The sequence below is a fragment of the Paenibacillus sp. P46E genome (assembly GCF_001909095.1).
In the GTDB taxonomy this organism is placed as follows: Bacteria; Bacillota; Bacilli; order Paenibacillales; family Paenibacillaceae; genus Paenibacillus_AQ; species Paenibacillus_AQ helianthi.
Genome location: NZ_LVYZ01000077.1, coordinates 57,672 through 115,342, shown reverse-complemented (window position 1 = coordinate 115,342; position 57,671 = coordinate 57,672). Strand labels below are relative to the sequence as shown.

Sequence of the window (57,671 nt, the reverse complement as noted above, 5' to 3'; positions counted from 1 at the left end):
GACCGCAAAATAAGCGCCTCACCAATAGGGTCAACCCATGGTCCCACCGGACTGTCACTCGTCAGAACACCGATACCACTGGCATTGTTGGCGAAGTACAGGAAGAATTTATCCATGCCTCCAATCACCTTATGGACCGCTGCAGGCGCCCAGGACTGGGTAGCCCACTTAGCCGCTCCGTCCGGCCCTGCTACTGCAATTTCGCCGTGATCAGTCCAATTGACTAGATCACTGGAGGAGATTACCGCAATCTTACGGATACTGCTATAAGTATTTTCTTTGATCGTACCGTTCCCGTCATACTCCAGTGCATCGTGGGTCATGTACAAATAAACCCGGTCTCCAAATACCAGGGCATACGGATCGGCCCCATATCGGTTCGCAACCACAGGATTCCCGTTAGGCGGAACCTTTCCTATGGCTTGATTGAGTTGAAATGCCATTAGATATCCTCCATTTTTTGAATTTCCCGAACTTCATCAAGTATTATCATAACGAAGCAGCCAGATCGGCAAGCCGTCCGAACGAAGCTTTGGGCTGCTGGTGTTCGTCAAACAGAAATGGCCAGTTTTTACGCCCGCGAACCGGGAAACCATCCAGCCAGGTATAGTCATCAGCTACACCCCAGAACGTAACAGAATCAATGGCCTTTCTGTATTCCATCAGAACGGCAAAAATCTCCGCATAACGTTCTTCCTGAAGCTTCAGCATCTCAACTGTTGGCGCTTTCAAATCAGCCCGTTGATCTTCGAACCGGAACATGGAGAGATCAAGCTCGGTAATGTGGATTCTAAGGCCAAGAGAAGCATATAGCTCAAGCGCACTGCGGATTTCGTCAATGGTTGGGCCATAGATGTTCCAGTGTGCCTGCATGCCTATCCCGTGAATAGGTGTATTCTGGTCAAGCAAACTGCGGACCAGCCTGAAGATCTTGTCGCGTTTGACAGGATCGGTCTCATTATAGTCGTTGTAGAACAACAAGGCGCCCGGGTCTGCCTGATGGGCCATTTCAAAAGCCTCACGGAGATAGTCCTCTCCGAGGATTTCGAGCCATTTCGTTTCCCTCAAGTATTGGTCCGACTTATCCTCAACGGCTTCATTAACTACATCCCAGGCATAAGCCTGCCCGCGGTATCGGCCCACAACAGCGTTGATATGGGTCTGCAGACGGCCGAGCAGCTGCTCTCTGGTGCACGGCTCCCCCTCTGAATTGCGGAACATCCAATCTCCTGTCTGGTTATGCCAGAGAAGTGTATGGCCCCGGACTGCGATTTGATTGGCCTTAGCGAACTCAAAAATCCGGTCGGCTGCATCAAAGGTAAAAATCCCTTCTTGCGGCTGGACTTCCTCAGGCTTCATCACGTTTTCGGCTGTAATGCTGTTGAAATGCTTAGCAATGAAAGGAGCTTGAGCAGATAAAACGTCCATGCTGACCGCAGCGCCCATTTTGAACGCGTCCCGGAACACTTCATGCAATGCGGGTAACCCGCCATTTGCCTGTGTCATCTTGTATAGCCTCCTAATTCGAATGTAGAACAGACAGTTAAGTCTATAATATAGCTTTTGTATGCGTTTACCATTACCAAATTAAAGAAGCATACTCATCATTTTTCAGCACCAGCCTGGTTGCGGTAAGCGACTGGTTTTAGTGCGGTCCGCTTTTCAAACTCTCTTAAAAAATGATGGTAGTGAACATAACCCACATTCTCTGCAATCTTCCTGACGGTCTCGCCCGTTTCAATTAACCGCTTCTTGGCTTGTTCGATGCGCAAATTATGAATATATTCAAGGATGCTGATACTATTCTTTTTAATAAACGCCTGGCCCAGGTATACCGGATTGATATAAAAGTGCTCTGCGATCTCTTTTACAGTCAAAGGTTTGGAATAATTGTCCTTCAAAAAGTATTCCACCTGTATCAGCGGATGCTCGGATCCGCGTTCCTTATGCTGTCTGATATATTCCATACATGAATTCAACAATTGCCTAAGGATGTCTTCCAGCACTGCGAGCGACTTGGGCTCGGTTCTAAAAAACTCAAATGAATCACTCCATTGCTCAGCCTTCCCGCCGAACTCCCTCACCAGCTCCATACTTTTCAGCATGATATCGATGCTGGTCATCTGTACAACCTCAGGTGCAGTTCTATTCCGTTCAAACATACTGAACATTTCCTTCAATTGGTCCCAAGCCTTCTGCTCCTGCAATCTTTCAACTGCGCCCATCAGTTCTTCTGTCAGATCTGCGGAAGGCAGACGATAGCTAAGCTGGCTCCGGGCATCCATGGTCGCATCAATGGGGCCGCTGGCTTCCGAATAGAAAAGATGGCGGGCGGCAGCCCCGGCGGCCAGCATATAGGATACGGGCAGCTCCCGTAGTGACTGCACATTCGGCCCGATGCTCACATATCCCTTTACACTGTTCCTAGACAATTCGGTATATACCTGCCTAGCCTGCTCCGCTGCCCGCGCGGAACTCTCCACAACAAACCCCGCCTGATCGCCGGGCAAATCAATGAACAAGGCACCCATCGCCCCGGCGAACTTCCGGCAGATTTCCCTAATATTGCTTTTGGGGCCATTCACATGTATATAAGTCCACCCTGAAACCGCCTCGTCCAGACGATCCATCAGTTCGGTGATCTCCTCTTCCGGCTCCGCCCACTGCCCTTCAAGCATACGGGCGATCGCAACGGGAAGAAGTCGGCTCGCCAGCATGTTCTGCTGCATCTTGTGCTTGGCACGCATTTCCAGCTCGTCTGCAATGTCGGCAATCGCCTTCTCCCATTCCGCATCAATGACAGGCTTCAGTAAATAGTGTCTTACCCCATAACGGAGTGCTGTCCGTGCGTATTCAAACTCGCCGTAACCGCTGAGGACGATAAAAATGGGCTGCTCTATGTCCAAATCACGTACCTGCTTGATTAGCTCTAATCCATCGATGCCGGGCATGCGGATATCTGTAATCACAAGATCTGGCGAACACTCCTCCACCGTGCTTAACGCTTCTTCCCCGTTCTCACATGCGCCGCAGATTTCAAAGCCCAACTCCTCCCAATCGGTCAACGTTCTTAATCCCTCTAATGCAATCGTTTCATCATCCGCTAAAACCACTTTAAACATGGGATTCCTCCACTTTTGGGTCTAATGCCAAGTCTACGGGGATTTGAATTGTGATAGACGTCTGTTCATACTCGGTACTCTCAATGGTAAAGCCGGCGCGGCTGTCATAATACATCATCAGGCGTCTATAGACATTTCGGAGCCCGACATTTTGTCCGGAGTCCTGGTCTGATTGCAGGTGGGACTTGATCCATTTCAGCTTCTCCTTATCGATTCCCTTTCCGTTGTCAATCACAACAATGATTAAAGATGCGTCGTTCATGGAAGCAGACACGTGAATCTTCCTTGCACCTTTGACCGATTGCAGACCATGCTTGCAGGAATTCTCCACCAGTGCCTGGACGCTCATTTTGGGAATCCGGAAATTCAGTACGGAAGGGTCGATATCAATGTCGTACGTGAACCGGCTCTGAAAGCGGAATTTTTCAATCTGCAAATACATTTCAATAAAAGATATTTCTTCCCCGACGGTAATCAGATCGTCCTTCCAGCTTAGCAGCCTGCGCATAATAAGAGCCAGATTCCGGATCACATCGGTGACCTCTTCATACTTGTATTTCTTGCAAATGACCAGTATGGCGTTCAGCGTATTAAAAAGAAAATGCGGGTCTACCTGACTTTCCAGATAGTTCAACTCAGCTCTTACCTGCTCAAGCTCGAGGTCCTTTTTCTGAATTTCCAGCTTATACACATCATTAATCAGATTGCGGATTTTGTCCGTCATCAGATTGAAGCTGCGGATGAGACCGCCGATTTCGTCCTTTCCCTCATACATATCAATGCTCTCGAACTGTTCATATTTGACAAGCTTCATATGTCTGTAGAGCAATCTCACCCTCAGATTATAGGATCGTATAATCACAATGATCAGCAGAGTAGGTATAATTATGGTCAGCACAGCAAAAATCAGCGATAGCCGTAGCGCACGGCTCATCTCATGATTGACCACTCTGCCTTCCGGAGTTCCGATCAGCCTCCAGCCTTTCGTATATCCCGCATTGCCCAAAGTACGGACAATCTGCTTGGACGATTGACTGTCATCCGTGTCCATGTTTAATAAAACGTTTTTATCCATTGAATAATAGGAATGATCCGATTCCAGCACCACACGGTTCTTCTCATCCAGGAGCTTGAACTGCAAATAGTCGTGTTCCTTCTTGAACAGCTCTTGCACATTGTTCAACCTCAGATCGATTCGCAAATACTTACGGTAGGGCTGTCCGGTAAAGTTATCCAACTTGCGGATCAGGCTGACAAACACTTCCTGCTGGGGCGGATTGAGCGGGTTAGTCCCCTGATAAGAGGTTAATAGCACCTTGTCCGAGCCACTGGTTATTTTACGGTACCATTCACTCTTCTTATCGTTGTCTGACAGAATAAAGTAACTGCCGCCGTTCTGAATCGTCGGATTCGTAGTATAGACGCCCATCCAATAAATATAGGAATGCAGGTTGTTATATTGCCACATCTTATCCCTCAGAACACTGTTGTAGGCATCATAATAAGCCTCGTTATCGGGATAGGTATCATCCATGATTTCATTGTAGGCACGGTCTGCTGCAACCGTATTGCTGATCGCCACACATTCATTCACAATTTGCATAAAATCATAGACCACACGGTCTACGGAAATCTCAAGATTCTCTCTTTCACGGGCATCCACATTACGGCTGATCTGAACATAAAAGAGGGCGTTAATGCTGAGTATCGGGACAAGAACGCATAGCAAATAGATGAACAGAAATTTGTATTTGAGCGGGATATCATTAACGATGGCTGATGGTTTCCTTTTGCCCTTCATGCTGCTCTCCTCCCCCTTGAATCAGCCCTTCTTGTACACCGAAGGTGAGACGCCATTCAGCGATTTAAACTTGGCAGCGAACAAATCCGCATCCGAATATCCCACACGCTCCGAGATATCCGAAATGCACATATCCGTCCGGCGCAGCAGTTTTTTGGCTTTTTCAATGCGGTATTCATGAAGAAATTCGTTAAAAGAGATGCCATAACGTTTCTTGATCCGTTGTCCCAGATAGGCAGAATTCACATGTAAATGCTTCGCAATGTCCTGCAGCTTCAGCTTCTTCTGATAGTGCTCCCGGACATAGTCGATCGCCGCTGTAACGAGCAGGTCCTCCTGATGATTGTCCGCTGAGGCGAACCATTCGGCTACTTCGTACAGATCCTCCTTCGTCTGCCGCTCAAGCAGCGGCAAGCAGCAAGCGGTTACCCGGGGTGGGAACCATTTATCCGCCCACAATGCCGAGTCTCCTCCTCTTACATCGATTTCGCGGAGCAGTTCAGCTTTGATGTTGCTCAGGAAGGCATCGATCCATGCACTCGAAGTACTATCTGCCGAGAAAATTTTAAAGACATCGCTCAGTTGGGAGCTTAATGGGTCAAGCTGCCCTTCGGTAACCGATTGGAGCAGCGACTTCTTCAGCCCCGCCGGAAGCAGCGCCGTTTGATCCTTGTCCTGCTCCTGGAAGAAACCAATTTCGCGGGTGTTCGAATCCGGTCGGTATAATTCAGCCGCGAGCGCTTCATGATACGCAGCATTCAGAAATGCGGTGCCGCGATGCTCAAGGCTTGCCGAGAAAAGAACCAGACCGCTATACTCAGTCCGCATTTCATTGATCCAGCTTGCCAGCATCACCGGGTCAAGCTCCGGGCCTTCCGGCGGAGAAACCAGCAAATAGCCATGTTTATGGCTTCCAGCCAAAAAAGGGTACGCGATTATATTGCGGAACGTTTCCTTGAGGCTCATGGAATAGACTTGTCTTCGCAACTGTGAGCTGTCGAGCGAAACCCCCTGGGCCAATACACAGCATATCCGGGAGCCGGGGTGTATATCCAGCGCCTTAAATGCCTCTTCCGCTTCTTCTGCAGTGTTCTCCCGCATGAGAAGACGGGATATGGTTTCCGCCTGTATAAAGGCGGAAACCAATTCCTGTCGTGAAGCAAGCTTACGCTCAGCACGTATTTGTTCGGCTACAGTCTGCAGTGCCTCTGTCAATTCTATTTCATCCAAGGGTTTGGTCAAATAATTGGACACACCGTATCTAAGGGCTTCCTTGGCATACTCAAAGTCAGCATAACCGCTAAAGATGATGAACTTCGGTTGGAAATCGCTTTCAGCAAATATCTTAATGAGTTCAAGGCCATCGATCACAGGCATACGTACATCGGTTATGACCAAATCAGGCCGTGTGCTATGAATAAGCTGCAGCGCATCTTCGCCATCCAGGGCCTCGCCGCAGACTTCAAAGTCCAGTTCCTCCCAGTCGACCAGTAATCGCAATCCTTCAAGCATCAGCGGCTCATCGTCGGCAAACAGCACCTTAAGCATTGGCATCACCCTCTTTATTTCTAATTTTTTTGATTACAGAAAGCTAAGTCTTGTGGAACAGGAGAAACCGCTTCGGCTGCTGCCGAAACGGTATAATCCCTTATATTAACCATTTAAACAATTATTATCCATTTATTCTTTAACACTACCCAAATTTAATCCTACCACGAAGTACTTCTGCAAAAAAGGGTAAACGAACAAAATCGGCACTGCCGTAACAATTGTGATGGCTGCACGGATGGAAGCCGGTGTCACCAAGGCCTGCATCTGATTGTGCTGATTGCCTGCCAGCGCAGAAGGATCGTTGTTCGTGCTCATGGTGGAACCGAGCAGCTTCATCATTTCATATTGCAGTGTACTCAGATTGATATCCGATGATGCGTACAGGAACGTGTCAAACCATGAGTTCCATGCGCCTACGGCGATGAATAGAGCTACGGTTGCCAGCACGGGAGTACACAGCGGGAAGATGATTTTCCAGAAGATTCTGAATTCTCCCGCCCCGTCGATTTTCGCCGACTCTGTGAGGCTGCCTGGAAGGGACCGGATATACGTCCGGAGGATAATCAGGTTGAACGCGCTGACCATGCTTGGAAGGATATAGACCATAAAGCTATGAAGCAGACCTAACTCTTTAATAAGGAAGTAATTCGGAATCAGTCCGGCATTGAAATACATGGTCAGGATGAACAGCATACTTATTTTTTTACGGAAAATGTATTGCTTCTGCGCCAGTGTATACGCTAGCATCGTAGTCAGAAAAACGCCTAATACTGTCGAGAGCAGCGTGCGGGACACGGAGATAAAAGCGGCATGATAGATCGTCCCTGTGATAAAGACGGCTCTGTAGTTCTCTAAGGTCCAGGCACGGGGCCAGAAATATACTCCCCCGGCAAGAGTGTCACTGCCGTCATTTAAAGAAACCGCCAGCGTGTGGAGGAATGGATAGAGCGTGATGGCAACCACAAAGAGCATAAATATCGTGTTGATTGTATGAAAGACAATCGGCTCAATGCGTCCTGAACTTTTCGTCACAGCTTTCATATGGGCTTCCTCCTCTATACTAATCGCTCTTCGCCGAGGCGTTTTGCGATATAATTTGCGATGAATACGAGAATGACACTGACGATGGTTTTGAAGATCCCTGCCGCCGTAGCCAGAGAATAATTCCCCATAGAGATACCATACTTCACTACAAAGATATCAATGGTTTGCGACCAGTCCACAGTAAGCCCGTTACCAAGCAAATATTGGAGTTCAAAGCCGGCATCCAGAATATGTCCGATGTTCATAATGAGCAAGATAACGAATGTGGCTTTAATCCCAGGAAGAGTGACATAGCGCATCTTCTGAAAACGCTTGGCGCCGTCTATGGACGCTGCCTCATACAGAGAAGGATCGATTGAGGTAATGGCTGCCAGATAAATGATGGTACCCCAGCCCACCTCTTTCCACACGTTCGAAGCCCCGACAATGCCCCAGAAATATTTTCCTTCACTGAGCCACATAATCGGTTCTTTAATGAAGTGAAGCTTCATTAAGATGATATTGACAATTCCGTCGTCAATCGACAGCGAAGTGGCAACGATGCCCGCTGCGATAACCCAGGACAAGAAGTGCGGCAAATACGAAATAGACTGAACGATACGCTTGAAAAACTTAACTTTGATCTCATTTAGCAGTAAAGCCAAGCCGATTGCCGTAACAGTACCAAGCACAAGGTTAATAAAGCTCATGGCGATCGTGTTGCGCAGCACCATCATAAAGGTCTCATCTGAAAATAGAAAGTTGAACTGCTGCAAGCCTACCCACTCTTGCTTGCCGAAGGATAGCGCCGGGCGGTAGTTCTGAAAGGCCATTACCCAGCCCCAAATGGGAGCATAGTTAAAGATAATTAAATAAATGGCAATCGGTACTGACATGAAAATAAGCTGCTTCTGCGTTTTTAGCGTCTTCCAGCTAAGACTCACACCAATTTCCGGATCGACTCTGCGTTGTCTGGTCTTCTGGGTTTTGACCGGTTTGTCCAGTACGGTATCAGACATGTAGTGTTCCCCTCCTGTAAGATCATTCTCTCCATACTATCCGGATTAATGAAGAGCGGGAAATACGATTTCCCGCTCTATTCTTTGTCTTGAAATCGACTACTTCACACTCCAGTTTTTAATACGCGACTGGATTCCTTCATTTATGCGGTCTTCATAAGCCTTGATGTCCAGCTTATGAATGTGGTCGACATAATCTTGCCAGACCCCATCAAATTCAGCCGGACTGGCCATAATAGCCTTCGGCAAATATTTAATTTGAAGGTCATTCAGTTTGGACTGCGCAAGCTTGGCTGCCGAACCGTCCTTAAGAACGATGGAATAAGCAGGGAAGTAGATATTATTTTCTTTTGGTTCCTTGAAGAATTCGGACCATGTTTTCTTGTTATACGCCTTCAGGATTTTCTGATCAGAAGGTTTCAGACTGTCGAAGAATTCCTGCGGCTGAGTTCCTGCATCAGCTGCATTCCCATCGCTGTAGGTACCTTGAATTTTTGGCATATAACCAAACATAGTTGTGATTTTGTTAGCCAACTGCCAGCTTGTTTGATCTGCGTTCGTCCGCTCTTCCGGCGTCCGGTAGAACGTGCCGTCTTCCTTCACTTCATAGTCTTCGCCTTTGATTCCCCATTGGAGAGTTTTCTGCCAATCTTCTGTAATCATCTGATCCAAGAATTTGATAATCCGGACAGGGTCCTTGGCATTGATTGAAATACCTAATCCGCGGTTGGTGCCGACCGCTCCGCGGTCACGATACCATTCCTCAGCGCCCGGATAGAGCAGTGGGAAGCCGATATACGTATTTTCTCTTTTGCCTTGAGAGATCAAAGAGGTTTCTCCATCCTGGAAGTTCCAGTGCTGGTCAAACATACCGATGACCTTGCCGCTTGCGATTTTAGCCAGGTACTGGTCGTAGTTTTGTACGAAAGCTTCTTTATCCATCAAACCTTGAGCGTTAATTTCATTAAGCTTCTTATAATAGGTCTTGGAAATGTCCTTATCGGCAAAAATCTGCGCTTTGTTGTTGTCTACAATAACGCCCCCGTCATTCGGATGGCCCGCCAAGTGCTCAGGAGCGTTCTGAAGCGGGAATACACGCCAGTCGAAGTTGAGCGATTCAAATCCGATCATATCCGGGTGCTTTTCTTTATATTTGGCAATGATATCGAAATACTCATCCAGAGTCTTGGGAGTCGGATATCCCATCTCCTCAAGCACAGACTTTTGAAGCCAGAAGCCTGGTCCCTGGTAAGTCGGTTCGGTAATTTTACCTTGATATACACCATAGCTTGGCAAAACGTAAATATGTCCATCGGTCTCATCCTTGATCTGATTCCAGACCGCGGCATAATGCTTTTTCAGGTTGGGAGCGTACTTCTCAATCAAATCTTCAAGCGGAATGTACGCCTTGGCATTGAGTAATTTGTCATCGCCCGACATAATGTCCGGGTAGTCTCCTCCGGCAATCATAACCCCCAGCTTCTGCTGCAGGTCGCCCACCAGAAGCTCCGTTTTGAAGCTGACGCCGGTTTTTTCTTTAATCAGTTTGAGAATCTTGTTGTCCTCCGTAGGCGTCTGCCCGGGACTGGCCAAAAATACCGAGAATGTTGCCGGAGCATTGTCGTCTCCATTTGCCGCCGGGCTTGCTGTTGTTCCCCCCTTGGCCGTGTTGCTGTTAACATTGGCCGCGCTGTTGTTCGAGCTGCAGCCTGTCAGTGCCAGCGCAAGCGCGAATGTACCAGCTGCTAATGCCCGGGCGGAACGTTTTGCCGTTTTATGCATTTTGTTATGCCTCCCCTTTTTGGCTAATTGCTTTTTGTTTACTGTCAATCACCTGGTGACAACTTAATTATACCTTTCAAGAATGCGCTTCCAATTCATAAACTATAGTTCTTCCCCCCTAAAAATACGATAAAATGAAAACGCTTGCTATTGGTATGCACCTTAGTCTTGCTAAAATACACAGCTTGTCCCTGCTGTATTACAAAAATTTATATTCTTTGGCGAAGCCCCATTCAAGCAGAATAGGGCTGGCGTAAATACGCCAACCCCTGCTAGCACAGTACTATTATACAGATAGAATCACCCTATGTGTGACTAAAGCTTGTTTACTTACCGGGTGAACGTATAGGAGCATCCGGCTTCTCCAGTGAATGAAATGCGGTCAAGGCCTGGAGCTTCCAGACAGCAAGGGCCGGTAACCGCGCAAGTCACAACGGTTTCCGTAATAAGGCCCCCCGCCCAGGTAAAATCGAGGGTATAACCGCCCCTCGCCCGCAGGCCCTTGACGCTCCCTTCGCTCCAGCTTAGCGGTAATGCCGGAAGCAGCTTGATTTTCCCGGTATGGCTTTGCAGCAGCATCTCAGCTATCCCCGCCGCTCCCCCGAAATTGCCGTCAATCTGGAACGGCGGATGGTTATCGAACAGATTCGGCAGCGTGGAATGCTCAAGCAGAGAGCGCAGGTTCGCATAGGCTTTGCCCCCGTCCTGCAGTCTAGCCCAGAAGTTGATGATCCAGGCCCGGCTCCAGCCGGTGTGGCCGCCGCCGCTGGCCAGCCTGCGCTCGAGCGTGGTCCGGGCGGCCTCGGCTAGCTCCGGCGTATGCTCCACAGTGAAGGCATCTCCAGGATATAATGCAAACAGATGGGAGATATGGCGATGCCCCGGTTCGACCTCTTCATAATCCTCCATCCACTCCTGAATCTGGCCGTATTTCCCGATTTGCGGTTTGGGCAGACGCTCCAGAGCAGCGGCGAGTTCCCCGCGGAACGCTTCGTCCCTGCCGAGAATCTCCGCACTCCGGATGCAGGCCCCAAACAACGCATCTATAATCTGAAAATCCATCGACGCCCCGGCACAGAGCACTCCTGACTCACCGTTAGGCAGCTTATAGGTATTCTCAGGGGATACAGACGGGCAGGTAATCAGCCGGCCTTCGGCGTCCTCCATCAAATAATCGAGCAGAAATTGGGCTGCCTCCTTCATCGTCTCATACGCCTGCACCAGAAAATAACGATCCTCGCTGAATCTGTAATGCTCCCACAGATGCAGGCACAGCCACGCTGCACCAAACGGCCAGAACGAAGCGGGAAGGTAGGTATCCTGCGGAGCTGTGTCTGCCCAGATATCCGTATTGTGATGCGCCGTGAACCCCTGGCAGCCGTACATGACCCTGGCCGTGACCCTCCCTGGCTCCCGCATCCGCTCAATCAGATCAAACAGCGGCTCATGACATTCAGCCAGATTGCAAATCTCTGCAGGCCAATAATTCATTTGCGCATTGATATTGATCGTGAATTTGCTGTCCCAGGCCGGAGTGAAGCTGTCATTCCAGATTCCCTGCAAATTCGCGGGCAAAGAGCCTTGACGGCTGGAGGAAATCAGCAAATAACGGCCGTACTGGAAATAGGCTGCTATCAGACCCTTATCCTCTTCACCCTTCTGAAACCGCTTCAGCCGTTCGTCAGTCGGCAGTACGTTCTGGTGCGGGTTCTCCGGCAGCGTCAGTGCAACCCTTCCATACAGTCCGCGGTAATCTGTGACATGCCGCGCCTTCAGCTCTTCATAAGGAACCTGGCTCAGCTCGTCCAGCCGTCTTTTGGCGCTGAGCTCTGGATCGGGATAGCGGAATGTGGTTCCTGCGGCAAGCAGCAGCGTTACCGAACTTGCCCCATCCACAAGCAAATACTCGCCAATGGTCCGGCAGATGCCGTCTTCTGTGACTGCCTTCAAGGCAGCAGCAAAGGAGCTGCCTCCCTCACCGCCGCAATCTCCGCGCATTGCGAGTCCGCTGTTCTGCCATTTGTCTATTTTCTCCAGATATCTCCAGTCGCGGCGGTTAAACCTCGTCTTTAGGGAAATCCCGTCCTTATGGTCGGTAGAAATTCGGATGGCAATCACCTGATCAGGGTAGCTGGCAAACATCTCGCGGGTATACCCAGCCTCTCCGATCCGGTAACTGATCCGGGATATGCCGTTCTCCAAATCAAGTTCTCGTCTGTAGTCTTCGGCAGGCTGTCCATGGCTGCCAAATGACAGCAGCAGCTCTCCCAGCGGCAAATAATGCCGCTGGGCTTCGGGAAGACCTGCCATCGACATGGCAGCCAATTCCTCAGCTTCCCGCAGCCTTCCCTCCAGAATCAGCTGGCGGATTTCGGGCAAATGAGGCAGGGCATCATCGTTGTTACGGTCTCTCGGACCGCCGTACCATACTGAATCTTCATTAAGCTGCAGTTTCTCCTCGGCTGTACCGCCAAAAATCATGGCACCGAGCCGCCCGTTTCCAATCGGCAAAGCCTCATTCCATTCCAGCGCCGGTTGCCTGTACCATAACTGCTGCTTATGCTCCATGCTTGTCATGATTGTTACGCTCCTTCAATCCGCATAATATGAACTTACCAATATCAGCATTGAGCTTAGTCCAGCTCCACAAGTGCCTTGATTACCTTAGATTCAGGCTTCAGCCAGTTCTCGAACTGACCGATCATATCCTTGAACCGGCTGCGGTGAGAGATGTAGCTGCCGACATTAATGTATCCGTCCCGGATCGCATCAAGCACGCGTTCAAAGTCCTCCCGGGTGGCATTCCTGCTGCCCTGCACAGTCATTTCGCGGGCATGAAAATCGGGATCACTGAAGGTAATCATGCCTTTCACCAATCCGACATAGGTGAGCGTTCCTCCATGGCCAACAAGACCGAAGGCCCCTTCCATGGATGTGACATTACCGGTAGAATCGATGACATATGGCAGGAAATTGCCATCAGTAAGCTTGGACAACTGCTCCTTCGGCTCCCTTAGTGCGCTTACTGTATGCTCAACCTTCGCCCAGTCCCTGCAAAAGTCTAAACGTTCGTCGTTTACATCCATACCTATCACCTTCGCACCGGCATTTCTGGCCATCGCCATCACTCCAAGCCCGATCGGTCCGGCTCCGATTACCAGCACTTGATCGCCGGTGCCAAGACCCGAGCGACGGACGGCGTGCGCGCCGATGGCCAGCGGCTCCAGCATCGCCGCCTGGTCCAGCGTCAGCCCTTCCGTTTTCAATAGGTTCTGTACAGGCAAGGCTACCCGCTCCCGCATCCCGCCGTCCAAATGAACGCCGAACACCCTCATTTTCTGACAACAGTTGGTTTTGCCGCTCAGACAGGACCGGCACTCACCGCAATGAAGATAGGGAATGACACTGACCTGATCGCCGGCCCGCAGCCCTTCCGGGTTGTCACCGATTTGCTCAATCGTTCCAGACAGCTCATGCCCAAGCACGCGCGGGTAGGTGAAATAAGGCTGATTACCCCGATATGCATGCAGATCGGTTCCGCAAATGCCGATCCGGCGAATCCTTACAATCGCTTCGCCGGCCTGAAGTTCCGGTTCCGGAAGATCCTCCCTATACACGAATTTTCCGATTTCCTCGCAGATTATGCCCTTCATTATAAACGATCCCCATTCTGTTCTATATCATCGTTCCACTCCGGCCGGCCGCTCGGCCATGTTGCCCCAGCAACCGGCTTCAGAATTTCCAGCACTTCCTCCAGCAATTGTTCGTTCATCGGCTCTTCTGTCCACAAAATATTATTGCGGATATTGGCCGGTGTCGCCGTACTTACCAATGTTGTCGGAATCTGTTCATTCGCAGTAGAGAACTGGACTGCCAGCTTCGCAATGTCTTCTCCCTTGTCCCGGCAATATTCGGCGGCACGCTTACAAGCAGCCTGGATGTCCCCGCTCGCCGGATGCCAGTCAGGCACCTGGCGGGTACCCAGCAGGCCCATGGAAATAGGCGATGCATTGATCAGTCCGGTTCCCTGCCGCTGCAGTATTGGAAGGAGGCGGAGAAGCGTGGTATCGTTCAGGGAATAATGGCAATACGACAGGATCACATCCAGCGTTGTAAGGGACAACACCTTTTCGAAGATATTCAAGGGCAGGCCGGTCACGCCATAGAAACGGATCTTCCCCGATTGCTTCAATTCCTCCAGAGCCGGGATCCCTTCTTCCATTACCTGCTCTATCGAACCGAATTCGATGTCGTGCAGCAGCAAAATATCCAGATAGTCCGTTCCCAGCCGGCGCATGCTTTCTTCCGCGCTGCGGATTACCCGTTCCTTGGAGAAATCAAATTCATCCTGTCCGTAACGTCCTGCCTTCGTGCTTATCATGTACCGGTCCCGCGGAACCGTCTGCAGCGCCTCGCCCAGCACTGTCTCCGCTTTGGTCAACCCGTAATACGGAGATACATCAATCAGATTAATCCCCATGTCGATAGCGGTATGAACCGTGTGGATTCCCTCTTCCTTCGGAACCTCCCGGAATACGCTTCCAAGCGAAGACGCCCCGAAACTTAACACGGATACGTCCAATCCCGTATTTCCCAGCTTTCTGTATTTCATCGCATTGAACCTCCAATATATAGTGAATTTAACTTGTAAAACCTCGCCGCATTCGCCCCGAAGACCGGCTCCATCTCTTGCAGTGACAACCGCTCCTGCAACGCTAGCCGCAGTACGCCCATGACTTCATCATAGGTTGCAGCCATGAGGCACACGGGCCAATCACTGCCGAACATTAGCCTTTCGGGTCCAAACAGGTCCAGTACTCCATGAACATAGGCAGTGAAATCCTTTTGCGCCCAGTCCTGGGGATCAGCCTCCGTCACCATCCCGGAAAGCTTGCAGTACATGCCGGGATGCTGCGCAATTTCTGCCATATAGCTTCTCCACGGCTCTAATCTGCCCGAAGCAATCGGCGGCTTCGCCAAATGATCGATCACGCCTCTCAGTCCGGGAACCTGCTTCAGCAACTCTATAAGCTGCGGAAGCTGATCCGCCAGAACAAGCAGGTCGACGGGAAGGTCCTCTTCCGCAAAGTATGAAAGCGCTTCTAAAAAGGGGGTGGATAAAAGAATGCCGGGATCATCCATCTCCTGTATCATCACGCGAATCCCCGTGAATTTTGGATGCTCGCAGAGCCTCCGGTATTGTGCTTTGAATGATGGGTTCTCAAGGTCCAGCCAACCGATCACACCAGCTATAGAATCCGTTTTTTCGCTTAATTCAAGAATATATTCGGTCTCCTCCACCGTAGGCGCAGCCTGTACCACAATCGTGTGGCTGATCCCGTGTTTTTGCAAATGCGGTTCAAGATCGGGGGGCAGATAATCCCGGAATAGCACCGGAATTTCGGGTGTGATCCATCCGTAATCGTCCCTGTCTATCTTCCAAAAATGCTGATGAGCATCAATACGCATCATTCCACCTCCATTTCATCTTATTTTAGCATCCGATAAAAGAATAAAAATAGCCTGAACAAACATATTTATACCTTATTTTGATATGATGACTGTAAGAATCTATAGTTCAAACAAGGAGGCCGTGCAATGAAACCGATCCGCAAAATTTTTGACAACGAGTTGCCGTTTTCTCTGCTTCTGGACTACAAAGAAACGAAAAGCCCGCAGCGCGAGCTCCCGGACCATCAGCATCACTGGTACGAGTTCGTATACGTTTACCGGGGAAAAGGGACTTTTTTTATCGATCAGACATTTTACGACATGCGCCAGGGCGATGTCATCGTCGTTCCCGGAAATACGGTGCACCGGGGATTTCCCGATAAAGAGGAGCCGGTAACGTCCTCCGCCGTTTTTTTCAGCCCCTACCTTGTGAACAACAACACATTCGGCGAAACATATGCCTATCTGAAGCTATTTGAAGCAGCCAAGAAGAACAAGCAGTACAAATATACCCTGCCTCCTGAACATGCCCAAATCGTAGTAAGCGATATCGATGCCATCCATGATGAATGGGAGCAGAAACGCCCGGACGGCGGCCATGCTATGGCGCTGCTGCTCCATCTCGCTCTTCTTCACTTAAACCGGTACTGCTTACCGCAGGCCGCAGGGCTTGGAGCCACGAATGCACTGGTCCCGGATTGGTTCCGTGAAGCGCTCGCCTACATCAATGACCATCTGAACCGTCCGCTTGGGCTTAGCGCGCTGGCGAAACGGGCGGCCGTATCTCCGGCCCATTTCAGCCGTGTCTTCAAGCAGCGGCTGGGTATGAATGCTACTGATTATATTTCAACCAAACGGATTTTTGCGGCCAAGGATGGCTTGCTCCAGTCCAACGACAAAATTGAGCAGATTGCCATGGACTGCGGCTTTGAGAGCATGCCCCATTTTTATCGTACGTTTAAAAAATATACGGGCATGACTCCCGCCGCTTACCGGAATGGCAGCAGGCCACACTGAGGCACTCATTCTTCATAATTCACCGCTTCAGGTCTTCTTCCCTGACAGCTATAGGTTCACCGTGATAAGTCACGATGCACCTTCCCGCATTCCCGGTAATCTCTACCGCAAATTGTCTGACCGCCGGCATACCGGCATAGCTTCCGCTTCGTTTCCCGATCATTAAGGTACGGTCCGCTTCGCTCCACTTCATCTCAATCGTAGCGTACGAACCGTTCTCGTAATTATAGTTATCCCCTTCATCTTCATACAGTGTGAAGGAAGCATCCAGGCCAGAATATACCTTTAAGCCAATCATTGCTTCTGGCTGTTCATCCGCATATTGAACATCCGGGCCAACCGGAACAATGGAACCGGCACGGACAAAGAGAGGGAGCGTCTCCAAATCGGCTGTCGCTTCAATCGTCAAACCGCCCTTAATCCGTTCATCGCTCCAGTAATCGTACCATTCACCGTCCGGCAGGTAGACACTTCGCAGCTTGCCGACCCCCTGAAGCTCGCGGGAGCCGGGACCATAATACATCGCAGTTGTGACGGGTGCAACCAGGAAAACCGGACCGAACATGAACTGATCATCAATATCATGGACCCGCACATCTTCCCGGTAATCGAAAGCCAGCGCACGAAACATTGTATATTTGCGATGTGCGACGGCCCCTGCCATAGAATAGATATAGGGCATCAGCTTGTAGCGGAGCTTCAGATACTTCACCAGCGTATCGTACATCAGCTCGCCCTCTTCGCCGAATCGCCACAACTCTCTTGGCGTATCTGTTCCATGAGAACGGAACATGGGCAGAAAGGCCCCTAGTTGGAACCAGCGTACATACAGCTCACGATACCCGAAATCGGCAACCCCTTCGTCATAATCCCCGTTCCAGAACCATTGGTCCTTGTGATTGTGCACGAAGAAAGCGCCGATATCCAGTGTCCAGTAAGGCGAACCCGTTACGCAAAAGTTAAGGCCGTCTGCAATCTGCTTCCTCAGCGTCTCCCAGTTGGCTGCAATATCTCCCGACCAAGTAATCGTGCCATAACGATGCTGCCCGGCAAAAGCGGAACGCGTCAGATTCACGACCCGTTTGCCTGTGTCCGCCGCACGCTGGCCTTCATAGATGCCCTTGGAATGCAGCAGCGAATAGGCATTGATAACCCCCGGATCGAGATAACGCTTGGATTCTGCCGTGTTAATGAGCATGCGCTGCTCGGGCTCCGGCTTCACCGTTCCTTTCCAGTCACCCTCGAACGGCTCGGTGCAGTCGCACCACCAGGCGTCAATTCCATGGGAGAACAGTCCGGTATCGGCTTGCTTCCAGTACAACTCCCGCGCTTCTTCCCGGAAAGCATCATATGTGGCCTGATTGCCGAGCAGGAAGCCGTGTTCGCTCATTTCCTGGTGATTCTCGCCGCCGGCCCCCATAATCGGCCATATAGATACCATTAGCTTTGCATTCATTGCATGCAAGCTGTGCATCATTTGCGGAGGGTCCGGAAACCGTTCGGGATCAAACGTCTTTTGTCCCCACAAATTGCCCGTCCACGACTGCCAATCCAGAACGATACAATCGAGGGGAAGCGAGCGGTCACGGTACTCTTGTACTGTGGCAATCAATTCCTCCTGGGAAATGTACCGTTCCTTGGACTGCACATACCCGTAAGACCACTTCGGGAGCATTGGCGCTTCCCCCGTCAAATACCGGATTCCGCCAATGATCTGATCAAACTCCGGGCCGTAAATCACATAATAATCCATCTCCTCATCCACATCCGTCCATAGATATGAACCAAATGCATCATCATGAAATGTCATGTACGAATAAGAGTCTACCAGAATCCCGTAACCACGCGTGGATACAAGCACCGGAACAACCGCTTTCATATTTTGCTGATACAAATACTGATGCTGTCCCCGAAGATTCATCATTCCCTCTTCATGTGAGCCAAGTCCATACAGGGCCTCGCCCTCCTGCCAATCGAATTCCAGCTTCGTATGAAAGGCTTGTCTGTCAAGCCTGCGGTTTATCCCTTCCGCTCTTGCACGCAGACCATCCGCCCCATGATCGGTTTCAACCTTACCCGCCGAATCATCGAAGACCGTGTGGTATACCTCCGTCCGCACCAGCGTTTTGCCGCCTCTTACCGGTTCTTTTGTCAGCAGCCTGCCATTTGCATCCCAATAACTGAATGCGCAGGTTAACTTGTCCACCTGTATTGTAAGGAGCGCTGTCGAAATTTCCAAATGGCCGGGATGGTCCGCAACCGTCCAGAGAACGCCTTCCGCCTCTGGGCGGCTCAATACTACAAGACTCTGTTTCCCGCTTAATTCCGAATCCAGGGTATACCGAATTCTGGCAATGCCCGGAGTAGCAAAGGAGATATGCATGATTCCTTCTGTAGTCTCCAACCTGACGCCATCCGAACCGGAATCCACATGCTTCAGTTTCACGTTTATCCCTACCCTTCCTTATGATTTCGCTATAGTATAATGATATTATTGTTGATAACCGAATATCTAGCATATATTTGCGAGATATTGACACAATATTTCGATTTATGGGAGGTATTATGTACGAGCACCGTTACCGGGAGGTCAAGCTGCACGGCCAGCCCGAATTTCCGATCCATATCTACCAAGTGGAGCATCCGGCCAGCGTTCATTCCATCCTTCCTGTGCATTGGCATAATGAGATAGAATTAATCTATTTGGCAAAAGGTACGGCTACCTTTCATATCGAAAACCGGGAGTTTGCCATTCAGAAGGGAGAGTGCCTGATCGTTCATCCCGGAGAACTCCATTCGGGGATTGGCTCTGCCTCTGACGGCACTTGCTATTATTCTATCGTGTTCAAATTATCTTGGCTGTCTTCCCCGCAATCGGACCGGGTTCAGGAATTATTCTTTGAACCCATCCTGCAGGGAACTGCCAAGCTGCCCGCCCTGTTATCTGCTGCAGACGAAATCCACTCTAAGTTGCTCGTTAGCGTACGGGAGGTTCTGAGCCGCTATGAGCGCCAATCCACCGCTTACGAAATGAGCTTGAAGGGCCTCCTTCTGCAGTTCATTGCAGATATTTACCAGTACGGCCTGATAGAGAGCAGCAATGAGTCAGGAAGCCTTCACGGACGAGAATACAACCGGCAGATCAAGCAAGTACTGTCTTATATGGAGACACATTCAAGCGAGAAGCTGGAGCTGGATCAGCTTGCATCCGTTGTATCGCTTAGCCGCTCCCATTTCTGTACTTTTTTCAAAACGCTGACTGGAATGCGGCCGATGGAATATTTGAACTATATCCGCATCAACAAAGCGGCCAGTCTCCTCCGCAGCGGATCGTACAATGTATTGGAAGCCGCGCTGGAGTCAGGCTATCAGCATGTCAGCTACTTTTCTAAATGTTTCAAATTTTATATGAATATGACGCCTTCGGAATACAAGACCCGTTATTCTACCGGTCTTTAGCCATGGCATATGGGCAATACAGAAAGCAGCACCAGAGGATCTCCGAGTGCTGCTTTCTTTTCCAAGGCATATTCAGATTTCGCTTCCGGTTATTCCAAGGTAAATGAGGCGAGACTGGCGCTGCCATTGCCGGTATACGTCAAATACAGTGCTTGTACACCATCGGGAATGGCCACTTCCGTTGCGTATTCCTTCCAGACATTCGTAAAACCTACCGGTATCCGCCCCAGTGCCGGTCCATCCCATGACGTCTTCACTTCGAACTCGCCCTGGCAATACCCGCGCACCATGATTTTGATCCGGTTGACTCCCTTGCACGCGAAATATTTAAATCCGGCTGTAGCCGAATCCGTCATATTGGCAATATAGCCGATTTCCTCATCGCCATCTCTGCCATCCTGGGTAATCTTCGGAAACCGGCTGTCCATCCACGCACCCATCGGGCCGAAGCCGCCGGTATACATTTCCTGCTCTTTGCAGAACAAATGGCAGGCCAGATATGCCGGATATTCTCCCCGGCCTTCAAGCGGCCCTCCGTTCGGGCCGCAGGATGTAATTTCCACCTGAGGAATAGTGCCGTCCCCGCGGAATTCAATCCGCTCAATACAGCCCTGCCGGCAGAAGGCGGTCCCATTAGTATGCCGGTGATAAAAAATGTACCATTCACCTTTAATTTGGGCAATGCTGCCGTGGTTATTGCCGCCGTAATACATCGGCATATTCGCCGGCTTGTACGTATCGATATGAAGATCACAATTGCTTACAATGACTCCCTGGTACTTGAAATCCTTGGTCGGATGCTTGCTGGTTGCATAGCACAGCTCATGCATGGAGATCGAGGAATAGATGAGGTAGTAGATATCTCCCCTTTTGCGGATGGAAGGCGCTTCAAAGAACTCGTAACCTTCGAATCCGCTCCCCTTGCTATAAGGCTGGCTCGGCGCAACAAATACAGGCTCTTCAACAATCGTGAGCATATCCGGGCCAAGCACCGTTGCCATTGCGCCATGTCTGGAACGGTCTCCATACCCGCAGAATCCGGTGTACAGGTAGGTTTTCCCCCCTTCGGTCAGCACAGCAGGGTCAAACTGCGGCTCGTCGCCTTCCCGCTCTCCAAGGCGTGTTCCGTCGGCGTATCTGACATAACCGTAGAACTCATACTTGCCGCCCGGCTTGTCGCAGACAGCCACCGAAACAACGGGAACTTTGTCCAGAACATAGTAGAGATAGTACCGCCCGTCCGGCCCCACGGTGACATCGGGAGCATACAGGCACATGCTGCCTTCAGGATTAAGCGGGTCATCCGTAGTCCGGTAGATTACACCCTCATACCGCCAGTCCGCAAGATTATCCTCCGGTGCAGACCAGCAGGCGTAGTCATTCAAGCAAAAAGCGTGTCCGTTAAATCGGTCATGCGAGCCATACACATATACTCTGCCTTCAAAAACATACGGCTCGCCGTCGGGGATATATTCCCAAGACGGGAGATATGGATTGAATCCTTGTTTTTTTGCCATCGAAATTTTCATCCTTGTCATATATTAATTTTGTCTGTTCTCTGGAAGTACAATCACTTGCATGGAGCAACCGGCATAATCCGGGTGCACATCTTTTTCTTTCGCCACATCCAATACCGGTACGCCTGAATGATTAAAATGGACTCTGTGCATAGCGGAGCATCTCGTGCCATGCTTCACCAGTTGCTCTTCTCCGTGGTATAGCATCAGTACATTGCCATCATAATCTCTGAAAAAAGAATTGTGGCCCGGCCCATATATGCCTTCGGTCGAATAATAGGACAATGCAGGCGTACTCGCCTTGGTCCAGGCATTGATGTCCAAATAATCGCTTCCCCGCGGAATGCTTAAAAGCCCTACGGCATAGGTGTAACCCGTCGCGGCCCCGCCGGAGTAAGCGATATACACCATGTCCTTCGTAATAAGCGGGTACGGACCCTCATTGTTGATAGTCCCCTGGATATTCTCCCAGCCGAACAGCGGACGCGAGAGGAGCACCGGCTCGCTGGTCAATACCGCAGGGTTATCCTCATTTACGGTTGCGATATACAGCATGGAGCCAGTGTCAAGCGGCGTTCCGATGCCCTTGCGGTAGGACCAGACCAGACATGAAGTACCGTCTGCCTTGAAGTAAGTCATATCCAGCGTAATGCCCTCTTCCGCCAAATAAGCGCCGTCCGCCCGCTTCACACGGACCGGCGTACTCCAATCCGCTGCCTTCAGGATGTCACCGCCCTTGTTCAGCTTCATCATGTGGCACTGCGGACCCCATACTGTGCCGCCTACGGCAAACAGAATGTACAATTCCCCGCCGATAATGTGAAATTCGGGAGCCCAAAAGGTCTGAATGAAGTTCTTCTCCTCGTTCAGAGCAAGAATGACAGTTTCTTTATGTCCGGGAGCGAATAATCCGGACATAGTATCCGCCTCGCGGACATAGATGCCGATATCATTTACATTGTCATTGGTCGCCAGGAAATAATACTTGTTGTGCCATGGCAGAATGACCGGGTCGGCATAGCCGCTTACCAAGGGGAACGGAAACTCATGAGTGACCACTTTGCCTTGTACGGTATACGTTCCGGCTGCTGTGTAATCAATGTCTTCATCGTCCCACGCCACCTGCTTGTCTGCAGTGGAGCCGTCCGAATAGACAGCCGTGGCTTTAACCGCTTTCAATTGATCAGCGGATGTAACGCTTACAGTGTCCGGCACGCGAATTTCAGTATTGTATACCGGCGTCCAGGAAGCCTGCACCGAGCGGCCGGTGCGGCTGTCTACCGAGATTGCATTTCCCGGATTCGTTCCGGGCAGCGGCTTGTCGGGCCGTTCTACCGAAAAGGCTTCCGCTTGCTCCGGCGGCGAAATAAGGTCCGGTTTCATCAGGTCAGATAACCTGTTCAAATAAAAGTTCCCCCCGGCGTCCTGCCAGCGAATTTCATATTCTTCACCCGATCCGCTAAGCTCACAAATGGCTTCTTTGACGAACAGCTCACTGTGCAGCTGCACCAAACCATGATGATGAAAGGTAACCAGATCCGGGGATGTCCACAGAAGAATATGCCCTCTGCTTTCTTCGTCATCATTTCCGAGTGCATCAACTCTTACCGCGACAATGCCGATAGAGCCGTCAGCCGTACGGAACACATACGGGTTTTTGAGCCCTTTTTCGTGAATCACGCTGTTCTCATCGACGGTTGCCATAGCGAACAGTATGCCATAGTTCCGGTTCAACGGTTGAAATTCGTTATTCTCATCCGAGCAGGCAAAATGAACGCTGTTGCTGAGAGACTCAGTGTAGTCCTGGTTAGGTTTGCGTGTATAGACTGTAAGCTTCATATGATTTTGCACTATGCTCATAACAGCATCACCCTTACAATTTTTTGGCTTCGCGGTTTATCCCTTACAGTATAGTGAAGCGCCTTGACCGAAGTCCATGACATATAGCCACTTAACATTGATCTATTCTTAGATGTTCCTAAAATGATTTGCGGAGCGTAGAACCAGGCCCGAATCGTCTATAAATTTTAAGGAAAACGCTTTAATTTCTATAGTTCCGGTTATGTTATACTTTGGGCAAAACCCTATCCATTGGAGGATTATTATGAATAGCTTCAAAGAAGGCTCCTTTTATACGGGAGAATACAGAAACCTGTTCAAAGAGAACGGATTGTCGGAAGAGGCCATCCATCAAAGACTTGACGACACCTGGAACGAATTGTTCTACGGCGCGCCCGATGTCCGAATCTACCATCCTATGGGTGACGATAAGGGATATATCGTGGACACCGGCAATACAGATGTGCGGACAGAGGGCATGTCCTACGGGATGATGATGGCTGTTCAGATGAACAAGAAGGAAGAGTTCGACCGGCTGTGGAAGTTCGCCAAGGTCTATATGCAGCATACAGAGGGCCGTTACAAGGATTATTTTGCCTGGCACTGTAAACTGGACGGAACTCGGCTGTCACCCGGTCCGGCGCCGGACGGAGAAGAGTTTTTCGCCATGGCGCTGTTCTTTGCCTCCAAGCGCTGGGGCGACGGCGCTGAACCGTTCAACTATTCCGAGCAGGCTAGAATCATTCTCCGCGCCTGTGTGCATAAGGGGGAAGATGGAGAAGGCGATCCAATGTGGGACCCGGCGACTAAGCTGATCAAATTTATTCCTGAAACCCCTTTCAGCGATCCCTCCTACCATCTGCCGCAATTCTATGAATTATTTGCCCTGGAGGCAGATGAACAGGACAGAGCTTTCTGGACAGAAGCCGCAGCCAGAAGCAGAGCCTATCTGCAAAAGGCTTGCCATCCAGAAACCGGCCTTTCACCCGAATATGCCAACTATGACGGGACCCCGGCGGAACCCCAGCCGCATGGAGACTTCCGCCACTTCTTCAGTGATTCTTACCGGGTGGCGGCCAACATCGGGCTTGATTATGAATGGTTCCGCAATGACCCTTGGCAGGTGGGGCAGTCCAACCGGATTCAAGCCTTCTTCCAGGATATTGAAGTAGCCGATTACCGGCGCTACACCATTGGTGGCCAGCCTTTTGAAGAGCTGTCCCTGCATCCGGTCGGCCTTCTATCAACGCTGGCCATGGCCTCGATCGCTGCCGATGGACCGAATGCCGGACATTACGTCCAGCTGTTCTGGAATACGCCACTACGCACCGGTGACCGCCGATATTACGACAACTGCCTATACTTCTTCAGCTTGCTAGCCCTAAGCGGAAACTACCGGATCTATTCTTAAATACCTAAAAAGAAATCGCCCTTTGGATATAATGGAAGCACCGCTTTCCATCCCCAAAGGAGCGATTTCTTTTTTGTATTCTCTTCGGAAGCAGCAAGCGAACAGACGGGACAAATAGGAGGGATTGACCCCAATTCAAATGTATACGTATTTTTGGTTACGCTTTCATTATGGGGTGAGCCAATATGTATTGACAACGCTCACATTTTCACTTCACTTCTCCCGTATTGACAAAAACGGGGACCACGCTTCACTCACGCATCTCCGGCAAGTCCGGCCCGCTGGCAACGCCGTCATCATCGGTATTCCCCTCCACTTGATCCTCATCTCGGTAAGAGCCCGGCGTAATACCAGTATACTTTTTGAACACCTTGGCAAAATAATGCTTATTTTCGAAACCGACCTTCTTTCCGATGGCGTTCACGGATAGCTGGCGCTGCGACCTGAGCAGCTTCTGTGCTTCCTTGATGCGGAATGCGTTCAAATAACTGACAAACGTGTCGCCCGTCACTTTCTTGAACAGACTGCTGATGTAGTTCGGATGAAGTTTCATCAACTCGGCAAGATGGTCCAGTGACAGATCGTTCATATAATGGGTTTTGGTATAAGCCAGAATGCGTTTGGCATGCCCTGAGCACTCCGAATCGGCTTCGGAGGGAAGCTCCTGTTCAACATGCGCCAGCAGAGCGGCAATCTCATTCTTGTCAATCGGCTTCAGCAGATAATCCACGACTCCTGTGCGGAGCGCTTTCCTTACATATTCGAATTCATCATAGCCCGTCAGGATAATAAAGCGGTCGCACAGCCCACTCTCCCTGGCAGCGTCGATCAGCTCGAATCCATTTTTCTCCGGCATATGAAGATCCGTAACCGTCACATCCGGCATGTAGTCTTTCATGAGATCCAGTGCCTCAAAAGCGTTGTTCGCCTTGAATACCTCTGTCCCGAGCGGAGCCGCTTCACCAATAATCTTGACCAGTCCGTTAAGAATCAGCGGCTCATCGTCTACAATCAATACTCTCATATCCGGCCTGTCCCTCCTGTTGTGATGATGATAGTCAGGCATGTTCCACGGTCCGGTCCGCTGTCAATGACCAGTTGGGAGGAACCACCATAGAACGATTTGATCCGTTCGCTGACATTGAACAGACCCACGCCTCCCATGTTCTCCGCGACGTCTCTGCCGCCGCCCCTTGCCAACCGGGAGCGTATTGCCGCCAGCTTGTCCTCCGAAATGCCTGTTCCGTTGTCTGTAATGGAGATGCGGATTTCGTCTCCGGTTTCCCGGACTTGGAGCTTAATATGGACGGGCCGAAGGATGGTGGATGCTCCATGAACGATGCTGTTCTCGACCAGAGGCTGGAGCAAGAATCTTGGACAGACAAACTGTTCCGCATCCATGGAGACATCGACCTCGTAGGTCAGTCTGTCCTGAAGCCGCATCTTGTGAATATTCAGATAAAAGATAACCGTTTCGATTTCGCTGGCCAGAACAGTCCGGTCCCCTTCCGAGGACAAACTATAACGCATCAGCTTGCCGAACCAGAATGAAATATCCGCTACCTCCTTGTCATTATTGGACTCAGCCAGCATCCGGATGGTCTCAAGGGTGTTATAGAGAAAGTGCGGCTTGATCTGGGCCTGAAGCACTTTATAAGCCGCTTCTTTATTCCGAAGCTCGGACCGGTGGACGTTGTTGATCAACTCATCCATGCGCTTGATCATCGAATTGTAGGTCGAGGTCAAAAATCCGATTTCATCCTGGCGGTTAGGCTTATCGTGCTTGCTGATAAACTGCTTCATATTATCATCGTCCAGATTGCGCATGTGCCTTGCAAGGAGCAGAATGCGTTTAGTAATCGTCGATGCGAGCGCATAATAAACAAATGACAAAGCCGCCAGAAGCGCAATGATGGTAAAGACCAGGATGATCTCCTTGCGCTTAATTGTGCGAAACACATCGTCAACCTTACCGGTCACGACGACCCGGACGTCCAGTTCCTCAATATACAACTGATTCACAATGGTTTTATTGTTGATGAAATAGGGCCGGGTATCATTTGAACCAAGCAGCTTCCAGGTTGCCTTGTCAATGCCTGCGGCGGCGCCTTCCGTAGACGCAGGCACCCCCTGCTCGGGAAGCAGGAAGGCTTGCCAATTGTCTCTCCCCCCAGCCGCCTCGTACAATTTCCGGATTAAACCGCTGCCGATGCGCAGCTCGAGAAGTCCAATTTTCTCGGTAAAGTTAGAGTTGTAAATGTTCTGATAGAACATAAGCGAAGGCACAGCCGCCCCCGGATCGGCCATCTTCCATATTCCTTGACCGGGCTTCAGCGTACGCGCGACCTCCTTGCCCCGCGAATCCAAAGCTGAGATATCCAGAAACCGGTCAGTAATCGGAAGCACCCGCTGTTTGGTTTTATAGATCCGAAAGCTTTCAATTTCCGGATTAATAAACAGCGATTGAGTGATAACCGGACTGATATAACGGTTATAGGTGTAAATGCTGTACGAATCGGATTCATACACTCCGTCCAGATAATCCGTGACATACGGGTTATATTGCAGCATACGCTGGATAGAGTCGATTCGGGTCAGATCCATCTTCATATTGGCATGTGCCTGCTCCAGTATTTTCTGACGGCTTTGGACGAATTGATTGGTCAGGTTGCCGTAGATTTGTGAATAATAGTAGTAACCGAATATGACAACTGGAATAAAAATCAGGATGACATATCCCAAAGTGATCTTACGAACGATGCTCAAGGTGACGAATCCTCCTGAATCCCGGATTGATTACTTCTAAAAGTACCATGAACAAGCAAAATCCGGTAGAGGCATGGCACCTCTACCGGTTGTCCTTGGTTTGCTTACTTGAACAAATCCTTCTTTTTCTGATAGACTGTGTTGGCCCAATCTACCAGCTTCTGCAGCCCCATATCCTCTGCGTTCTTAACCATACTGTTGTAATTCGCCACTGCTTCCTCTTCAGAGTTCGCAAGGTAAATTTTCACCTTCTCGTTTTTGACCATCTCGTCAATCTTGGTCTTAATCGTCTTCTCCTCAGAATCGGGCTGTGCCTGGATTAAGCCGATTTGCGGCTTATAAACAGTGATGGCTTTTGTTTCCATCAAGGCCTTTGTCTTCTGTAAGCCGGGAACATAGGACAGCATGCCTTCCGTAACCCCGTCGTTGTACAGGTACCACCACTTGATGCCGTTGCTGTTAACGAAATCCGCATCAGAAGGGTTGTATTTCAGATCCGGATGCCCTTCATTGTTCCAGGTCCAATGCTCCCCTTCAACGCCGAACATTGTCAACTTCTTGCCCTCATCGCTTGCCAGATATTGAAGAAATTTGATCGAGGCTTCCGGATCTTTATTTTTCTTGGTGATGAACGTTCCCGCAAACCCAAGCCCCGAACTTACAACCTTTGCATCTTTCGACAAGGCGCTAGGCAACATTTTGAACGTGAATGAGCCGCTTCCGCTGCTTTTGATTTTTATGTTGTCCGTATCGGCTGTGGCAACCGTATGGCTGTGGGCAAACGCTTTTCCGTTGGTCGCATACTGGTCATCAATCTGATCGTTCGCCAGCGCGAAATTTTCTGCCAGAATGTATCCGTTGCGGTACAGGCTATTCATAAACTTGAAGAACTCCAGCATTTTGGGTTGTCTAATGGAATAGTCGACTTTTCCATTCTCTTCATACCAGCCATCCAGGAGAACGCCTGTGCCGAACTGCTCAAGGAAATATTGCTCCAGCCAGTCTTTGTCCATGATGAGCGGCACCATATCCGGGTATTTCTTCTTGACCATACCCAGCACTTTCACAAAATCATCCAGCGAGTTGATCGGCGGATTGCCCAGCTCTTTCAGGATATCTTCCCGCACAGCAATCCCCGGATGGCCGTCGCTGCCGATCGAAAATTTGTTCTTCGCCATTTCTTCCTGAGTGGCGAAGGAATTTCGAATCGTGTAGAAGTTGCCGTCGTCCATAGTATGGATCGCAATTCTCGTCTTGTCGATCTTGAAATCCGGCGCATATTTCTCGATCAGCTCATTCCATGGATAGGACAGCTTCGAATCCGACAGCCGGTCTATGTTCGAATAGGTGAAAACAAGGTCCGGGAGGTCGCCGGAAGCGATCATAAGCGGAAGCTGCTTGTCATCCGTAGCGACGGTAACCTTCAGCTTCACACCTGTTTTCTCCGTGATTTTATCTGCAACGGGTCCTTTCCATTCTTTCACCGGATACCAGGGAGCGTCGATGAACAGCGATAATTCCTTCACTTCGCCACTGTCCGAATTGCCCGTGCCGGCTTTGTCCCCCTGAGCTGCATTGTTCGTTTTGCTGCCCTGGCCTTCGTTCCCGCCGCCGTTGCCGCAAGCGGATAAGAGCGAAATCATCATGATGGCCGCCAATAAGGCCGTAAGCATTTTGTAGCTTCTGATTTTTTTCAAGCTAACTCCCCCATTTGTTAATTAATATATTAAAGCAAGCGCTTTAATATTGAAACTGCTGTTTCAGCCCTTTACAGAACCAAGCATAATGCCATGCACGAAATACTTCTGCAGGAATGGATACACACAGATAATTGGCACTATCGAGACTACCATCGCCGTTACCTGCAATGAGAAGCTGGTAACGCCTGCCGAAGCACTGTTGGCAGCGGCAATCGCATCCATAGGAGCATTGCTCTTGCTAATGACTTCCATCATGCGGAAGGCAAGCGTCCGGAGGTTCTCCGACTGGACGAAATAGGCAGAGTCCAGCCAGGAATTCCATTGGCCAACACCCATGAACAGTGCCATTGTGGCAAGAAGCGGCATCGAGACCGGCAGGATAATCCGGAAGAAAATAACGAATTCGCCCGCGCCGTCAATGTGTGCTGATTCCTTCAGCTCGCCGGGAATTTCCCGGAAGAACGAGATGGCAATGAGCAGGAAGAACGTGCTCAGCATCGACGGTATAATATAGACACCAAACGAATTAAGCAGACCGATCGAGCGCAGCACTACGTAGTAAGGGATCAGGCCGCCGGAGAAATACATCGCAAAAATGATGATTGCAAAATAAAATTTGCTGAACATCAGATCGCGGTGCGAAAGTCCGTAAGCTACCAGACTTGTCAGCAGCAGCCCCAATGCTGTACCCGAAACCGTCCGGACAACCGTGACCATGAAGGCACGGAGCCACTTAGGATCGTCCAAAAACATTCTATAATTCTCCAGAGTAAAGCTTCGCGGCCAGAGATAGACGCCCCCCAGAAGAGAATCCGAGCCTTTGTTGAATGAGGCGATCAGAACATAATAGAACGGGTACAGCATGACGAGCATGATAATGAAAAGGACGGTATAAATAAAGCCGTCAAAAAGCAGATCCTTTTGTCTTTGACTCTTGAGCACGACTCTTCCTCCTTTCCCTAGAATAAACTTGAGCCTGACATCCGTTTTGCGATAGAATTACTGGTAAATATTAACATTACCGAGATAACCGACTGGATTAAATCAATAGCCGCTGCGTAAGAGAACCGGCCGTCCTTCAGCCCCACCTTGAACGCATAGGTCTGCACAATCTCCGAAGTTGGATTATTGATGCTGTTGCCGAACAGGTACGCCTGCTCGAAATTGGAGCCCACCAGTCCTCCTCCAAGAATACTGCCGATCGTCAACACCAGCACCACCACGATGGTTCCCTTCATCCCCGGCAGCGTGATATGACGGATGCGGGCAAGTCTTCCTGCCCCGTCGATCTCGGCCGCTTCGTACAGTGCCGGATTGATTCCGGTAATGGCTGCCAGGAAAATGATCGTCCACCAACCCATTTCCTTCCAGACAGCGCTTCCAACTGCAAGTCCCCAGAAATAGTTCGGGCTTGTCAAAATATTGAGCGGCTCGTGGATGAAGCCGAGGCTCATCAAAGCTTTGTTGACTATACCTACGTCTGCGGACAGAAAGGCATAGGAAACACCGACCACCACGACCCAGGAGATAAAATGCGGTAGATAGCTGACCGTCTGAACGAACCGCTTAAAGGCCATGTTCTTCACTTCATTAAGCATAATGGCGAGCAGAATCGGCGCCGGAAAAGCGAAGATGACCTTCAGAAAGCTCAGTACCAGTGTATTACGGACAATCTTGCCGAACTGATAGTCGTGTATAAATTCATCGAAATACTTCAGTCCCACCCAATCACTTGTAAAAATCCCCTTAATGCCGCTTGAAATACTGTAGTCTTTAAACGCCATCAAGATCCCGAACATTGGCGTGTACGAAAAAACCACCAAGAACAGCATACCGAGTCCGACAAATAAATGAAGCATCTTTTGTCTTTTGAATCGCTTCCATAATCTGCCGCGGTCGGTCTGCGGGCTAGTAAGCTGCGTCTCCAGTTGCATATGCGACCCTCCTTCTATATGTAGTGTACCTCCCGAACAACGACGGCATAAGCCAACATTCTTAAGAAAGCGTTGTCATTTTTGAATATACGCATGCTACGGGACAACGCGTTCAATCCAAAAAGCAGAGAATCTCCGGTTAACGGAAAATCTCTGCTTTTTCTTTATGAATCTGTTTCTGGTGCGCTGCGGCTGCAGCTACTTGACGTTCGCTTCCCAGTAGTCGCCAACCAATCCTTCTATAACACTGCCGCTGGCCCAAGGCATCAGACAGAACCAGGTGCTTGCAGGGGAACCGTCGCTATAAGTCTCTGTTACCAGCCCTTCAGAGTGGCAAAACCGCTCAGACATCCAGCCTTTTTTACCATGCCCGAATTCGTTATCAAATCGGTTGTAGGTCTGGCATCCCCACCCCACTGTATCCAGCATCCGCTGCCGGATGTAGGAATCTTCACGCTGCTGTACGAAGTAGTATAATTCATCCACAAGATTGCTGGACATCGGATGAATATGCGGATTGGCGACAGAAGTTACGCTTCCCCCGCAGCTGGACCAGCCGATCGTGCTTAGCGGAGGTACCTTAACCGGTGAGTTGTACGCAAATTTGAAGGTGAACTCGTAATGGATAGCATCCCTCATATGATCAAGATACAGATCATCACCAGTGAGGGCGTGCAGGTATCTGACCGCCTTGATGTATGCCAGAATCCCTTCGGAGTCTACCGCTTTATCCGCATCAAGCGGAGCACCGTAGCATTCCATTCGTTTCACATAGGTTTCATAGTAATGTTTCTCGCTGCGCTTCAGACCCTCCAGATGCGTTCTGTCCCCGGTGAGCCAGCTGTAGTATGCCATAGCGGCCATGCACCAGGTTCCGCTGAAGGAATCATATTCAAGCCCTGCACCGGTTCTCTCAGACAGAATAGTCGGATATTCATCATCCGAATTTTTGCTTTTCTCAAGTACAAGGAGAACCTTTTTGACGAAGATCAGCCAATTCTCGTGATAGCACTTCTTGATCCTTTTTTCAAATTCATACGCCTTCATAATATAAAACATAGCCTGAGCGCACAGATAGGCAGAATGTCCTGGAGTACGCATCCCGTCAAACCACCAGCCGGCTATACTCCATTTCCCGTCCTGGTATGCCTCATAGGGAAGCCCGGAAGCAAGGTTCAAGGAATTCCCTACGATATTCTCAATACAGGAAAGGGCCTGTCCACGCATGGGTTCATCCTCAAGCCGCAGTGCGGCCATCAGAACCGGAGTGGCTACAGCCAAGCCGTCCGTCCAGCTGATCGAAAGAATTTTATTGTACCGGTACCTCCCTGTCTCCTTATCCTCATAGACAAACGTGGAGTAGCTCCGGTCCTCAGGCAGCCACGCATATTGATAAATAGCCTTCGACAAGTCAGACGCGGTCGTACGGATATCACTGCCCTGTCTTGGAGGTTGATGATAACGGTAATAAATCTCTTCCAGTACAGCATTAATACCCAGCTCAGACTCAGCTTCGTACGCATACAGATCCAATGTGAACTCTGCCAACTCAGCAGGAGCCAATTCAAAGCAATTCTCATCCAGAGGAGCCCGTTCCTTGACCAGACGCGATTTAATGAATAATAGCGGGGCATTCTCATAACCAAGTGTATACCCGACCGTTCCTTTCGCTAGTGAGCAGGTATAGCCGCCATATTGGTAGAACTCACCCGGCAGGTCCGGTTTCCACTGGATTTTAACTCCATCCTTACTAATGAAATATGGACTGGCACAGAGACCGTAAATGGTGCCGTTGTCATATACAAGGGCTGCGGGATGAGACAAGCGGTCACTGCGTACCATCCACCAAGGAGAAGAAGGACGTGAAGGATTGTCCTCCCTCAATCTCGGGAACTCATTCGGAACGTTCTGCGGAGCTTCTCCGCGGTTTCGGCCATACATAAAAGCCGGCAGAAAAAAGCGCGGATTCCCCTTGGGAAATGGCAGCTCTACATGAATAACACCCGCCCATGTTGAGCTCCCCAGATTGCTTATCCGCAGCACTGCCTGAAATGGCTGTTTGGCGCTACCGTTACCGCCTGTGATCTCTACTGATGAACTTAGTCCATGCCTGTCCAGTCCGGTATATTCAATATCTTCTTGATATTTGCTTCTTGCAGTTACCCTTAGCTCCATAATAATCTCCTCCCTGCTATATCCAATCAAACTCTTGCAATGTTCATCCCTACATGCTAGGATAATGACATTTTAAAGTAGTTTCAGAGAATAATCATTGCAGGATCCGCTATAACTATTGCGCCAACAGATCAGGAGGTTACAGATGAGTGACCCTTATGAGCTTCGTTATGACCCCATCCAGAAAGATTTCCTCTATCTGCACAGGACTACTACTTATAATATGGGGACCTTCTATCACCGCCATGAAGCCTATGAGCTGTACTTGTTTCTCCGCGGCAACGTCAACTTCTATATTGAGAACAGCTGTTACCGTCTGGAGCCCGGCGATTTGCTTGTGATGAACCCGGAAGAAATGCACCGTTCCTTTAGCCTCGATGAGACTGAATATGAACGGATCACCATTAACCTTCAGAAATCCTATTTGCATCGTCTCTCTACTCCGGCAACTCATTTATCCGCATGCTTCGACTTCCGGCCTAAGGGAAAAGGTAATATCGTGCATTTGGAGGACGCTCAGCTAGAGCAATTCCTGCAGTATGCAGGTGAACTGGAGAGAGCACTAGCTTCTGAAGCGTATGGAACGGATATTCAGGCCAATTGCTGCATCGCTCAACTATTAGTTCTGACCAATACCGTTTTTCAAAATGCCAGCTTTATTCCTACAGATATTATGCCGGATCTGGTCCGCAAGACGATGGATTATATCGAAGCGCATCTTGCGCAGGACATCACACTTGATCAGCTTGCCGGCACTTTTCATTTGAACAGCACCTATATCAGCCGCCAGTTCAAGAAGCATACAGGGTTAACGCTCCGTTCATATATCCTAGACCGCCGTATCGCACTCGCTAAATCCTGTCTCTCCGAGGGGCTCAGCATTACCGAAGCCTGCTATCAATCCGGTTTCAGTGACTATGCGAATTTTATCCGCAGTTTTACCAAGACCGTGGGGATGTCACCCGGCAGGTTCGCCAAGTCATAACTCCCGGCTGATTGTTTATCAGTCAGTACCTGCTCTGATCAAGTCATGTCATCCCGAAGCGCGTCAATAATATTTTCTTTTTTTATCTTGCTAATGGCATACAGCATTGTAATGAACACTACAAAGAACACGCCGAACACGCTGATTCCAGCACTGCCCCAAGGGAACACAAAATCGATATTGTCCGCCCCACCGCCCATCCCTTTGTAAATCAGCCAAGAAGAGATTGCCGCTATGGGAAGCCCGAAGATTAGCGCCCTCATGCCATAAAAGGCGCACTCGAAATTCATCATCTTTTGGAAATCGCGTTCAGACATCCCCACAGAGCGGAGCATGGCAAGCTCCCTCCGGCGCAGCTTGATATTGGTGGAAATGGTGTTGAACACATTGGCAACCGAAATCAGCGAGATCATAATGATAAAAGTATAAGCAAACACGTTGGTTATGAATATCATATTGCGGTTCTCATCAAGCGCTTTAGAAACATTGTACAGGGTATAACTGGATTTAATGCCCGCACCCTTAATCATCGCTTCCATTTTTGCTGCCGACTGTATGGAAGTTTTTGAGCGAAAGGTCATGCCCTTAATCGCCACATGAGTATCGGGGGTTTCAAACTTTTCTTTAAGCGAATAGGGGGCCATCACCCTAAAAATGAACGGATGATTCGACCCGGACTTTTCCAGGATCGGGAGTGTATCAGGCGGCACGGTATTAACAAACTTAACGCTTACGTTCCGCCCCTCTTCCACCTTCGGTTTGCCATTGGTTTCGGGAGCAATGGTAAAATTCATGGAAGAACTCTTGAACATATCCGTAAACTCGTCAAGCTCATGCTCCCCATTGGCTTTCATGTGGCTTGTTATTTTGGCAACGGCGATTATTTTCGCATTGTGTCCGGTATATTCTTCTGCGGGCAAGTTCAAGCCTTTGATAATATTCAGATAGGCGCTGTCATCAAGAAACTGGAGATCGATCGGCAGATTAACCGTTTCGTCCGGCGAATGTGAACCCTGGGATTCCCAGTAAGAATCTGAAAGGTCGCTTGCTTTGGCGGCAGATGAAACCTTCATAAGCGCTTGATACGAGCTCTCGTAAACACCGCCTACGGTTTTAAGTTTGTCGTAGAGCGGTAACATTTCGCTATCGGCCATATCCTGTGTGGCAACACCGATGTCATAGGTAGTAAACACTACTGCCCGCCCCGACGCCTGTTTCAAATCCGTTACAAAAGCACTGGTCGATATAAACAGCACTACGCTTAAAACAAGTGATAGCACAATGCTGCGATAGCGTTTCTTGTTTCTTTTAAAATTCTTTAACGCAAGGGTTCCCTCCAAACCGTAAATACGCTGTGCCAGTTTTGACGTTTTCACGGCTTTGGATTCTACTTTGACCTCGTTCGTCTGGCGGATACTCTCCATAACGGGAGTGCTTGCAGCCTTTCGAGCCGGAAGATAGGCCGATACCAGAATGGTAACCATGCTTACCGCCACTGCAACAACAATTACGGGGATGGACACTGTCAAGGTTAAGGGTACGTTGCTGTACATAATGTTCCCGAATTTCCTGGCGACGACGGAAATCACAAGCCGGATACTGCCTATGCCGGTAATAACGCCAACCGGTATGCCGACCGCACCAATGCAAAGTCCCTCAAACAGCACTGAATTTCGCAGCTGCCTCGCTGTGGCTCCCACCGACGAGAGAATCCCGAACTGATGCGTGCGTTCGTTCAGGGATATGTTGAACGAATTATAAATCAGAAAAATCGATCCTAGCATGATCAGGGCAACCAAAATACCGCCCACCGAGTAGATAAGCGTGTTGAAAACAGTATCGTCCGAAAGACCTATGAAGCGTAACACATTATCGTTTAGGACATAAGCTTGGCTTCCGGCTGTTTTGCTTACATAAGCATGAACACCACGCGGGTTCTTAAGCGTGACAAATAGGTTTACGCTGTCCGCATGGTCCCCCGCATCTGCTCTCGTTATCAAGGTATATCCCGGCGCGGAAGGTTCCTCAAAACCGGGTATATAGTAGGTACCGACCACCGTGTAGGTTCTCTTGGCTTTTGGCACAAGTGTTTCTTTCCCGGAAATGTAAGGGGTGTGTTGACCGAGATTCTTGTTGCCATTCATGCGGCTTCCGACAGCAAGTGAAAGCGTGTCACCCTCCGCGAATTTAACTCCGCCGTTAGCTCCAACGCTCATCGAAACAAGAATCTCACTATTGTTATTCGGCAATCTGCCTGAAACCAGGGTTACGGGCAAGGTATCAAAGGCTTTCTTGCTAAATCCGGCCATAAAAAGATAGGGCTTTTGGGGATTTTTCCCTCCGTCAAGTTTTGCATAGCCGATATTATCAAATGTTGCAGTGTTTGCAACACCCTTGTCGAGCGTTCGTTCCTGTGCGAAAGAGGAATCAACGTTCAAGAACTCGACATGCCAATCGCCGTATTTCTGGGTCGCGCCGTTTACCATATAGTTCAGCAGAGAAACGCCAAAGGTGGCGACGGCCGTGATCATGGCGGCGGACAGAATAACTCCGATAATCGTGACAATCGTCCGGGTACGGCTTTTTTTCATGCTTTGCAGGGTCACTTTGTTGAAAATATTCATGGTCGTACCCTCTCGTCTCGCACTACTTTACCATCTGAAATGCCGATAATGCGGTCTGCTTGCAGGGCGATATTTTCGTCATGGGTGACGAGGAGCAGGGTCTGCCCATATTTTTGATTGCTTTCCTTCAACAGTTTGACGATTTCATGTCCATTCCTGCTGTCCAAACTGCCCGTAGGTTCATCGGCAAGCATGACCGCCGGGGCGTTCATCAAAGCACGTCCTATGGAAACGCGCTGTTGCTGACCCCCCGATAGCTGATTGGGTAAATGCGTTTCCCGGTCTTTTAGCCCAAGCAGTTCGAGCAAGTCATTCAGCCGTTCCCCGTTAACCTTCCGCTTGTCCATCAGGATCGGCAAGGTGATATTTTCCACCACATTCAGAGTGGGTATAAGGTTGTGAAACTGGTAGATCAGCCCCACCTGCCGTCTGCGGAAAATGGCGAGTTTTTCATTGTTTTGGGCATATACATCCTGTCCGTTCAAATACACTTTTCCGCTTGTCGGCACATCCACGCCTCCGATGATATGAAGCAATGTCGATTTGCCGGAGCCGGAGGAGCCGATGATTGCGGTAAACTCCCCTTTTTCGATGGTAAGCGAAACATGGTCAAGTGCGGTAACCTGATTTTCGCTCTTGCCGTAGGTTTTGCATAAATTCTCAATTCTTAAAAACTCCATTATGTGAGTCTCCCTTCTGGTGCTTTACTCATATAATAGAACCTTCAACTTACATCTCTGTGACTTTCAGGTGAGAGATTCGTCACTTAGGGAAACGAATGGCAAATATCGCGCCGCCCTGCGGGTGGTTTTTTGCGGTAATCGTCCCCCCCTGCCGTGTTATGATCATCTTGCAGAGAGAAAGTCCAATCCCGTATCCTGTAGCGTTTGGGCTTTTTCCACGATAGAACCTGTCAAACAGGCAAGGTAAATCTTCTTTTTCAAAGCCCGCACCGCTGTCGTGGATGGCAATCTCGGAAAACAATGGGGTGTCCGTGCAGACAATCTCAATCTTCCCGTTCTCGCCTGCGCTTTCCATACAATTTTTGAGGATATTCTGAATCGCTTCCGAAATCCAACCTGAATCACCCTGAATAATCATCCCTTGCGGTGCATTTATTTGTACATCCATACCGTGCAGTTCCATTGGGATTAGGAGCGGGCGAAGCGCGGTGCAGATCAAGTGATTTATATCTATCGGCTCGCTTTGGAACACCACAATGCCCGCGTCCAGGCGGGATAATTTCAATAGGGAAGTAATCAGCCAATCCATCCGCACAAGTAATTCCTCTGTTTCCCGTACAAATGCTTTCCGCTCGTTATCATCAGGGGTATTTGCTAACAATGACAGAATGAGGTTCACGGATGTGAGCGGCGTTCGGAGTTGGTGGGCGATGTCGGCCAGCGAATCGGCAAGATGTTCTTTTTCTTTTGTCAGCGCGTCGTTCTGCTCCCGGATTCGCAACGTCATTTTTGTTATCTCGCTGTGCAGAATCGACAGTTCGCCCTCATCCGATTCACCAATATACAGGTGGTCAGCATTATGAAGGACACGGTCGATTTGATTTGAAATTCTTGCAATGCTTATGTATCGGGCTTGGGTAAACACGAAAAACGCTGTGCCAAAGGCGGCGGCAGAAGCTATGGACAGGATTCCCGCCGCAGCATTGATTGTAAATCCCACTATTACAGTGGCGGCAGCCAGCAAGCAGAACCAAATGACAAACTGCCCAAACTCTTTATTTCGAAGCATATTCGCCACCCAATCTATACCCTGTCCCGCGAACGGTCAGAATGATCTGCGGGCTGGCCGGGTCGTCCTCTATCTTCTCCCGCAAGCGTTTGATATACACGGTCAGTGTATTGTCGTTGACAAACTCACCCGCCGCGTCCCATAACTCGTCAAGCAGCCTGCCCCGCGTGATAATACTTTTTGGGCTGTTAATAAACACCAGCAACAGGCGGTATTCTAATGCTGACAGAAAAACCTCGCCGCCGTTTTTTTTCACAATTCCGCTTGCCATGTCGACGTGAAGCCCGCGAATTTCAAAGTCCGGCCCGGAACGCCCGCTTTTTCGCAAGGCGGTTCCAATTCGCGCAATCAATTCACGCGGACGAAAGGGCTTGGTGATATAATCGTCCGCTCCCATGTTCAGACCGGTAACCACACTCGCTTCATCACCGGAAGCCGTCAGAAAGATAACGGGAATATCCCCTGTTTCTTTGATATCCGTGCAGACCGTAAAGCCATTTCCGTCAGGCAATGAAATATCGATCAGCGCCAAATCAAATTTATTCCCGGAAAGCGCGGCAAGGGCTTCACTCCGCGTAGGGGCGTGAGTAACTGTAAATCCCTCCGAGCGAAGCAGAAGTACAAGGTTTTTGGCGATTGCCTTATCGTCCTCAACCAAAAATATCCGTGGCATTAGTGAGACCTCCGTTTGTGTGTTAGACCGAATGCATATTACATCTGTATTAAAAGGTTGTCAATACTATAGAGCACGCAGGGCAATTGTGGCTTATAGGCTTCCCGTATACAAAAAACGCAAGCCTTCTTAGAGCAGAAGACTTGCGTTACAGAAAATGAGGATGCCCATAATGGGGAGGCTGTGCTTCCAGGCATTAGCTTTTAATAAGCTCTGTAGGGTTCATGCCGGTTATTTTCTTGAACAGCGTGCTGAAGTAAGGAATGTTCTTATAGCCGACCCGTTCCGCCACTTCATAGACCAGCATTTTCCGCTCTATAAGCAGCTCTCGTGCTTTCTCGATGCGAACCCGGGTCAAATAGTTATTGAAGGTCTCACCGGTAATATTTTTGAAAATAATGGATAAATGGTTCCGTGAAATGAAAACCTTATCCGAAAGCTCGGCGAGTGTCAGTTCTTCTGCATAGTGTTCATGAATGTAACTGGTCATAAAGTCGACAACCTGTCTATGCTTGCTGCTCCCTTTCCATTGCCTGCTGCTGCAGATCCTGGTGATTTTGTCCATCAGCCAGTTTGCCAGCTGATCGGGTACGATCAGGCTGCTGATCTCCTTGGCAATCTGGTCATTGGTAAATAGGTCATCGAGTACAAACCCCGATTCATATAAAGAGTAGGTTATAATTCCCCACAGTTCACTTCCAAGCATTTGTACGTATCCCTGTGATATCCCCTCTTGCTTCTTCATTTCTGTAATATAATCCAGTACCAGCTGGTGGGCATCGTCTTCCTGTGAAGCCTTCATCGCGGTCGCCAGTTTATACGAGAATTTGACTGGAAAAAGGGCCACAGTTCCTTGTTCACTGCTGCTGTTCTCCCGGTATCTATACACTTCATGTGCGGAAGCGACCCTTAATGCTCTTTGGTCCATGGCCCGAAATGCTTCCTCCGTCGAGTCGGAGAGCTTCGTCCAGGCATCCTTCACTCCCCCGATCCCTATCCGTGTCACCAGCTTAAGATAACCGCCGATACTGTCATTCAGCCTGATCCCCAGTTCCTCCAGTTTATTCTCTAACTCTTCGGGATACTCTGGACCCGGATGAATAATCAATAATGACCGGGTACTATGCAGTTCTGTGTATTCCAGCTCCGGGAACAGCTTACGTGCTACTTCACAGGCAATATTGCTTACAGCAAACCGGAACAAGTTCCAGTCGGAGACGGATAAACATCTGGCCCGTTCATCACGGATCAAGTCGATACCGACCGTGACATGCTTGCGTTCCTGCCAATACAGGTATGACGGCGGAAGACGCGTGCTGTCTTTGTAGGCATGGTCCAGGGTTCCGACAGCTGCTGAACGAACCCACTCCTTTTCAACCAAAGGCTCATACAGCGTCATTTTGCACTCGATCTCCCACTGCCTGGCCCGCTTCTCCTCCTCCTCTTCAAGCTCCTGGATGACTTTGGTTAAGATCGACTTTAGCGTTGGCAGACTGATTGGCTTAGAGACGTAGTCGCTCACCTGAAACCGTAGCGCCTGTCTGGCATGCTCAAAGTCTGAATAACCGCTAAAGATGATGATTTTCCCCTGAAAACCTTCCTGCCTAAGCTGCTCCATCATATCCAGACCGCTCATTACAGGCATATAAAGATCCGTGATCACAATATCCGGACAGGCATTGCGGATCATCTCCAGCCCGTCCTCCCCGTTCAAAGCCTCTCCAACCCATTCAGCCCCTAAGTCATCCCAGGGAATCGCCCGTTTCATCCCCTTCAGGACTTGGCGTTCATCATCAATGATTGCAATTTTCCACATTACCCCTACCTCCTTAAAATCGGTAAGTACCGAAGCATGACGATATTTACTCTTAACTGAATTTTGAGAATTAATCGTTCTTGCTAGGAGGTTCTGTCAACAGAGGCAGCAACATTTCCACCCTTGTTCCACCCTCTTCACGTTCACTAAGCGTTATACCATAGCTTTCCCCGAAATACCCGGCGACCCTCTCTCTCACATTGCGTATACCATAGCCGCCTGTATGACGTTTATGTGGGCTGTGACCGGTCTGCTTCAATCCGGCTCCGTTATCCTCTATGACAATGTGCAGGGCATCCCCGGTTCTCTTCATTTCGATAGATACATAGCCGCTGCGCTGCTTGTTGAATCCATGAACGATGGAATTCTCCACGAACGGCTGCAGCGTAAGCTTCGGAATGTATAGCTGCTGCAGTTCGGACGCCGCCTTAATCCGGTAATCCAATCCATCCCCCCAGCGTAGCTGCTGGATTTCGAGATAACACTCTATATGGTGCAGTTCATCTGCTATCTTGATAAAGCTATTGCCGTTGGATAGACCGATCCGAAACATACGGCCCATCAGCTCCAGTATGCGGCTAAGTTCATTTTGTCCGGCCTCAATGGCCATCCAGTTGAGTTGATCCAACATATTATACAGAAAATGGGGATTAATATTGGCCTGGAGCGCCTCAATTTCGGCTTTCCGCTGCTGTTCGTAACGGCGTTCAAGTGAGAGATACAGTTCTTCAATCCGTTCGTTCTGCTTGCGGTAGCCGGAGAATAAATAACCGAATTCATTCTCATAATCGAGCGGAAGTTCGACATTATCGCCTCCTACGGAATACATGCGCATCGCAGTGACCAGATGCTTGATCGGCTTTGTAAACTGCTTGCTTAAAAAATGGGTCAGGAGCAATACCAGCAGCACTGCAGCGATACCGATCAGACCAATCCACTCCGCCAGCTTCAGGCTGCTTGCCGTGATCTGTTTCCAGGACGTGAACTCGATTAAGGTCCAGATGGAATTATCCATTCTGGAATAGACAAGCAGCGTGTCGCGGGATCCGCCGGTTGCCGGGATATGGACATAACCCGATTTATTGCTTTTTAGATCAATCCACCGGGAATAGTTATTCGGGTCCAGCGTATCGCCTATTTTCATAATTTGCTGTCCTTGACTATCCGCCATGATCCGGTTAGAGCCGTCAGAGTTGCCGGTTAGCAGCTTCCGGATCTCATTAGCCTTGATGTGGACGACAAGGACACCTAGGTAGTCATTCTCATCTATTATTTTTCTGGAAAAGCTGAGCACCGGAACCTCACCCTGCGCACTGGGGAATTTATACTCTTTGGACCAGCAAAAGTCGCTTTTCTCCAGACAACCGGCCCCTACCTGCTTGTTCAGATCCGCAAGGTTCCGGAACTGGATGTAGCTTTGCCGTTCACTTTGAATAGGATTATCCATATACAGGTCAATCCCTTGAATCAGCGGAATCGCATAGGTCAAATTCGCGAGCGCACTTTCTACACCTGCACGGCTGCGGTATCTCTCAAATTCATCCTGCCTGTTCAAGAGAAAATTAATCAGCTCGCCGTCACGGGAGCTGGACAATGAAATCTGCTCAATCATAACCAGCCGGGTTGTAATTTCATTATTCAGCTCATCCAGCAGCTGCTGCTGGTAATGGGAGGTAGTCTGTACGAGCGACTTGGAGGAATTGCTGTAGCTCGTCCATGCTGTAATAACGATTACCGCAATCAGGACGATGGCAAAGCTGTGAAAAAACAGACGGTCGATTCTATATTTTTTAAAAGGGTTGGTCACCTGCTCTACCTTCCTTCGGGCTCCTGTTCAGACACAGCAAACGGTAAAGCTGCGAAGGGCATTCGGCGCTTTACCGTTAACGGACGGATGTTTTTTTATATCTTATCCTTTAATTCCTGTTGTCGCAATCCCTTCAACGAAATACTTCTGAAGGAACATGAAGACGATGGTTGCCGGAAGAATGGACACCAGTGACATGGCAAGGAGTTGGCCCCATTCCTGGGCGGACTGGGAATCATTGATCATGCGAAGCGCCAGGCCGACCGTATACTTGTCTACCGTGTTGATGTACAGAAGATGTCCCAGGAAATCATCCCAATTCCACAGGAAGCAGAATATCGTCACGGTTACGATTGCCGGAAAGGCAAGCGGCATAACGACTCTCCAAAAGATACCGAACCAGGAGCACCCGTCAATTTTAGCCGATTCGTCTAATTCTCTTGGAACACCGCGTATAAATTGAATCAGCAGGAAGACGAAGAAGCTGCCGCCTGCCCCCCCAGCGAGCAGATGGGGAATGATAAACGGGAGATACGTATTCACCCAGCCCAATTGGTAAAACAGTGCGTATTGAGGGATTATCAGTACTTGTCCAGGCATCATTAAAGTCAGCATCAAGATGGAGAACCAGAAGTTCTTGAGCGGAAAATCCAATCTGGCAAAACCGAAGGCAACCAATGTGCAGGATAGCAGCGTTGCTATGATTACAGCAAATTCTAGTCCAAAGGTATTGAGATAGAAATCCGTAAACGTATGACCTGGAACCGAATTCCAGCCTTTGGTGAAATTGCTCCACTGCAGGGTAGACGGGAAAATAGACGCTGAGTTAAGCTCAGTGCTGTTTTTCAGGGAAGCACCGACCCACCAAAGAACCGGATAGACCATAATAAGGCTGAAGAGGATCATGAACAGATGACGGAGAGCCGGCTTGAATTGTAGTGTTGTCATTTACGTTTTTTCCCTCCAGTGTCTGTTTCATAGAATACCCAGTACTTCGAGGTATACGAGATCAGAACCGTTGCCGCAATAATTCCAACCAGCATAATCCATGCCAGAGCCGAAGCATAACCCAGCTCGTAACGGCTGAACGCCCGTTCGTACAAGTACATTGCGTAGACATAAGTGGAGTTCATTGGACCGCCGTTCGTAATTACAAATGCGGAAGTGAACATTTGAAAGGCGCCGATGACGGCCATAATCAGGTTAAAATAGAGAATCGGCGACAGCATCGGCAGGGTGATTTTGAAGAATTGGGTTACCTTGTTAGCCCCATCCACAGAAGATGCCTCGTAGAGATCGTTTGGAATCTGCTTCAGGCCTGCCAGAAATATAACCATGGTGGACCCGAATTGCCAGACCGTCAGCAGAATCAGCGTACCAAGCGCTGTATCGGGGCTTGTAATCCAGCCTTTCCCTTCAAAGCCAAAGATGCCAATCAGTTTGTTGAAAACTCCGTCAACACCAAAAATGTTGCGCCAGAGCAGCGATACCCCAATACTCCCTCCGATAAGTGAAGGAAAATAAATCGCCGTGCGGTAGAAGCTGATTCCTTTGACCGCCTTACTCAGGATCATCGCAACAAAGAGCGCCGCTATAAGCTTAAGAGGCACGGAAGCCAGCACATAAGTGAAGGTTACCTTAGCAGATTGAATGAATTTGGGGTCCGCTGTAAAGATGCGCTCATAATTGCGGGTCCCAATCCACTTCATCGGCTGCATTAAAGTGTAGTCGGTGAACGAATAGTACAGGGATAAGAATAACGGATACGCCGTAAGCGCCAGAAACCCGATCAGCCAGGGCGAAATAAACATATAGCCTGCAAGCGGAGCGTTCCATCTGCTTCGAAAATAGGAGCTTTTTTTCGACTTGACAGCAGGTTGGGCTACAGTGGCTGTGGAATGGTTCATCTGTGGTCACCTCTTGTGGTCAATTTTTATACTTTAAGTATATAATCCGCACATCGCCTGCTAAAGGAGGGGAATGCTCGAATTCTTTCAAAATATAACGATAAAAAAGAAGCGGTATTCACCGCTTCTGCATGATAGTGATCTTTAATAAATAGTTCTCCCCCTTTGATCGGCAATTCCGCTTTTCCGGAGAAAGTACGTATTGATCCGGTCCCTCCAGTCTTTGGCATGATCCGCCTGCTCCGCCAGACGGTCTGCTACCTGCCTATACGCCTGTTCATCCACATGTTCCTTCATAAGCTTCCATGCAGTCGCCAGCCCGTCTGCCCGTTCCGCACCTTCAAAATGTGTATCATAAATATGCTGGATCACCGTCTTGCCGGAATGCAGAACATGAGTGTAAGGGACATGGTGAAAGAACAACAGTAGCTCATCCGGACAACTCTCAAGCGACTCGTAGTATTCCATGTTCATAGGGGCATATTGGGAGGTATACCCGGTCCCGGTTGCAGAGGTGCGGTCAACACCAATACCATAACAATCTGCGAAGTGATAAGTACCCCACATTGAATATTCATATCCATCCACATTCGGGCCGTAGTGATGGTCAGGATTGACCATAAACCCGACGCCCAGCGGGGCTGTATACGCTTCATAAATCTTCCAGGAGTTCATAAGGATATCTAGTAAAGTCTGAACCAACAGCTCATTGGTGCCAAAGGTGAGTGTAATCCATTCCACAGCCATTTTCTCGGCAGACAGCTCCGGATTCCAGGCCAGACGGCCATAACCGAACAGATTTGCCTGTGCCAGCAGATGGCCTGTCCAATTGGTGTCATTTCCAATATTGGAGACGGCGGCAAAGCCGCTGTAGGCATTGCCGTGAACACTTCCATCTACAATGCGCTTAACCGTAGTTCCTTCTCCACGAAGATGTGTATCAAAGTTCAGAATCTCTTTCCACTGCGGCACCAGATAGCACACATGGCGTTGCTGTCCGGTATACTCCTGGGCAATCTGAAATTCGATCACTTGATTCGTATGCGGCATAGCCCCCAGCAACGGAGAGACAGGCTCTCTGACCTGAAAGTCAATGGGCCCATTCTTCACCTGGAGAATGACATTGTCCATGAAGCGGCCATCCAGCGGCTGGAAATGGTCAAAAGCCGCCCGCGCACGATCTGTTGTACGGTCGCGCCAGTCCTGCTTGCAGTTATACACGAAGCAGCGCCAGATGACGATGCCGCCATGCGGCTTCAGCGCCTCAGCCAGCATATTGGCGCCGTCGGTGTGATCTCTTCCGTAGGTGAACGGTCCCGGACGGTTCTCCGAATCAGCTTTGACCAGAAATCCTCCGAAATCAGGAATGGCTGCATATACTTCCGAGGCCGCGGCGGTCCACCATTCACGTACGCCGGCATCCAGCGGATCTGCCGATGACAGGCCGCCAAGCTCAATTGGGCTGGCATAATTAATACTCAGGAACAGCTTGATAGCATAAGCGCGAAAGACCGCAGCCAGCTTCGCCACATCCGGCAGGAATTCCGTTATTAGGCGGCTCTCCACCCGGTGAACATTGACATTATTAATCGCGATGGCATTGATTCCGCTGGAGGCCAGCAGGCGGGCATAATCCTGGATACGCTGAAGATTGCCCACTATCTTGTTATTCTCATAAAATATCGATTCCCCGGCATATCCCCGCTCCACACTCCCGTCCATATTGTCCCACTGGTTGATCATACGCAGCTGATTTACAGGGTTCTCAAGAATATTCAAATTGTGGACAGAGCCCCCTGTACCCATGATCCGCAGCAGATGAAATACTCCATATAATATCCCCGGGGATGTAGCGGCTCCGATGGTAATGTTACCAGTAAGATTGTCCGTATGAATCGCGAAGCCCTCCGGTTGAATCGTACTGCTTATTTCTTCACTGAATACATCATCTACCCTTGCCCCCGTCCCGAAGGTTCCTATAATGACACTAGGAGTTTTCTGAGTTTCCCCCGAGACAGACACTATTCCTCCTGTGATTCCCTCCAGGACTTGAGTCAACTCGTTCACTGCCGAACGAATAACAATATCATCTCCCGCAGCCACAACAATATGGTCATATCCCGCATAAGAATTGACATTTGCCCCCGGTGTGATCCGGCGGTACTGTAGCCAGGCCAGATATCCGTCTCCCGGGTGATACAATATAGAATTACTCATCTATAACCCTCCCTATCCCTACCGATATCATGCAAGGCCCGGAACTAGGTTGTTCCGGGCCTTGCTTGCTGAATTATTTTTCGTAAGATTGCGATGCTTCTTTCAACTGCTCAAAGGCTTTCTCCGGCGTTACTTTTCCAAAGCTGAGCTGATCCCGGACAAGCACCCAGTCTTTGTCAATAAAGTTCGTCCAGCCGCCTGCTCCAGCCGACCAGGTCTGGCCATCCTTTTCAGTAGCACGGAGGAGTTTTAATCCAACCTTATCCAGATCACTCATGCTTGCTTCCAGGGCAGCAGAAATTTCCTTGTTCGCCGGCAGGCCGCGGAATGTTTGCAGAATGTCACCCGCCTCCTGGGCATTCACGAACCAATTGATGAACTTTTTAGCTTCTTCAGCATGCTTGGAGTTTTTGGAAACGGACAGATACATCGATGGTTTCAGCCATCCGCCTGCTTGTTCAGCACGCGGCATGGTTACAAGCGCGTAAGCGCCTGGTTTAATACTGTCCCAAGTCCCCAGGTTATTGGAGAAGCTGTACCGGAATAATACTTTGCCTGCTGCCATCAAGTCCATTTGCGGATCATTTTCCTTATCGGATGCGTTTACATCTGCCGGAGGAACCAGTCCATCCTTCCGCAGCTCTTCAAACTTCTTGGTCCATTCCAAGAAGGTAGCCTGATCTACGTTGAAGTGACCCTCATCCGTGATAACCTGACCTTTACCTTTGGCATATTGGTAGGCCGAATACATAAAATAGTTGCCTGCATAGTCCAAGGTAAAATATTGTCCTTTTGGCAGTTTCGATTTGGATTCCTTGGCTAAAGCGAAGAAATCATCCCATGTCCATCCATTAGCCGGATTCGCAATCCCGAGCTTATCCATAGCGGCTTTGTCATACACCATACCGAACGCTACCGAACCCAGAGGAACAGCATATTGCTTGCCGTCAAGCTGGCCACCGGCCAGTAATTTTGCATCGAACTTACTTACATCAACCTCAGGAGCCAGCTCAGTTAATTGCTTGCGTGACATCCAGTCCGGCATCCAGCCCGGATCGAGCTGAATGATATCCGGTGCATTATTCGCTGCAGCTTGAGTAGATAATTTGTCCAAGTATCCATCCATACCGGAATACTCCGGTTCAAACGTTACATTCGGATTATTCTTTGTATACAAGTCCAGTGCTGCCAGAGTAGCCTCGTGGCGCGGCTGAGACCCCCACCACATAATACGCAGCTTGACAGGTTCATTGCTTGGTGCAGCCGTTGCAGCAGTATTAGTGCCGGCAGGCTCAGCGGTAGATTCCGCATTGTTATTTGTCCCGCCGCCGCATGCTGTCATCGTCCCCAGCAAGGCTGTCATGGCCAAGACTGTAAGAGAACGCTTCCATTTCAACATCTTTAACCCTCCAATTGAAATCTGTATTGTCTTGCTACACCGTTATAGTAACAATTATGAATTGAAGTTCATATAAGAGCGATGCACGATTTATTTTAAAATCTCACGGAAATAAGATTTGGAAGTATTTCGGAGGAGGCAGAAACAGGGTTGTCCCATAAGCCATCAAAAATGGCTGGGACACTTCCTCTTTGGGTAGTGGATAGACGGTTCTGCTTGGTGAGGACGCTCCGTGAACGAAACGTTGTTCAATCGGGAAATTAAACGCAAAGCAGCGATCCTCCAATACCGGGAGAATCGCTGCTTTGCTCACTTATTGTGGTTTTAAGAATGATGAGAACTGAATACCCAATTTTGGGACAGCCACGTTACAAAAATTACAAATATATGAATGGCTCCTTCGCATCTACAAAGGTAACCGTGAGGCTGCCGACCAGTGGTTTCAGCCATTCCGCCATATACTTCATGCCCCATTCCTCGGACCTTTCATGGCCAATCACAATCATTGCTTTGTTCATGCCGAGCATAGAAGCATCATTTACATAAGCGCATAACGTCCATTCCGTAATATCACCGCAAATCATCACATCCAGATCCTTTTCCTGCATAAGCTCCATTGGCATTTGTTCCCTGCCCAGCCCGAGGCTTCCGCCTCCAACCAATACCCCTATGCGGGCGCATGCAGACTCCGGATTCCCTACGATCTGAATGACCTTCATTCCCAGCCTCTGTTTCAGGAAGCCTGCCAGCGCTCCAACCGTGGTCTCTTCGATCTGATACCCCCAGGAATCGTTCCCGTCAAGTTTCTTGTCCTCCCATTCCAACTCCTTGAGAAGACCATCATAAATCCTGTCCGTATCCGCTAAATGCATGTGGTCATGGAATCTCCAGATCACAATCCCGTTATCCTCAATCCATTGCCGTTTGGCCAGATACACAGGGTCGTTCTGAAGCCAGTCCAAGGTGTCCATTCCTGTATAATAGGTGGGCTCATGGGTGATAATCAAATTTGCGTTGATGGCAATAGCTTCCCGGATGACATCAACGGTCGCCATAAACGTAGTAACGATTCCTGTCACTTCCATGTCCTCATGGCCGCTCGCGAGCACATCACACGTCTGCTCCAGCTTGCGGCCGCCGCAGCAATCAAGCAAAATCCGGTCGATAACCTCCTGCACTTTCATAAGCTCGTTCTCCTTTCATTTCTCTCCTCAGCCTTTGACTGCACCAATCACAACACCACGGGTCAAGTATTTCTGCATAAAGGGCAGTACGAACAGTACCGGCACAATGCCCAGAACCGCCATTGCCATCCGCACAGCTGTGCTTGGCAGCTGTGCGGCCTGCGCCCCGAGCACACTGCTGGCCTGACCGGAGTTAAGGAATTGAATGTTGTTCATCAGCTGCATCAGCAGATTTTGAATCCCGTATAATTGCGGTTTGGATACAAAATACAGCGCGTTGATCCAATCGTTCCAATAAGCGAGTCCCATAAACATACCGACAGTTGCCATAACCGGCATAGACAAGGGAAGCATGATCCGAAAAAAGGTCCGCAGTTCTGACGCGCCATCGATCTGGGCAGCTTCAATGATTTCCAGCGGTACATTGTTTTTGAAATAATTCCGCACCAGCAGTACATTGAAGCCGTTGGACAGCAGATTGGGAAGGATCAGCGCGAGCAGGGTGTTTTTAATATGGAAATATTGCGTCCACATAATATATGAAGGTACGATTCCTCCGCTGAACAGCATGGTGAAGAACACGATAAATGCCAGCACATTGTGATACTTGAAATCTCTCCGGGACATGGGATAAGCTAACATGCTTGTTATCAGAAGTCCAATTACAGTTCCCATTATCGTGACAGCAAATGAGACCCCATAGGCTCTGACGAAAGTGTATGCTGCAGATTTGATATACAGGTACGCTTCAAAACTCGTGTGCTCCGGGAAAAAGCTGTATCCGTTTCGAATCAAAGTCGTTTCATCGGTGAACGATGCAATCACAATCAGAAGGAATGGTAAAAAGGCAAAAACCGTCAGCAAGATCATCACGATCGCAGAAAAAACAGCAAACGTTCGTTCTCCTCTTGTTTGTATCATCCGTATTTCCTCCTAGAACAATGCGTTTTCTGGATTAACCTTCTTGACGATGGTATTGACCGTAAGAACAAGCGCAAAGCCGACCAGTGATTGATATAAGCCGGCTGCGGCTGACATTCCTATATCATTCAGCTGCATCAAGGCGCGGTAGACATACGTGTCAATCGTTTGTGTGGTGCTAAACAGCGCTCCAGAGTTCATAGGAACCTGATAGAACAGTCCGAAGTCAGAGTTAAAAATCCGCCCCATGGACATCAGCACCAGTACAATGACTGTCGGCTTCAGCAGCGGCAAAGTAATCATACGGATCTGCTTCAGCTTGCCGGCGCCATCAATTTTGGCAGACTCATAGATGCTCTTGTCGATTCCGGCAATGGAAGCGAAATAGACAATGGAGCCGTAGCCTGCCGTTTTCCAGATCTGAATCAAAACCAGCAGATAAGGCCAATACTTCGGCTCCGAATACCAGTTGATCTCTGGAAGACCGAGCGGACGAAGAATAGAATGATTCACAAAACCGCTATCTGCATTCAGAAAAGCGAAGACGAGCAATGAAAGGACAATCATCGAAATCAGATTTGGAAGAATTAAGCCTGTCATAAAGAACTTCGAGTACACTTTATTCAGCAGCTCCGACATGAGAATGGCAATGATAATCGAAACAATCGTCCCGAGCGCGATAAATACCAGGTTGTAGAGAAGGGTATTTCTGGTCATAATCCAGGCATCGCTGGTCTGGAACAGAAAGGTAAAGTTCTTCAAACCGATCCAGTCACTGCCGAAAATGCCCTTCGCGTAATTGACATCCTTGAATGCGATAAACACCCCGAACATGGGAAAATAGCTGTTAATGATAAAGTAAAGCAAACCTGGAGCAGCTAAAATCAATAAAGGAAGTGTTTTTTTGAGAGGCTTTGATTTAGCTTTGGCTGTCATGTTGGATTCACCTCCATTGTTGAAGGCAGAGCTTCTATTGGCGGCTCTACCTTCAACAAGCTTATAGGAATAATTATTTTTGCGCTGCAAGCCATTTATCCAGCTGTTCCTGCTTGCTGTCAATGATCGCCCCAGCGCCCGCATCTTTCAGCGCACTATTGAATTTTGGAATAATCGTCTCCGGGTCTACCGAGCCGCTAACAAGAGCAGGCAGAAATTGGCTTACTACGTTGTTCACAGCACTCATCTGCGTTTTCACCGGGCTTTGATCAAAGATAAATCCGAAATAAGGTGATCGTTCCGTATCCTTGTTTTCCTTAAGCTTCAGTTCAATATCCGACCAGTTGATTCCCTCGAACTGGTACTGAAGGGACTCAGAACCTACGATTCCTGAACTCAGCATCGCTGTGTAGGGTACTGTATTAGCGTCCTTGCCTTCCGGGAATTTCACATGATGCTCATCAACCTTCAGGTAATCCTCCCCTTCAACCCCATAGAGAATGGTATTGATCAGCTCTGTATCGGTATACAGCAGGTTCAGGAATTTAACAGAGGCTTCCGTTTCTTTAGAGGTGCTGGATACCATCCAAGTTACAGAATTGACGGCACTTGTATCGAAATAGAACGGGGCAATTCGTTTGGTCTCCATTTTTTTGCCGGCTTGCGCACTCAGGGTTTTGCCCACCTCCATACCGCTGTAGCCGCCAAGGAAGGAGAAGCCGCGTCCGGAAGATACCATCTCCATGGCGTTCACCGTAGTTGTTGCAGTATCCTTCTGCAAATAACCCGCATTGTACCAGTCTCTCATCATCTTAACCCCGTTTTTGAAAACATCGGATTCATAGAAATTAACGACCTTTCCGTTGTCACCGATTACGACACCGACTCCGGTTGTATCTGTCAGGTAATCTACCTTGCTCGCACCTTTCATCAGGTTAACAAGTCCCGTATCTGTCGGATTCACATTAATCGGGCCAAACGGAACCACATCCGGTGACTTCTTCTTAACGGCAGCGAAGACGGCAGGCAGATCCTCCACCGAATGAATAGTGTCAGCCGAAACACCTGCATCTGCCATCATATCGGCGTTGTAGATGATATTCGTAGGCAAAGCCATCCCTTTATTTACCGGAATCCCATAGATATGCCCATCCATCGTTGTGGTTTTGAGAATATCCGGTCCGAAATCCTTATCCAGAATTGCAGTCATTTCTTTACCATACTCGGGGAGAAGTTTTTCAAGCGGAGCCACCTGACTTTTGGACACATAGTTGGAGAATTGTCCGAGAGTAGTGAAGATATCCATTTTCTCTCCGCTCTGGAGCGCCAGGTTGACTTTCTGGGCATAATCAGCCGGACCATATAGACGGAAATCCACTTTGACTCCGATTTTTTTGGTTGTGATTGCATTGATTGCGTTCGTCACCTTGCTCAAATCATCGGGAATCCGGTTGAAGGACGGCAGGGCAAATACGATTTCAGCAACTTTTGCATTGTCATTCCCGGAATTCTTGGCCGATGTATTCGAATTGCTGCCGCAGGCCGAGAGCAGTGAACCGCATACTACCATGGACAACAACAGTGAGCCTAACCCCTTTTTATTTTTCATGATGATGCCTCCTGTTCTGTAATTTCACTTTCATTGTACTTCTTTGGAGGATTGCAGGCTTTCAAAAAGACGGGCTGTTTTTTCGAAAAACCGTACTGCAGCAAGAAGCTCCGCTTCTCTGTGGAAAAGCGGAGCTTCCTGCTATCTAGCCGTTTTGTGCTTTGAACGATAGGCTATCGGTGTTTCCCCTGTCAGTTTTTTGAATACCGTCGAGAAATAAGAAATCGTATCAAATCCGGCGTCCATAGCAATCTCGCCAATGCTGGCCGTGCTCTCAATGAGCATTTGCTTCGCGGTTCTTATGCGGAAGTCGTTCAAGTACTCCTTGACCGTCTGCCCGGTCTCGTTCTTGAATACCTTCGCCAGATAATCCGCTGTCAGATATACGCTTGCAGCGACATCCTCACGACTGAGGTCCTGTCTGTAATTTTCCTGGATAAATCGCTTCGCTCTCTCGACAACCCCTTCGGACTGCAGGACTTCTTTGATAGAATCCACCGTTTTGTCCGTAAGCGCCTGAGCCCACTTCATGAAGTCAAATACACTGCTGTCGGCTTTCTGGGCCAAGCTTTGAGTCACATCGTCGGCAAATAACCGGTGCGCCTGAATATGCTGCCTCGAGAGAAGGGAATAGACCACTTGCAGGAAGTCCTCCCGGATCGAATGAAGTGTCGTTGAATCCAGCTTATTCAAGCTTGTCAGCAATTCCAGCTCTTTCTTCAGCCGGTTAACAATCTGGACCTTCTCCTTCTGGACAAACAACAAGGTGAAAAGCTCCATATCAAGGGTAAAGCGGTCCGTAATATCATAATGAAAAGGTTCATTCGGCAAATGTACTTTCCCTCTGAAAATGATATTGGACTCATCCAGCTGCTCCAGCTCTGTTTTGACCTGTGAGAGTCCTGAGACCGCTGTTTTCTCACTGAAATAACAGGTAGCCGTACACTTCAAATATTGCCTGCACATCAGAATAATATTCTCTGCGCTGTCCTTCAGCCACTTCTTATCGAGCTTACTCTCAATAAGGATTGCATTGTAGAACACTTTATCTGCTTGATAGGCAATAATCCGTCCTAAACTCACCTCAGTGATGAGAATTTCAGAAATCAGGTTAGAGAGTGCATATTGGAAGATACTCTCGTCCCACTCACTCTCGATCTGTGAACGCGGAACACTTACGAGTAGCAGAATATATTCCGTATGGACAGATAGAGATAACTCGCGTTTCTGGACTTCACTCTGAATAAGATGGATACGGGGAGACAAAGTGGCTGTCAGCACATCACTCCAGAATCCTCTTTCGACCACATCTTTGTTCTTCAGCCACGCAAGCCCCATCTTACTGTATTCGCCCATCATCATCTTTTTCTTCAATGTATCTATGGACTTCCGCAGCGCCGCTTCCAGCTCCTGCTTATCCAGCGGCTTGACCAGATAAGAGTCAGCGTCGTACGAGATCGCCTTGGAAGCAAAGCTGAAGCTCTCATGACAGGTTAAAAATATAAAACCTCCTTCATAGTGGCGGTCTCTAGCCCACTTGATCATATCAATACCGGAGCCTCTCGGCATTTCGATATCGCAAATGATTACATCAGGCTCGACGTTATCGAATAATTGTTTCGCATCCTGTATGTTATGAGCGGTCTGCACCTCGGTTATTCCAAATTCATCCCAATTCACAATACCGAGCAGGGCTTCAACTGTAGGTATATCATCATCAATCAACATACAACGCATATTATCCCCCCTACAACTTTGGGTGGCCGGATTCAGGTACGGGTATCCACATTTCCACTCTTGCACCAGACGTCTCTGCATTAGAGAGCTTGAGCAGGTCGTCACGCTTGTAGAGCAGTTGCAGAGTTTTGCGGATATTGGCAATGCCGACCCTGCCCCCATCCTCCATTACCTCCTCGATCTCCGCCTTGCTTAGCCACTCCGAAGAGAAGCCTCCTCCGTTATCCTCAATCACAATACTGACAAATGGTTTTCCGTCTCTTGTCTCTGAACGCACTCGTATGAAGATCGATAGCATTTCTTTATAGAACATCGCGTGCTTGAACGTATTCTCAACAAAAGTCTGGATCATAAATTGCGGAATGGGCACTTGGCGGGCTTTATCATCCATCTCGATCATGAAAAACACTTGGTCCGGATACCGGATTTCTTGCATCCTTATATAATTTTCAGCGTGCTTAATCTCTTCCTCCATTGAGACTTCCACAAGACCTCCCTTAAACATATATCTGAGATGCTCCGAGAGGCAGTGAATCATCCGCCGTATTTCTTCATTTTTATTGTGATACGTCAAGCTGGTTATCGTCGAGATCGCATTCAGAAAAAAGTGGGGCCTGATTTGCATCTGCAGATATTTGATTTCCGCGCGGCTGATTTCGATCTGTTCTTCATAGGATTGAATCTTCAGATCCTTGATTTCACTAACCATGGATTCGAGTGCATGGAACAGCTTCATAAACTCCAGGGAGTACGGTACACCCTGAGGAACCTGGTATTCCAGCTGCCCCTGTTCAACTACCTTGGCCGCCTTCACCAACTCGAGGATCGGCTTCAGCACATCCCTTGTTAAGAACCTCAGTACGAGCGGTACAATGATAGCCGAAAGAACCGCCAATAAGGCGATGCCCCACTGAATAAGCTTCAATCCCGAGAACAGGCCTCCCTTGGCTACCATATTTGTGATCTGGCCAAACTCTTCAATCGGTTCGGAAATAATCAGAAAGCTGCGCTGATACTCTTTCGTTAAGCTGCCCAAGGTCGTATCTGCCTCTTTCAGGACGATATTATTTGCAGATAAAATGCTCCCCTCTGTATTACTCAATACATAACGGTTATGATCATTGCTCCCCCTGTCTACCATCGCTAAGAGTGTGTCCGCTTTGACTAACGTTCCAAAGCTGACTTGGGAATAGGTGATATATTTGAACAAATAATAATCACCCTGGACCTGGAACACCTTCCATTCATCACTTTCATCAGCTGGACTGGAGCTGAACTTGTGCATATTTAGAAAATCAACCAGAGCGAGCTTATCCCCGGATGGAATCCGGCTGCTGAATTGTTCCAGCACGAGCTCTCCGGAAAGTCTGATAAACATGCCATCACTGGAATAATCGTTCGCCATTTTTGCCAGCAGGTTATTTTTGAGCTGCTGCACTTTGAAGTACCGGCTGCTCTCATCCAGGCTGGCTACATTCACAGCGGCATCAATGTTATTATCGAACACCTCAATTAAGTCTTTGGAGAAATTGTTGAAGTTATTATGGATGTTAGCCTGATAGAGGGCAAGCGTATTACGCGAGCTGGTTAGTGCATTGCTTCGTACAACTTCCAGGGAGTAAATATTGCTCAGAACAAGGATGGACAACAGGATCGCAAGAATAACTGTCATCTGCAACGAAAACTTGAACACGATACTGTTTGTTCGAATCATACCACCATTTCTTCCTCCCCGGAATCCAGCAAGCCCCTGAGCCGATATATTCTCGATCGGACCCAGGGGCATACTTATATTAGACTTTCAGTTATTTAAGACTTGAAGCTTTTATATAGAGTTACTGTCTTCCCCAGCCCACTGCAGTGCCGACTCAATGTACTTATCCCAGAAAATCCAGTTATGATCGCCTTCACTTTCATGATACACATGTCCGGCCTGTTCCCCTTCAAGAAAATCATGGAACCGGCGGTTCACGTCCAGCAGAAAATCCTCTGTCCCGCAGGCCATATACAGCTTGGGCAGCTCAAGTCCCTTCGACTTGAGGTCCAGGACAAGCCAGTCCGGGTCTTTATCACTGCCAAGCAGCTGGCTCAGATCACCAAAGGTGCTGGTGTAGTAACTATAAGTGGCGATACCGTCATTGTAATCCGGGGACACATTGGCAACTTTATACGGCACCAGTGCCGAAGACAAGGCTATAATACGGCCGAATTGGTCTGCATATTTCAGACCGTTGCGGATAGCCCCATAGCCGCCCATGGATAAACCGCCTATCCATGTATCCTCGCGAGCCGCAGACAGCGGGAACAGCTTGCGTGTGAAATCCACCAGCTCCCTGCCGATATATTCCCCGTAGTATTCTCCCCTGTTCTCATCGTCCAGATAGAAGTGATTATCTCCTGCGGGCATAAAAACCGCAACCTGATATCTGTCCGACAGCTCCCGGATCCGTGAGAAGTTCATCCAATCGTTATGGCTCCCGGAAAAGCCGTGCAGCAGATACAGCGCCTTCAAGGGTTCTCCCGACCATACCGGCAGT

Annotated in this window: 42 protein-coding genes (2 of these 42 cut by a window edge); 4 read left to right on the top strand and 38 right to left on the bottom strand. The window is 49.1% G+C overall.

Annotated elements, in window-relative coordinates; translation table 11 throughout:
* From A3849_RS27665 to A3849_RS27610, 12 genes are all read right to left on the bottom strand, one after another.
* A protein-coding gene (locus A3849_RS27665; protein ID WP_074114296.1) for a glycoside hydrolase family 43 protein crosses the window boundary here: on the bottom strand, positions 1-443 show its 5' end (the start). It extends 985 nt beyond the left edge of the window; the window shows 443 of its 1,428 coding nt (coding positions 1-443); the start codon lies at positions 441-443; the stop codon falls past the left edge of the window.
* A 46-nt stretch (positions 444-489) separates the two neighbouring features.
* Complete coding sequence (locus A3849_RS27660; RefSeq protein WP_074114295.1) at positions 490-1,506, bottom strand: endo-1,4-beta-xylanase; 1,017 nt, start codon at positions 1,504-1,506, stop codon at positions 490-492.
* Between the two features lie 98 nt (positions 1,507-1,604).
* Positions 1,605-3,122 carry a response regulator gene (locus tag A3849_RS27655; RefSeq protein WP_074114294.1) on the bottom strand — a complete coding sequence of 506 codons (1,518 nt, stop codon included), beginning with the start codon at positions 3,120-3,122 and terminating at the stop codon, positions 1,605-1,607.
* On the bottom strand, positions 3,115-4,923 hold the full coding sequence (locus tag A3849_RS27650; RefSeq protein WP_074114293.1) for a sensor histidine kinase: 1,809 nt from the start codon (positions 4,921-4,923) through the stop codon (positions 3,115-3,117). Before A3849_RS27650 ends, A3849_RS27655 begins: the two co-directional genes overlap by 8 nt.
* 21 nt (positions 4,924-4,944) lie before the next feature.
* Positions 4,945-6,471 carry a response regulator transcription factor gene (locus A3849_RS27645; protein WP_074114292.1) on the bottom strand — a complete coding sequence of 509 codons (1,527 nt, stop codon included), beginning with the start codon at positions 6,469-6,471 and terminating at the stop codon, positions 4,945-4,947.
* A gap of 132 nt (positions 6,472-6,603) precedes the next feature.
* A complete protein-coding gene (locus tag A3849_RS27640; RefSeq protein WP_074114291.1) occupies positions 6,604-7,515 on the bottom strand; it encodes a carbohydrate ABC transporter permease in 912 nt (303 codons plus the stop codon).
* 14 nt (positions 7,516-7,529) lie between these two features.
* Positions 7,530-8,516 carry an ABC transporter permease gene (locus tag A3849_RS27635; RefSeq protein WP_074114290.1) on the bottom strand — a complete coding sequence of 329 codons (987 nt, stop codon included), beginning with the start codon at positions 8,514-8,516 and terminating at the stop codon, positions 7,530-7,532.
* Between the two features lie 99 nt (positions 8,517-8,615).
* Positions 8,616-10,298 carry a type 2 periplasmic-binding domain-containing protein gene (locus A3849_RS27630; RefSeq protein ID WP_074114289.1) on the bottom strand — a complete coding sequence of 561 codons (1,683 nt, stop codon included), beginning with the start codon at positions 10,296-10,298 and terminating at the stop codon, positions 8,616-8,618.
* A gap of 330 nt (positions 10,299-10,628) precedes the next feature.
* Positions 10,629-12,875, bottom strand: coding sequence for a glycoside hydrolase family 95 protein (locus A3849_RS27625; RefSeq protein ID WP_074114288.1), 2,247 nt, complete (start codon positions 12,873-12,875; stop codon positions 10,629-10,631).
* Positions 12,876-12,931: 56 nt separating this feature from the next.
* The gene (locus tag A3849_RS27620; RefSeq protein ID WP_074114287.1) at positions 12,932-13,951 is read right to left on the bottom strand and encodes a zinc-binding alcohol dehydrogenase family protein; all 1,020 of its coding nucleotides are present in this window, start codon (positions 13,949-13,951) and stop codon (positions 12,932-12,934) included.
* Positions 13,951-14,910: an aldo/keto reductase gene (locus tag A3849_RS27615; RefSeq protein ID WP_074114286.1), complete on the bottom strand. Its 960-nt coding sequence runs from the start codon at positions 14,908-14,910 to the stop codon at positions 13,951-13,953. Before A3849_RS27615 ends, A3849_RS27620 begins: the two co-directional genes overlap by 1 nt.
* A complete protein-coding gene (locus A3849_RS27610) occupies positions 14,907-15,767 on the bottom strand; it encodes an amidohydrolase family protein (protein ID WP_074114285.1) in 861 nt (286 codons plus the stop codon). Before A3849_RS27610 ends, A3849_RS27615 begins: the two co-directional genes overlap by 4 nt.
* 129 nt (positions 15,768-15,896) lie before the next feature.
* On the opposite strand from A3849_RS27610, the gene A3849_RS27605 reads away from it, so the two are divergent.
* On the top strand, positions 15,897-16,766 hold the full coding sequence (locus tag A3849_RS27605) for an AraC family transcriptional regulator (RefSeq protein WP_074114284.1): 870 nt from the start codon (positions 15,897-15,899) through the stop codon (positions 16,764-16,766).
* Positions 16,767-16,785: 19 nt separating this feature from the next.
* Here A3849_RS27605 and A3849_RS27600 read toward each other — a convergent pair whose 3' ends face one another.
* Positions 16,786-19,212 carry a glycoside hydrolase family 31 protein gene (locus A3849_RS27600; protein ID WP_074114283.1) on the bottom strand — a complete coding sequence of 809 codons (2,427 nt, stop codon included), beginning with the start codon at positions 19,210-19,212 and terminating at the stop codon, positions 16,786-16,788.
* Positions 19,213-19,331: 119 nt separating this feature from the next.
* Here A3849_RS27600 and A3849_RS27595 point away from each other — a divergent pair, with 119 nt between their 5' ends.
* Complete coding sequence (locus A3849_RS27595; protein ID WP_074114282.1) at positions 19,332-20,225, top strand: AraC family transcriptional regulator; 894 nt, start codon at positions 19,332-19,334, stop codon at positions 20,223-20,225.
* An 89-nt stretch (positions 20,226-20,314) separates the two neighbouring features.
* Here the strand turns inward: A3849_RS27595 and A3849_RS27590 are convergent, their stop codons facing one another.
* Both A3849_RS27590 and A3849_RS27585 read right to left on the bottom strand, forming a co-directional pair.
* The gene (locus A3849_RS27590) at positions 20,315-21,742 is read right to left on the bottom strand and encodes a family 43 glycosylhydrolase (RefSeq protein ID WP_074114281.1); all 1,428 of its coding nucleotides are present in this window, start codon (positions 21,740-21,742) and stop codon (positions 20,315-20,317) included.
* A gap of 24 nt (positions 21,743-21,766) precedes the next feature.
* Positions 21,767-23,602, bottom strand: coding sequence for a family 43 glycosylhydrolase (locus A3849_RS27585; protein ID WP_074114280.1), 1,836 nt, complete (start codon positions 23,600-23,602; stop codon positions 21,767-21,769).
* A gap of 244 nt (positions 23,603-23,846) precedes the next feature.
* Between A3849_RS27585 and A3849_RS27580 the strand changes: the two genes are divergently transcribed.
* Positions 23,847-24,992 carry a family 8 glycosyl hydrolase gene (locus tag A3849_RS27580; protein WP_074114279.1) on the top strand — a complete coding sequence of 382 codons (1,146 nt, stop codon included), beginning with the start codon at positions 23,847-23,849 and terminating at the stop codon, positions 24,990-24,992.
* 250 nt (positions 24,993-25,242) lie between these two features.
* Here A3849_RS27580 and A3849_RS27575 read toward each other — a convergent pair whose 3' ends face one another.
* From A3849_RS27575 to A3849_RS27550, 6 genes are all read right to left on the bottom strand, one after another.
* The gene (locus A3849_RS27575) at positions 25,243-26,016 is read right to left on the bottom strand and encodes a response regulator transcription factor (RefSeq protein WP_074114278.1); all 774 of its coding nucleotides are present in this window, start codon (positions 26,014-26,016) and stop codon (positions 25,243-25,245) included.
* Complete coding sequence (locus tag A3849_RS27570; protein WP_143191913.1) at positions 26,013-27,758, bottom strand: sensor histidine kinase; 1,746 nt, start codon at positions 27,756-27,758, stop codon at positions 26,013-26,015. The genes A3849_RS27575 and A3849_RS27570 overlap by 4 nt, the downstream gene beginning before the upstream one ends.
* A 104-nt stretch (positions 27,759-27,862) precedes the next feature.
* Positions 27,863-29,455, bottom strand: a complete 1,593-nt coding sequence (locus tag A3849_RS27565; RefSeq protein ID WP_074114277.1) for an extracellular solute-binding protein — start codon at positions 29,453-29,455, stop codon at positions 27,863-27,865.
* A gap of 63 nt (positions 29,456-29,518) precedes the next feature.
* A complete protein-coding gene (locus A3849_RS27560) occupies positions 29,519-30,400 on the bottom strand; it encodes a carbohydrate ABC transporter permease (RefSeq protein ID WP_074114276.1) in 882 nt (293 codons plus the stop codon).
* A gap of 17 nt (positions 30,401-30,417) precedes the next feature.
* Entirely contained in the window at positions 30,418-31,392 is a 975-nt protein-coding gene (locus A3849_RS27555; RefSeq protein WP_074114275.1) for an ABC transporter permease, read from the bottom strand.
* A gap of 198 nt (positions 31,393-31,590) precedes the next feature.
* Positions 31,591-33,567, bottom strand: coding sequence for a hypothetical protein (locus A3849_RS27550; protein ID WP_074114274.1), 1,977 nt, complete (start codon positions 33,565-33,567; stop codon positions 31,591-31,593).
* Positions 33,568-33,712: 145 nt separating this feature from the next.
* On the opposite strand from A3849_RS27550, the gene A3849_RS27545 reads away from it, so the two are divergent.
* Positions 33,713-34,552, top strand: coding sequence for an AraC family transcriptional regulator (locus A3849_RS27545; protein ID WP_074114273.1), 840 nt, complete (start codon positions 33,713-33,715; stop codon positions 34,550-34,552).
* A 38-nt stretch (positions 34,553-34,590) separates the two neighbouring features.
* Here A3849_RS27545 and A3849_RS27540 read toward each other — a convergent pair whose 3' ends face one another.
* From A3849_RS27540 to A3849_RS27460, 17 genes are all read right to left on the bottom strand, one after another.
* A complete protein-coding gene (locus tag A3849_RS27540; RefSeq protein WP_074114272.1) occupies positions 34,591-37,176 on the bottom strand; it encodes an ABC transporter permease in 2,586 nt (861 codons plus the stop codon).
* Entirely contained in the window at positions 37,173-37,856 is a 684-nt protein-coding gene (locus A3849_RS27535; protein ID WP_074114271.1) for an ABC transporter ATP-binding protein, read from the bottom strand. The genes A3849_RS27540 and A3849_RS27535 overlap by 4 nt, the downstream gene beginning before the upstream one ends.
* 82 nt (positions 37,857-37,938) lie before the next feature.
* Entirely contained in the window at positions 37,939-38,928 is a 990-nt protein-coding gene (locus A3849_RS27530; protein WP_074114270.1) for a sensor histidine kinase, read from the bottom strand.
* Positions 38,915-39,601, bottom strand: a complete 687-nt coding sequence (locus A3849_RS27525) for a response regulator transcription factor (protein WP_074114269.1) — start codon at positions 39,599-39,601, stop codon at positions 38,915-38,917. The genes A3849_RS27530 and A3849_RS27525 overlap by 14 nt, the downstream gene beginning before the upstream one ends.
* Positions 39,602-39,797: 196 nt before the next feature.
* Entirely contained in the window at positions 39,798-41,417 is a 1,620-nt protein-coding gene (locus A3849_RS27520) for a response regulator (protein ID WP_074114268.1), read from the bottom strand.
* 70 nt (positions 41,418-41,487) lie between these two features.
* On the bottom strand, positions 41,488-43,224 hold the full coding sequence (locus A3849_RS27515; RefSeq protein ID WP_074114267.1) for a cache domain-containing sensor histidine kinase: 1,737 nt from the start codon (positions 43,222-43,224) through the stop codon (positions 41,488-41,490).
* A 102-nt stretch (positions 43,225-43,326) separates the two neighbouring features.
* Positions 43,327-44,172 (bottom strand): carbohydrate ABC transporter permease, encoded by an 846-nt coding sequence (locus tag A3849_RS27510; RefSeq protein ID WP_074114266.1) that lies wholly within the window; start codon positions 44,170-44,172, stop codon positions 43,327-43,329.
* Positions 44,169-45,131 (bottom strand): carbohydrate ABC transporter permease, encoded by a 963-nt coding sequence (locus A3849_RS27505; protein WP_074114265.1) that lies wholly within the window; start codon positions 45,129-45,131, stop codon positions 44,169-44,171. Before A3849_RS27505 ends, A3849_RS27510 begins: the two co-directional genes overlap by 4 nt.
* Positions 45,132-45,275: 144 nt before the next feature.
* A complete protein-coding gene (locus A3849_RS27500) occupies positions 45,276-47,348 on the bottom strand; it encodes an alpha-glucuronidase family glycosyl hydrolase (RefSeq protein ID WP_074114264.1) in 2,073 nt (690 codons plus the stop codon).
* A gap of 73 nt (positions 47,349-47,421) precedes the next feature.
* Positions 47,422-48,747, bottom strand: coding sequence for an ABC transporter substrate-binding protein (locus A3849_RS27495; protein ID WP_074114263.1), 1,326 nt, complete (start codon positions 48,745-48,747; stop codon positions 47,422-47,424).
* Positions 48,748-49,124: 377 nt separating this feature from the next.
* Positions 49,125-49,931: a Nif3-like dinuclear metal center hexameric protein gene (locus A3849_RS27490; protein WP_074114262.1), complete on the bottom strand. Its 807-nt coding sequence runs from the start codon at positions 49,929-49,931 to the stop codon at positions 49,125-49,127.
* 27 nt (positions 49,932-49,958) lie between these two features.
* Positions 49,959-50,852, bottom strand: a complete 894-nt coding sequence (locus A3849_RS27485; RefSeq protein WP_074114261.1) for a carbohydrate ABC transporter permease — start codon at positions 50,850-50,852, stop codon at positions 49,959-49,961.
* A 12-nt stretch (positions 50,853-50,864) separates the two neighbouring features.
* Positions 50,865-51,788 (bottom strand): ABC transporter permease, encoded by a 924-nt coding sequence (locus tag A3849_RS27480; protein WP_074114355.1) that lies wholly within the window; start codon positions 51,786-51,788, stop codon positions 50,865-50,867.
* 73 nt (positions 51,789-51,861) lie between these two features.
* On the bottom strand, positions 51,862-53,397 hold the full coding sequence (locus A3849_RS27475; RefSeq protein WP_074114260.1) for an ABC transporter substrate-binding protein: 1,536 nt from the start codon (positions 53,395-53,397) through the stop codon (positions 51,862-51,864).
* Between the two features lie 141 nt (positions 53,398-53,538).
* The gene (locus tag A3849_RS27470) at positions 53,539-55,134 is read right to left on the bottom strand and encodes a response regulator transcription factor (RefSeq protein ID WP_074114259.1); all 1,596 of its coding nucleotides are present in this window, start codon (positions 55,132-55,134) and stop codon (positions 53,539-53,541) included.
* Positions 55,135-55,144: 10 nt separating this feature from the next.
* Positions 55,145-56,848 carry a sensor histidine kinase gene (locus tag A3849_RS27465; protein ID WP_074114258.1) on the bottom strand — a complete coding sequence of 568 codons (1,704 nt, stop codon included), beginning with the start codon at positions 56,846-56,848 and terminating at the stop codon, positions 55,145-55,147.
* A gap of 111 nt (positions 56,849-56,959) precedes the next feature.
* Positions 56,960-57,671: the 3' portion of an alpha/beta hydrolase gene (locus tag A3849_RS27460; RefSeq protein WP_256700994.1), read on the bottom strand. It continues 104 nt past the right edge of the window; 712 of the gene's 816 nt are visible here — the last part of the coding sequence; the start codon falls outside the window, past its right edge — the gene reads right to left on this strand; the stop codon is at positions 56,960-56,962.

Coding starts and splice junctions, on each gene's coding strand:
- A3849_RS27660 (WP_074114295.1), bottom strand. CDS start 1,506: ATGACACAGGCAAATGGCGGGTTACCCGCATTGCATGAAGTGTTCCGG.
- A3849_RS27655 (WP_074114294.1), bottom strand. CDS start 3,122: ATGTTTAAAGTGGTTTTAGCGGATGATGAAACGATTGCATTAGAGGGA.
- A3849_RS27650 (WP_074114293.1), bottom strand. CDS start 4,923: ATGAAGGGCAAAAGGAAACCATCAGCCATCGTTAATGATATCCCGCTC.
- A3849_RS27645 (WP_074114292.1), bottom strand. CDS start 6,471: ATGCTTAAGGTGCTGTTTGCCGACGATGAGCCGCTGATGCTTGAAGGA.
- A3849_RS27640 (WP_074114291.1), bottom strand. CDS start 7,515: ATGAAAGCTGTGACGAAAAGTTCAGGACGCATTGAGCCGATTGTCTTT.
- A3849_RS27635 (WP_074114290.1), bottom strand. CDS start 8,516: ATGTCTGATACCGTACTGGACAAACCGGTCAAAACCCAGAAGACCAGA.
- A3849_RS27630 (WP_074114289.1), bottom strand. CDS start 10,298: ATGCATAAAACGGCAAAACGTTCCGCCCGGGCATTAGCAGCTGGTACA.
- A3849_RS27625 (WP_074114288.1), bottom strand. CDS start 12,875: ATGACAAGCATGGAGCATAAGCAGCAGTTATGGTACAGGCAACCGGCG.
- A3849_RS27620 (WP_074114287.1), bottom strand. CDS start 13,951: ATGAAGGGCATAATCTGCGAGGAAATCGGAAAATTCGTGTATAGGGAG.
- A3849_RS27615 (WP_074114286.1), bottom strand. CDS start 14,910: ATGAAATACAGAAAGCTGGGAAATACGGGATTGGACGTATCCGTGTTA.
- A3849_RS27610 (WP_074114285.1), bottom strand. CDS start 15,767: ATGCGTATTGATGCTCATCAGCATTTTTGGAAGATAGACAGGGACGAT.
- A3849_RS27605 (WP_074114284.1), top strand. CDS start 15,897: ATGAAACCGATCCGCAAAATTTTTGACAACGAGTTGCCGTTTTCTCTG.
- A3849_RS27595 (WP_074114282.1), top strand. CDS start 19,332: ATGTACGAGCACCGTTACCGGGAGGTCAAGCTGCACGGCCAGCCCGAA.
- A3849_RS27590 (WP_074114281.1), bottom strand. CDS start 21,742: ATGGCAAAAAAACAAGGATTCAATCCATATCTCCCGTCTTGGGAATAT.
- A3849_RS27585 (WP_074114280.1), bottom strand. CDS start 23,602: ATGAGCATAGTGCAAAATCATATGAAGCTTACAGTCTATACACGCAAA.
- A3849_RS27580 (WP_074114279.1), top strand. CDS start 23,847: ATGAATAGCTTCAAAGAAGGCTCCTTTTATACGGGAGAATACAGAAAC.
- A3849_RS27575 (WP_074114278.1), bottom strand. CDS start 26,016: ATGAGAGTATTGATTGTAGACGATGAGCCGCTGATTCTTAACGGACTG.
- A3849_RS27555 (WP_074114275.1), bottom strand. CDS start 31,392: ATGCAACTGGAGACGCAGCTTACTAGCCCGCAGACCGACCGCGGCAGA.
- A3849_RS27550 (WP_074114274.1), bottom strand. CDS start 33,567: ATGGAGCTAAGGGTAACTGCAAGAAGCAAATATCAAGAAGATATTGAA.
- A3849_RS27545 (WP_074114273.1), top strand. CDS start 33,713: ATGAGTGACCCTTATGAGCTTCGTTATGACCCCATCCAGAAAGATTTC.
- A3849_RS27540 (WP_074114272.1), bottom strand. CDS start 37,176: ATGAATATTTTCAACAAAGTGACCCTGCAAAGCATGAAAAAAAGCCGT.
- A3849_RS27535 (WP_074114271.1), bottom strand. CDS start 37,856: ATGGAGTTTTTAAGAATTGAGAATTTATGCAAAACCTACGGCAAGAGC.
- A3849_RS27530 (WP_074114270.1), bottom strand. CDS start 38,928: ATGCTTCGAAATAAAGAGTTTGGGCAGTTTGTCATTTGGTTCTGCTTG.
- A3849_RS27525 (WP_074114269.1), bottom strand. CDS start 39,601: ATGCCACGGATATTTTTGGTTGAGGACGATAAGGCAATCGCCAAAAAC.
- A3849_RS27520 (WP_074114268.1), bottom strand. CDS start 41,417: ATGTGGAAAATTGCAATCATTGATGATGAACGCCAAGTCCTGAAGGGG.
- A3849_RS27510 (WP_074114266.1), bottom strand. CDS start 44,172: ATGACAACACTACAATTCAAGCCGGCTCTCCGTCATCTGTTCATGATC.
- A3849_RS27505 (WP_074114265.1), bottom strand. CDS start 45,131: ATGAACCATTCCACAGCCACTGTAGCCCAACCTGCTGTCAAGTCGAAA.
- A3849_RS27500 (WP_074114264.1), bottom strand. CDS start 47,348: ATGAGTAATTCTATATTGTATCACCCGGGAGACGGATATCTGGCCTGG.
- A3849_RS27495 (WP_074114263.1), bottom strand. CDS start 48,747: ATGTTGAAATGGAAGCGTTCTCTTACAGTCTTGGCCATGACAGCCTTG.
- A3849_RS27490 (WP_074114262.1), bottom strand. CDS start 49,931: ATGAAAGTGCAGGAGGTTATCGACCGGATTTTGCTTGATTGCTGCGGC.
- A3849_RS27485 (WP_074114261.1), bottom strand. CDS start 50,852: ATGATACAAACAAGAGGAGAACGAACGTTTGCTGTTTTTTCTGCGATC.
- A3849_RS27480 (WP_074114355.1), bottom strand. CDS start 51,788: ATGACAGCCAAAGCTAAATCAAAGCCTCTCAAAAAAACACTTCCTTTA.
- A3849_RS27475 (WP_074114260.1), bottom strand. CDS start 53,397: ATGAAAAATAAAAAGGGGTTAGGCTCACTGTTGTTGTCCATGGTAGTA.
- A3849_RS27470 (WP_074114259.1), bottom strand. CDS start 55,134: ATGCGTTGTATGTTGATTGATGATGATATACCTACAGTTGAAGCCCTG.
- A3849_RS27465 (WP_074114258.1), bottom strand. CDS start 56,848: ATGATTCGAACAAACAGTATCGTGTTCAAGTTTTCGTTGCAGATGACA.